Source organism: Burkholderia sp. Bp9142 (assembly GCF_003853415.1).
GTDB lineage: Bacteria > Pseudomonadota > Gammaproteobacteria > Burkholderiales > Burkholderiaceae > Burkholderia.
On sequence record NZ_QTPP01000022.1, the window covers coordinates 55,782 to 112,153 of the forward strand.

Annotated in this window: 53 protein-coding genes and 1 other RNA gene (2 of these 54 cut by a window edge); 39 read left to right on the top strand and 15 right to left on the bottom strand. The window is 67.3% G+C overall.

Annotation, left to right across the window (positions count from 1 at the left end; genetic code table 11):
- A protein-coding gene (gene moaE / locus DIE22_RS23145; RefSeq protein ID WP_124606171.1) for a molybdopterin synthase catalytic subunit MoaE crosses the window boundary here: on the top strand, positions 1 to 158 show its 3' portion. 319 nt of this gene lie to the left of the window's left edge; only the last 158 of its 477 coding nucleotides appear in the window; its start codon lies off the left edge, out of view; its stop codon occupies positions 156 to 158.
- A 57-nt stretch (positions 159 to 215) separates the two neighbouring features.
- Here moaE and DIE22_RS23150 read toward each other — a convergent pair whose 3' ends face one another.
- Positions 216 to 776 (bottom strand): group III truncated hemoglobin, encoded by a 561-nt coding sequence (locus DIE22_RS23150; protein ID WP_124498612.1) that lies wholly within the window; start codon positions 774 to 776, stop codon positions 216 to 218.
- 275 nt (positions 777 to 1,051) lie between these two features.
- On the opposite strand from DIE22_RS23150, the gene DIE22_RS23155 reads away from it, so the two are divergent.
- Together DIE22_RS23155 and clpB are read left to right on the top strand one after the other, a co-directional pair.
- Positions 1,052 to 1,570: an Rrf2 family transcriptional regulator gene (locus DIE22_RS23155; protein WP_124606172.1), complete on the top strand. Its 519-nt coding sequence runs from the start codon at positions 1,052 to 1,054 to the stop codon at positions 1,568 to 1,570.
- A gap of 156 nt (positions 1,571 to 1,726) precedes the next feature.
- Entirely contained in the window at positions 1,727 to 4,324 is a 2,598-nt protein-coding gene (clpB, locus tag DIE22_RS23160; RefSeq protein WP_124606173.1) for an ATP-dependent chaperone ClpB, read from the top strand.
- Between the two features lie 130 nt (positions 4,325 to 4,454).
- On the opposite strand, the gene DIE22_RS23165 is transcribed toward clpB, so the two are convergent.
- Together DIE22_RS23165 and DIE22_RS23170 are read right to left on the bottom strand one after the other, a co-directional pair.
- Positions 4,455 to 4,886, bottom strand: a complete 432-nt coding sequence (locus DIE22_RS23165) for a YidB family protein (protein WP_124498609.1) — start codon at positions 4,884 to 4,886, stop codon at positions 4,455 to 4,457.
- A gap of 88 nt (positions 4,887 to 4,974) precedes the next feature.
- Complete coding sequence (locus DIE22_RS23170; RefSeq protein ID WP_124606174.1) at positions 4,975 to 5,592, bottom strand: helix-hairpin-helix domain-containing protein; 618 nt, start codon at positions 5,590 to 5,592, stop codon at positions 4,975 to 4,977.
- A gap of 298 nt (positions 5,593 to 5,890) precedes the next feature.
- Between DIE22_RS23170 and DIE22_RS23175 the strand changes: the two genes are divergently transcribed.
- Positions 5,891 to 6,352 carry a MerR family transcriptional regulator gene (locus DIE22_RS23175; protein WP_124498607.1) on the top strand — a complete coding sequence of 154 codons (462 nt, stop codon included), beginning with the start codon at positions 5,891 to 5,893 and terminating at the stop codon, positions 6,350 to 6,352.
- A complete protein-coding gene (locus DIE22_RS23180; RefSeq protein WP_124498606.1) occupies positions 6,336 to 6,770 on the top strand; it encodes a carboxymuconolactone decarboxylase family protein in 435 nt (144 codons plus the stop codon). The genes DIE22_RS23175 and DIE22_RS23180 overlap by 17 nt, the downstream gene beginning before the upstream one ends.
- 24 nt (positions 6,771 to 6,794) lie before the next feature.
- On the opposite strand, the gene DIE22_RS23185 is transcribed toward DIE22_RS23180, so the two are convergent.
- On the bottom strand, positions 6,795 to 8,726 hold the full coding sequence (locus DIE22_RS23185) for a sigma-54-dependent Fis family transcriptional regulator (protein WP_124606175.1): 1,932 nt from the start codon (positions 8,724 to 8,726) through the stop codon (positions 6,795 to 6,797).
- A 523-nt stretch (positions 8,727 to 9,249) separates the two neighbouring features.
- Here DIE22_RS23185 and DIE22_RS23190 point away from each other — a divergent pair.
- The 6 genes from DIE22_RS23190 (at position 9,250) to lipA (ending at position 15,357) form a co-directional block, all read left to right on the top strand.
- A complete protein-coding gene (locus tag DIE22_RS23190; protein WP_124606176.1) occupies positions 9,250 to 10,308 on the top strand; it encodes an ATP-NAD kinase family protein in 1,059 nt (352 codons plus the stop codon).
- 59 nt (positions 10,309 to 10,367) lie between these two features.
- The gene (locus DIE22_RS23195; RefSeq protein ID WP_124498603.1) at positions 10,368 to 11,144 is read left to right on the top strand and encodes an SDR family NAD(P)-dependent oxidoreductase; all 777 of its coding nucleotides are present in this window, start codon (positions 10,368 to 10,370) and stop codon (positions 11,142 to 11,144) included.
- A 75-nt stretch (positions 11,145 to 11,219) separates the two neighbouring features.
- Positions 11,220 to 12,203, top strand: a complete 984-nt coding sequence (locus DIE22_RS23200) for a thiamine pyrophosphate-dependent dehydrogenase E1 component subunit alpha (protein WP_124606177.1) — start codon at positions 11,220 to 11,222, stop codon at positions 12,201 to 12,203.
- A 61-nt stretch (positions 12,204 to 12,264) separates the two neighbouring features.
- Positions 12,265 to 13,269 (top strand): alpha-ketoacid dehydrogenase subunit beta, encoded by a 1,005-nt coding sequence (locus DIE22_RS23205; RefSeq protein ID WP_124498601.1) that lies wholly within the window; start codon positions 12,265 to 12,267, stop codon positions 13,267 to 13,269.
- 4 nt (positions 13,270 to 13,273) lie between these two features.
- Entirely contained in the window at positions 13,274 to 14,389 is a 1,116-nt protein-coding gene (locus DIE22_RS23210) for an acetoin dehydrogenase dihydrolipoyllysine-residue acetyltransferase subunit (RefSeq protein ID WP_124498600.1), read from the top strand.
- 2 nt (positions 14,390 to 14,391) lie between these two features.
- A complete protein-coding gene (lipA, locus tag DIE22_RS23215; RefSeq protein ID WP_124498599.1) occupies positions 14,392 to 15,357 on the top strand; it encodes a lipoyl synthase in 966 nt (321 codons plus the stop codon).
- Here lipA and DIE22_RS23220 read toward each other — a convergent pair.
- From DIE22_RS23220 to trxA, 8 genes are all read right to left on the bottom strand, one after another.
- Positions 15,354 to 16,727, bottom strand: coding sequence for an MATE family efflux transporter (locus DIE22_RS23220; RefSeq protein WP_124498598.1), 1,374 nt, complete (start codon positions 16,725 to 16,727; stop codon positions 15,354 to 15,356). The genes lipA and DIE22_RS23220 overlap by 4 nt on opposite strands.
- 2 nt (positions 16,728 to 16,729) lie before the next feature.
- Positions 16,730 to 18,487 (bottom strand): glycosyltransferase family 39 protein, encoded by a 1,758-nt coding sequence (locus DIE22_RS23225; RefSeq protein WP_124498597.1) that lies wholly within the window; start codon positions 18,485 to 18,487, stop codon positions 16,730 to 16,732.
- A 227-nt stretch (positions 18,488 to 18,714) separates the two neighbouring features.
- Positions 18,715 to 18,975 carry a type B 50S ribosomal protein L31 gene (locus DIE22_RS23235; protein ID WP_124498596.1) on the bottom strand — a complete coding sequence of 87 codons (261 nt, stop codon included), beginning with the start codon at positions 18,973 to 18,975 and terminating at the stop codon, positions 18,715 to 18,717.
- Positions 18,976 to 19,135: 160 nt separating this feature from the next.
- A complete protein-coding gene (locus DIE22_RS23240) occupies positions 19,136 to 19,966 on the bottom strand; it encodes a zinc-dependent peptidase (RefSeq protein WP_124498595.1) in 831 nt (276 codons plus the stop codon).
- 38 nt (positions 19,967 to 20,004) lie between these two features.
- On the bottom strand, positions 20,005 to 21,561 hold the full coding sequence (locus DIE22_RS23245) for an MFS transporter (protein WP_124498594.1): 1,557 nt from the start codon (positions 21,559 to 21,561) through the stop codon (positions 20,005 to 20,007).
- Positions 21,558 to 22,058, bottom strand: a complete 501-nt coding sequence (locus DIE22_RS23250; protein WP_124498593.1) for a MerR family transcriptional regulator — start codon at positions 22,056 to 22,058, stop codon at positions 21,558 to 21,560. The genes DIE22_RS23245 and DIE22_RS23250 overlap by 4 nt, the downstream gene beginning before the upstream one ends.
- A gap of 132 nt (positions 22,059 to 22,190) precedes the next feature.
- Positions 22,191 to 23,453 (bottom strand): transcription termination factor Rho, encoded by a 1,263-nt coding sequence (gene rho / locus DIE22_RS23255; protein WP_006478662.1) that lies wholly within the window; start codon positions 23,451 to 23,453, stop codon positions 22,191 to 22,193.
- Between the two features lie 194 nt (positions 23,454 to 23,647).
- Positions 23,648 to 23,974, bottom strand: a complete 327-nt coding sequence (gene trxA, locus DIE22_RS23260; protein ID WP_006402348.1) for a thioredoxin TrxA — start codon at positions 23,972 to 23,974, stop codon at positions 23,648 to 23,650.
- 418 nt (positions 23,975 to 24,392) lie between these two features.
- Here trxA and ffs point away from each other — a divergent pair.
- The 10 genes from ffs (at position 24,393) to DIE22_RS23310 (ending at position 33,936) form a co-directional block, all read left to right on the top strand.
- Positions 24,393 to 24,491: signal recognition particle sRNA small type (gene ffs, locus DIE22_RS23265), an RNA gene on the top strand.
- A gap of 127 nt (positions 24,492 to 24,618) precedes the next feature.
- Positions 24,619 to 26,964 (top strand): DNA polymerase III subunit gamma/tau, encoded by a 2,346-nt coding sequence (locus DIE22_RS23270; RefSeq protein WP_124606178.1) that lies wholly within the window; start codon positions 24,619 to 24,621, stop codon positions 26,962 to 26,964.
- A gap of 94 nt (positions 26,965 to 27,058) precedes the next feature.
- A complete protein-coding gene (locus tag DIE22_RS23275) occupies positions 27,059 to 27,385 on the top strand; it encodes a YbaB/EbfC family nucleoid-associated protein (RefSeq protein ID WP_006755698.1) in 327 nt (108 codons plus the stop codon).
- A gap of 40 nt (positions 27,386 to 27,425) precedes the next feature.
- Positions 27,426 to 28,022 carry a recombination mediator RecR gene (gene recR / locus DIE22_RS23280; RefSeq protein ID WP_044847271.1) on the top strand — a complete coding sequence of 199 codons (597 nt, stop codon included), beginning with the start codon at positions 27,426 to 27,428 and terminating at the stop codon, positions 28,020 to 28,022.
- A gap of 48 nt (positions 28,023 to 28,070) precedes the next feature.
- On the top strand, positions 28,071 to 29,276 hold the full coding sequence (locus DIE22_RS23285; RefSeq protein ID WP_124498591.1) for a CaiB/BaiF CoA-transferase family protein: 1,206 nt from the start codon (positions 28,071 to 28,073) through the stop codon (positions 29,274 to 29,276).
- A 208-nt stretch (positions 29,277 to 29,484) separates the two neighbouring features.
- Positions 29,485 to 30,246 (top strand): 5'/3'-nucleotidase SurE, encoded by a 762-nt coding sequence (gene surE, locus DIE22_RS23290; RefSeq protein WP_124498590.1) that lies wholly within the window; start codon positions 29,485 to 29,487, stop codon positions 30,244 to 30,246.
- Positions 30,243 to 31,172: a protein-L-isoaspartate(D-aspartate) O-methyltransferase gene (locus DIE22_RS23295; RefSeq protein WP_124498589.1), complete on the top strand. Its 930-nt coding sequence runs from the start codon at positions 30,243 to 30,245 to the stop codon at positions 31,170 to 31,172. The genes surE and DIE22_RS23295 overlap by 4 nt, the downstream gene beginning before the upstream one ends.
- Positions 31,173 to 31,177: 5 nt before the next feature.
- The gene (locus tag DIE22_RS23300; RefSeq protein WP_124498588.1) at positions 31,178 to 32,059 is read left to right on the top strand and encodes a peptidoglycan DD-metalloendopeptidase family protein; all 882 of its coding nucleotides are present in this window, start codon (positions 31,178 to 31,180) and stop codon (positions 32,057 to 32,059) included.
- Between the two features lie 11 nt (positions 32,060 to 32,070).
- Complete coding sequence (gene rpoS, locus DIE22_RS23305; RefSeq protein WP_124498587.1) at positions 32,071 to 33,156, top strand: RNA polymerase sigma factor RpoS; 1,086 nt, start codon at positions 32,071 to 32,073, stop codon at positions 33,154 to 33,156.
- Between the two features lie 3 nt (positions 33,157 to 33,159).
- Positions 33,160 to 33,936 carry a 3'-5' exonuclease gene (locus DIE22_RS23310; RefSeq protein ID WP_124606179.1) on the top strand — a complete coding sequence of 259 codons (777 nt, stop codon included), beginning with the start codon at positions 33,160 to 33,162 and terminating at the stop codon, positions 33,934 to 33,936.
- A 27-nt stretch (positions 33,937 to 33,963) separates the two neighbouring features.
- Here the strand turns inward: DIE22_RS23310 and DIE22_RS23315 are convergent, their stop codons facing one another.
- A complete protein-coding gene (locus DIE22_RS23315; RefSeq protein ID WP_124498586.1) occupies positions 33,964 to 34,824 on the bottom strand; it encodes an endonuclease/exonuclease/phosphatase family protein in 861 nt (286 codons plus the stop codon).
- A gap of 221 nt (positions 34,825 to 35,045) precedes the next feature.
- Here DIE22_RS23315 and rlmD point away from each other — a divergent pair, with 221 nt between their 5' ends.
- Positions 35,046 to 36,443, top strand: a complete 1,398-nt coding sequence (rlmD, locus tag DIE22_RS23320; protein WP_124498585.1) for a 23S rRNA (uracil(1939)-C(5))-methyltransferase RlmD — start codon at positions 35,046 to 35,048, stop codon at positions 36,441 to 36,443.
- Positions 36,444 to 36,509: 66 nt separating this feature from the next.
- Here the strand turns inward: rlmD and DIE22_RS23325 are convergent, their stop codons facing one another.
- Positions 36,510 to 37,208, bottom strand: a complete 699-nt coding sequence (locus tag DIE22_RS23325; protein ID WP_006761414.1) for a Bax inhibitor-1/YccA family protein — start codon at positions 37,206 to 37,208, stop codon at positions 36,510 to 36,512.
- Between the two features lie 250 nt (positions 37,209 to 37,458).
- Here DIE22_RS23325 and ndk point away from each other — a divergent pair, with 250 nt between their 5' ends.
- From ndk to DIE22_RS23420, 17 genes are all read left to right on the top strand, one after another.
- Positions 37,459 to 37,884, top strand: coding sequence for a nucleoside-diphosphate kinase (ndk, locus tag DIE22_RS23330; RefSeq protein WP_047900843.1), 426 nt, complete (start codon positions 37,459 to 37,461; stop codon positions 37,882 to 37,884).
- A gap of 55 nt (positions 37,885 to 37,939) precedes the next feature.
- Positions 37,940 to 39,079, top strand: coding sequence for a 23S rRNA (adenine(2503)-C(2))-methyltransferase RlmN (rlmN, locus tag DIE22_RS23335; protein WP_014896906.1), 1,140 nt, complete (start codon positions 37,940 to 37,942; stop codon positions 39,077 to 39,079).
- A gap of 176 nt (positions 39,080 to 39,255) precedes the next feature.
- Positions 39,256 to 40,269, top strand: coding sequence for a helix-turn-helix domain-containing protein (locus DIE22_RS23340; protein WP_124606180.1), 1,014 nt, complete (start codon positions 39,256 to 39,258; stop codon positions 40,267 to 40,269).
- Between the two features lie 106 nt (positions 40,270 to 40,375).
- Positions 40,376 to 41,680 carry a flavodoxin-dependent (E)-4-hydroxy-3-methylbut-2-enyl-diphosphate synthase gene (gene ispG, locus DIE22_RS23345; RefSeq protein WP_124606181.1) on the top strand — a complete coding sequence of 435 codons (1,305 nt, stop codon included), beginning with the start codon at positions 40,376 to 40,378 and terminating at the stop codon, positions 41,678 to 41,680.
- 21 nt (positions 41,681 to 41,701) lie between these two features.
- Positions 41,702 to 43,042, top strand: a complete 1,341-nt coding sequence (gene hisS / locus DIE22_RS23350) for a histidine--tRNA ligase (RefSeq protein WP_124498582.1) — start codon at positions 41,702 to 41,704, stop codon at positions 43,040 to 43,042.
- Between the two features lie 55 nt (positions 43,043 to 43,097).
- Positions 43,098 to 43,727 carry a tetratricopeptide repeat protein gene (locus tag DIE22_RS23355; RefSeq protein ID WP_124498581.1) on the top strand — a complete coding sequence of 210 codons (630 nt, stop codon included), beginning with the start codon at positions 43,098 to 43,100 and terminating at the stop codon, positions 43,725 to 43,727.
- A 40-nt stretch (positions 43,728 to 43,767) separates the two neighbouring features.
- A complete protein-coding gene (gene bamB / locus DIE22_RS23360; RefSeq protein WP_124498580.1) occupies positions 43,768 to 44,913 on the top strand; it encodes an outer membrane protein assembly factor BamB in 1,146 nt (381 codons plus the stop codon).
- Positions 44,914 to 45,158: 245 nt separating this feature from the next.
- Complete coding sequence (der, locus tag DIE22_RS23370) at positions 45,159 to 46,496, top strand: ribosome biogenesis GTPase Der (RefSeq protein ID WP_124498579.1); 1,338 nt, start codon at positions 45,159 to 45,161, stop codon at positions 46,494 to 46,496.
- A gap of 154 nt (positions 46,497 to 46,650) precedes the next feature.
- A complete protein-coding gene (gene hfq / locus DIE22_RS23375) occupies positions 46,651 to 46,890 on the top strand; it encodes an RNA chaperone Hfq (RefSeq protein ID WP_006399927.1) in 240 nt (79 codons plus the stop codon).
- A 72-nt stretch (positions 46,891 to 46,962) separates the two neighbouring features.
- On the top strand, positions 46,963 to 48,138 hold the full coding sequence (gene hflX, locus DIE22_RS23380) for a GTPase HflX (RefSeq protein ID WP_185640669.1): 1,176 nt from the start codon (positions 46,963 to 46,965) through the stop codon (positions 48,136 to 48,138).
- A gap of 47 nt (positions 48,139 to 48,185) precedes the next feature.
- Positions 48,186 to 49,544 (top strand): FtsH protease activity modulator HflK, encoded by a 1,359-nt coding sequence (gene hflK / locus DIE22_RS23385; protein WP_124606183.1) that lies wholly within the window; start codon positions 48,186 to 48,188, stop codon positions 49,542 to 49,544.
- A gap of 15 nt (positions 49,545 to 49,559) precedes the next feature.
- The gene (hflC, locus tag DIE22_RS23390; protein WP_124606184.1) at positions 49,560 to 50,459 is read left to right on the top strand and encodes a protease modulator HflC; all 900 of its coding nucleotides are present in this window, start codon (positions 49,560 to 49,562) and stop codon (positions 50,457 to 50,459) included.
- Positions 50,460 to 50,495: 36 nt separating this feature from the next.
- On the top strand, positions 50,496 to 50,687 hold the full coding sequence (locus tag DIE22_RS23395; protein WP_009687995.1) for a DUF2065 domain-containing protein: 192 nt from the start codon (positions 50,496 to 50,498) through the stop codon (positions 50,685 to 50,687).
- Positions 50,688 to 50,787: 100 nt separating this feature from the next.
- The gene (locus DIE22_RS23400; RefSeq protein ID WP_124498575.1) at positions 50,788 to 51,936 is read left to right on the top strand and encodes an ATP phosphoribosyltransferase regulatory subunit; all 1,149 of its coding nucleotides are present in this window, start codon (positions 50,788 to 50,790) and stop codon (positions 51,934 to 51,936) included.
- Between the two features lie 113 nt (positions 51,937 to 52,049).
- Positions 52,050 to 53,396 (top strand): adenylosuccinate synthase, encoded by a 1,347-nt coding sequence (locus DIE22_RS23405; protein WP_044848883.1) that lies wholly within the window; start codon positions 52,050 to 52,052, stop codon positions 53,394 to 53,396.
- Positions 53,397 to 53,404: 8 nt separating this feature from the next.
- Positions 53,405 to 54,001 carry a phosphoribosyltransferase gene (locus DIE22_RS23410; RefSeq protein ID WP_185640670.1) on the top strand — a complete coding sequence of 199 codons (597 nt, stop codon included), beginning with the start codon at positions 53,405 to 53,407 and terminating at the stop codon, positions 53,999 to 54,001.
- Between the two features lie 276 nt (positions 54,002 to 54,277).
- A complete protein-coding gene (locus tag DIE22_RS23420) occupies positions 54,278 to 56,191 on the top strand; it encodes a potassium transporter Kup (protein ID WP_124606185.1) in 1,914 nt (637 codons plus the stop codon).
- A 118-nt stretch (positions 56,192 to 56,309) separates the two neighbouring features.
- On the opposite strand, the gene DIE22_RS23425 is transcribed toward DIE22_RS23420, so the two are convergent.
- On the bottom strand, positions 56,310 to 56,372 hold the end of the coding sequence (locus DIE22_RS23425; RefSeq protein ID WP_124606186.1) for a Tex family protein. Its footprint extends 2,262 nt past the window's final position; only the last 63 of its 2,325 coding nucleotides appear in the window; its start codon lies beyond the right edge, outside the window; it ends in the stop codon at positions 56,310 to 56,312.

A 56,372-nucleotide genomic window follows, 5' to 3' on the forward strand; every position in this document is an offset into this window, starting at 1 on the left:
TCGCGTCGTGCGAGTTCGTGATGGATTACCTGAAGACCGAGGCGCCGTTCTGGAAGAAGGAAACGACGCCGGACGGCGAGCGCTGGGTCGATGCCCGCAGCACCGACGACGCGGCGCTTGCGCGCTGGGGCGTCGAATCGGGCAACACGCCGCGCTGAGCGCGCGTTCGGGTCGTGCGGCGATGTGCCGCAGGCGGCTCGATTGTCGCGAGCCGGTCAAGCGTCCGGATCGGCGCCGCGCCCGATGATCCTCGTCGGAAACGGCTCGCCGCGGGCGCGTGACGGCAGCGCATGCGGATCGTCGCCCGCGTCGCGGCGGCGCGGCGCGATCGCATCGAGCAACGCCTGCTGCTCGGGCGGAATCTGATAATCCCAGCCGAAGCGGCTCAACTGCAGGCTCTGCGCGATCCGCAGCGCGGGTTCCATGAAGCGGATCGCAGCGGGCGGCGTGTAGCGGCCCTCGACGGTTTTCAGGAACAGCGACAGCCAGCGGCTGAAATGCGCGGGCTCGATCCCGTCGAGCGGCTGGTGCGCCTGCTGCACGTTGCCGCGATAGCCTTTGGTGCCGAGCACGAGGCTCGACCAGAAGCTGACCATCTTCGGCAGATGGTCGTCCCAGCGGCCGTCCAGCTTCGCGTCGAACACGGGCCCGAGCAGCGGATCGGCGCGCACGCGGTCGTAGAACGCGTAGACGAGGTCGCGGATATTGTCTTCGGTCGGTTCGGCGTCGCGAGGGCGGGCCGGTGCGGTATCGGGCGAGGCGGGCAGGGCGGTCATGGCAAAAAGGGCCGGAAAATCGGGGCGTCGGCGGCGCATCGGCGCGGTGCCGCTGGAACGGCGGCGCGGGCAACGCGCAGGACGCCGACAGGATTTTGACGCAAAATAGCGTCCACCAACGCCTGAAAAATGTGTGGATGCCATGCATCTTATTGCGCGCAGGCCGTCCCGGCAACCCGGCGCCGTCAAGCGGCTCCGAGAGCCGGTCCGGCGCGCGCGTCGATTGCCCCGGCTTGCACAATCGGGGCACGATCGATAATTTTCCGTATTCGCTCATGAGACTCACCGACTACACCGACTACTCGCTGCGCGTCATGCTGTACCTCGCCGTGCGCGGCGAGGGGCTCGCGACGATCCAGGAGATCTCGGACGCCTACGGCATTTCGAAGAACCATCTGATGAAGGTCGTCCAGCAGCTCGGCGAGCTTGGCTGGGTCGATACCGTCCGCGGCCGCAACGGCGGGCTGCGGCTGTTCCCCGAATCGCTGAAGCTGACGGTCGGCCAGGTGGTGCGCGCGACCGAGAGCGATTTCGCGCTGGTCGGCTGCTTTGCGGCCGACGGCGGCGAGTCGCGCGGCTGCGTGATCGAGCCGCAGTGCCGCCTGAAGGGCGTGCTGGCGGCGGCGCGCGATGCGTTCTTCGCCGAACTCGACCGCCACACGCTCGGCGAGCTGGCCGTGCCCGCGTCGCCGCTCGTCGCGTTGCTGGGCATTCGTCCGATTGCACTGGTGCGTGCCGGGCCGCTCGAGGATGACGCACCTGCCTCCGCCGAATCACCGTCGAAGGCCGGCTGACACGCCGGCGCAGCACCCTCTCATCCGGCTGCGGCGAGCCCGCAGGCCGCCGCGTCGCCGCCCGGCAATGTTTGTGCTGAATCAACCTGAATTTCGCTTGAAACCCGTATAACCATCCTCATCTTGGTGTTAATCGAAAATTGGAGGTCTCACTCAATGAGAATCGACAAGCTCACCACCAAGTTCCAGGAAGCAATCGCGGACGCGCAGAGCCTCGCGGCAGGCCGTGACAATCAATACATCGAACCCGTTCACGTGCTGGCCGCGCTGGTCGCGCAGCAGGACGGCTCCGCCCGCTCGCTGATGTCGCGCGCAGGCGTTCACGTGCAGGCGCTGCAAGGCGCGCTGAACGAGGCGATTTCGCGCCTGCCGCAAGTGACGGGCACGGGCGGCGACATCCAGGTCGGCCGTGATGTGGCGGGGCTGCTGAACCAGGCCGACAAGGAAGCGCAGAAGCTCAACGACACGTTCATCGCGAGCGAGATGTTCCTGCTCGCCGTGTCCGACGACAAGGGCGAAGCCGGCAAGCTGGCCCGCCAGCACGGCCTCACGCGCAAGGCGCTCGAAGCCGCGATCGCCGCGGTGCGCGGCGGCTCGCAGGTGCACAGCCAGGACGCGGAAAGCCAGCGCGAGGCGCTGAAGAAATACACGGTCGACCTGACCGAGCGCGCCCGCGCGGGCAAGCTCGATCCGGTGATCGGCCGCGACGACGAAATCCGCCGCTCGATCCAGATCCTGCAGCGCCGCACCAAGAACAACCCGGTGCTGATCGGCGAGCCGGGCGTCGGCAAGACCGCGATCGTCGAAGGGCTCGCGCAGCGGATCGTCAACGGCGAAGTGCCCGAGACGCTGAAGGGCAAGCGCGTGCTGTCGCTCGACATGGCTGCTCTGCTCGCCGGCGCGAAATATCGCGGCGAGTTCGAGGAGCGCCTGAAGGCCGTGCTCAACGACATCGCGAAGGACGAAGGCCGGACGATCGTGTTCATCGACGAGATCCACACGATGGTCGGTGCCGGCAAGGCCGAAGGCGCGATGGACGCGGGCAACATGCTGAAGCCGGCGCTGTCGCGCGGCGAGCTGCACTGCATCGGCGCAACCACCCTCGACGAATACCGCAAGTACATCGAGAAGGACGCCGCGCTCGAGCGCCGCTTCCAGAAGGTGCTCGTCGACGAACCGAGCGTCGAGGCGACGATCGCGATCCTGCGCGGGCTGCAGGAGAAGTACGAACTGCACCACGGCGTCGACATCACCGACCCGGCGATCGTCGCCGCGGCCGAACTGTCGCATCGCTACATCACCGACCGTTTCCTGCCGGACAAGGCGATCGACCTGATCGACGAGGCTGCCTCGAAGATCAAGATGGAAATCGATTCGAAGCCCGAGGAGATGGACAAGCTCGACCGTCGTCTGATCCAGCTGAAGATCGAGCGCGAGGCCGTGAAGAAGGAGCAGGACGAAGCGTCGCAGAAGCGCCTGCAGCTGATCGAGGAAGAGATCGAGCGCCTCGGCCGCGAGTATGCGGACCTCGAGGAGATCTGGACCGCCGAGAAGGCCGCGGTGCAGGGCAGCGCGCAGCTCAAGGAAGAGATCGAGAAGGTGCGGGCCGACATCGCCCGTCTGCAGCGTGAAGGCAAGCTGGAGAAGGTCGCCGAACTGCAGTACGGCAAGCTGCCGCAGCTCGAGTCGCAACTGAAGCAGGTCACGCAGGCCGAAGAGCAGGAGCAGCACAACCCGACGCGTCCGCGTCTGCTGCGCACGCAGGTCGGCGCCGAGGAAATCGCGGAAGTCGTGTCGCGCGCAACCGGGATTCCGGTGTCGCGGATGATGCAGGGCGAACGCGAGAAGCTGCTGCACATCGAGGAAAAGCTGCACGAGCGCGTGGTCGGCCAGCACGAGGCGATCAGCGCGGTCGCGGATGCGATCCGTCGTTCGCGCGCGGGTCTCGCCGATCCGAACCGTCCGTACGGCTCGTTCCTGTTCCTCGGCCCGACGGGTGTCGGCAAGACCGAGCTGTGCAAGGCGCTGGCGTCGTTCCTGTTCGATTCGGAAGAGCACCTGATCCGCATCGACATGAGCGAGTTCATGGAGAAGCACAGCGTCGCGCGGCTGATCGGCGCGCCGCCGGGCTATGTCGGTTATGAGGAAGGCGGCTACCTGACGGAGGCCGTGCGCCGCAAGCCGTACAGCGTGATCCTGCTCGACGAGATCGAGAAGGCGCATCCGGACGTGTTCAACGTGCTGCTGCAGGTGCTCGACGACGGTCGCATGACCGACGGGCAGGGGCGTACGGTCGACTTCAAGAACACGGTGATCGTGATGACGTCGAACCTCGGCTCGCAGGTGATCCAGGCCCTGACGGGTTCGCCGCAGGAAGAGATCAAGGACGCCGTGTGGCTCGAGGTGAAGCAGCACTTCCGTCCGGAATTCCTGAACCGGATCGACGACGTCGTCGTGTTCCACGCGCTCGATCGCAGCAACATCGAATCGATCGCGAGGATCCAGCTCGCCCGCCTGCACGACCGGCTCGCGAAGCTCGACATGGCGCTCGACGTGTCGCCGGCGGCGCTCGAACAGATCGGGAAGGTCGGCTACGATCCGCTGTTCGGCGCGCGGCCGCTGAAGCGCGCGATCCAGCAGGAGATCGAGAACCCGGTCGCGAAGCTGATCCTCGCGGGCCGCTTCGGTCCGAAGGACGTGATCCCGGTCGACGTCAACGACGGCAAGTTCGTGTTCGACCGCGTCGTGCACTGATCGCCGGTGATCGGCCGCACGCCCGGTTCGCGCCGGGCGCGCAAAAACAAACACCCCGCCTCAGAGCGGGGTGTTTGCATAGGGAGCGGCCGAAACCGCTGCCGCGGCTGTCGGCCGGCGCTGTCCGGGCTCAGGCCTGCTTGTTGCCGCCGAACATGCCGGCGAGCTGCGTGAGCGTGCCAAGCACGTTCGACGTGTCGACCTGGCCGCCGGCCGGCACTTCGCCGTTCGGCGTCGCGCCGTTGACGACGTGCGGCAGCACCTGTGCGAGGATCGACGATGCCTGGGACGGATCGATGCCGACCTTGCTCGCGAGCGCACCGACGATGTCGGAGCCGAGCACGTTCTGCAGCGTGTCGGCCGAGATCGGCTGGTTTTCGCCGGTGCCGACCCACGAGCCGATGATGTCGCCGGCGCCGCCGGCCTTGAACTTCTCGATCAGCCCGTTCAGGCCACCCGGCTGGTTGTTGATGAATTCGAGCGCGGTCGTGATGAGTGCGCTTTGCGAGTTGCCGCCGGCCTGGCCGCCGATCAGACCGCCAACGATGTCGAGGAGACCCATGGTTCTTCACCTTCACTGAAAAGGGCGCCGCAACGACGGCGCCCGTTGATCGAATGCCGCGCGCACGCCGTCGCGCGCGCGGCGCACATCAGGCGCCCGACGCCGCGGCGGCGGAGGCTGCCTTGTCCTTCTTGCTCTTCTTCTTCGAGCCCTTCGTCGCCTGCGTGGACGACGCTGCGGCCGGCGCGCTCGCGCCCGCGTCGGCGGATGCCGCCGCGGCTGAGGCCGCCTTGTCCTTCTTCGATGCGCGTTTGCTCTTCGCCGGCTTGGCTGCTGCTTCCGGTGCGCTCGCGGACGGCGCCGGTGCCGTCGCCGTCGTGCCGGCCGTCGCGGTCGTCGATGTCGAGGCGGTACCTGCCGACGTCGTGGCCGACGTGGTCGCCGACGTCGTCGCGGCCGGCTTCGACAGCTTCACGCCCTTCGGTGGCGTCGACGAGCCGCCGATCGTCAGGCCGTTTTCCTCGAGATGCCCGACCGACTTGGTGCCGAGACCCTTCACGCGGTTCGCGAGATCGTCCGCGTCCTTGAACGGGCCGTTCTTGGTGCGTTCGTCGATGATCGCCTTCGACTTCACGGGCCCGAGCCCCTTCACCGATTCGAGCGCGGCCTGGTCGGCCGTATTGACTTCGACGGCCGCGGCGAGGCCGGCGGCGAGCGACAGCGACAGCGACAGCGCGACGAACAGCATCAGCAGCTTCTTCAGCATGGCAAAGGCTCCCTGGTTCTGACGGATGAATGGCTGTTGCAACGGACGGCGGGGTGAGGCCTGGCCGGGCGTCGCCGTTAAGCATAGGACAAATGCGTGCCCTTTTTGAGACAAGCTGACCGAATCTTGCTGAAGGCTTGCGTTGCTGTAAAGACGGAAAGCCGCGCCGGACGACGGTTTTGACCATTCTTTACGGTGTCCGCGAAGGTGTGCGCGGCGGGGACTGCGGATTGTCGTACTTGGCGGTTCGACGATGCTTGACTTAGAGTGAACTCTAACTCCTAACCTTGTTCCTGCCATGTCGAAAACCGTATCCAGACCTTCCGCCGCCGGTCCGCTGACGATCGGGCAAGTCGCCGAACTGACCGGCGTGTCGACGCATACGCTGCGGTATTACGAGCAGGCCGGCCTGCTGCGCGCGATTTCGCGCACGGCGGCCGGGCACCGGCTCTATGCGCCGGCCGACCTTGACTGGCTTGCCTTCGTGATGCGCCTGAAGGCGACCGGCATGCCGATCGCGCAGATGCAGCAGTTCGCGGCGCTGCGTGCGGAGGGCGAGTCGACGTTCGGTGCGCGGCGGCGGTTGCTGGTCGCGCATCGCGACGCGGTGCGCGCGCATATCGCGGAGCTGCAGGCGAGCCTCAACGTGATCAGCGACAAGATCGAGAACTATGAGGCACAGGAGCGGGATATGGCACGACGGGCAAAACCTTCTCACTCTCCATCGGAACAGGACGGACACAATGGAACGACTCGTTGAAGACCGCTACACCCGCGGCTGGAACAAACTGAAGGAAATCGACGGCGAAGTGGGTGAGCGCGTGATTGCGGCCCTCGCACCGATCGCGCCGGATTTCGGACGGCTGATCGTCGAGTTCAGCTTCGGCGACATCTACAGCCGGCCGCAACTCGACCTGAAAGCGCGCGAAATCGCGACGATCGCGGCGCTGGCCGCGCTCGGCAATGCGCAGCCGCAGCTGAAGGTGCATATCGAGGCCGCGCTGAACGTCGGCTGCACGCGCGACGAGATCGTCGAGGTCTTCATGCAGATGGCCGTATACGCGGGTTTCCCGGCCGCGCTCAACGCGCTGTTCGCCGCGCACGAGGTGTTCTCGCGGCGTGACGAAGGGGCCGGCAAGGCCGGAGCGGCGAGCGAAGCGGCTGGGCAGGCCTCGTGATGGAGCGGAGCGCGCGCCCACACGTTACGCCCGATGCGGCGCGACGATCCGGTGCTTCGCGATGCGCCGGTACAGCGTCGCGCGCGAGATGCCGAGCGCCTGCGCGGCCGCTTCGGGCCGCCAGCGATGCGCGGTGAGCGCCGCGACGATGCGGCCGCGTTCGTCGTCCGGCAGCGCGCCGGCCGGACCGGCACCGAGCTGCGCGGCGAGATCGGCCGGCAGGTCGCGCATCGTCACGCGCGCGGTGTCGCACACCGCGCACGCATAACGCAGCACGTTGCGCAGCTGGCGCACGTTGCCGGGCCACGGATACGCGGCGAGCTGCTCGGCGAGCGTCGCGTCGAGCGTGAGCACGTGGCCGGTCGCCTGCGCCTCTTCGGCGAACACCGCGGCGATCACGTCGCGCACGTCCGCGCGCCCGCGCAGCGGCGGCAGCTCGAACGTCGCGCCGCTCAGCCGGTAATACAGGTCCTCGCGGAACGTGCCGTCGGTCACCATCTGGGCGAGATCGCGGTGTGTCGCGCAGATCACGTCGAGATCGACACGCACGGGCGTATCGCTGCCGAGCGGTACGAGCTCGCCGTCGGCGAGCACGCGCAGCAGGCGCGTCTGTAGCGTGATCGGCATGTCGCCGATTTCGTCGAGGAACAGCGTGCCGCCGTCGGCGAGCGCGATCTTGCCGCGCGCGCCATGCTTGCGCGCACCGGTGAACGCGCCGGCCGCGTAGCCGAACAGTTCGCTTTCGATCAGGGCCTCGGGCAGCGCGCCGCAGTTGACCGCGACGAACGGCCGCGCGCGCCGCGCGCCGGCGTCGTGGATCGCGCGGGCGAACACCTCCTTGCCCGCGCCGGTTTCACCCAGCACGAGGATCGGCAGCCGCTTGCTCGCCACGCGCAGCGCGAGTTCGGCCTGCTGCACGACGCGCGCGTCGCTGCTGTTCAGGAACGGCGTCAGCGCGCCGACGTGACGCTGCGCGGTGCCGGGGCGGCGCGATGCCGGGGCGGCCCGTGCCGTGCCGGTCTCGCGGCCGGCACGCCGTAGCGGCGCACGCAGTCGCGCATAGAGCGGGGCGCCGGTCGCGCGCAGTCGCAGCGCGACGATCGCATCGAGCCGTGCGGCGTCGCGCAGCGGCATCTCGGTCGCATCGAAGATCTCGTCGATATGGCGCGGTTCGCGTAGCGCCGGCAGCGCGTCGCGCGCCTGCCGGTTCGCGGCGACGATATTGCCGCATTCGTCGAACGCGATCAGCCATTCGGGCTGTGCCTCGACGTAGTGACGGTTCGGATGCCCGAACAATATCCAGTGCTGCGCGGTGCTGTGCACGAAATAGCCGTCCTCGATCAGCGCTGCGCTCTGCCGCACGAGCTGGTACACGAGACGCTGGCTGTCGCGGCCGTCGGGCGACTGGACGGCCGACGCATCGAGCACGCCGATCAGTTCGCCGCCCGGCGAGAAGATCGGGGCCGCGCTGCAGGTGAGCGTGGTGAATGCCGCGCGGAAGTGGTCGGTCTTGTGCACGGTGATCGGCGCGAGATCGGTCAGCACGCTTGCCACGCCGCAGGTGCCTTCCTCGCTTTCCGACCAGCACGAGCCGATGTGCAGCCCCGCATGACGGAAGTCGGTGCGGCGCTCGCGGTCGATCCGGTAGTCGATCGTCACGCCGTGCGCGTCAGTCAGCATCACGCAATAGTCGGCGACGCGAATCATGTCGTGCAGGCGCGTGAGGCACTGGCCCGAGGCGCGCAGGAACGCCTCCTCCTTGTCGCGCACCTCCCGCAGCTCGGCCGCGGTCAGCACGCGCGGGCCGATCGACGACGCGGGGTCGAGCGCGTAGCGCTCGAGCGAGCGCTGCCACGACGACACGAGGCGCGCGGAGTCCGCCGGCGCGGGCAGGCGTCCGGCGAGCGCGCCGAGCACACGGTCGGCGTGCTGGGCCTGGGGGACGGCGTAGGGCATGGTCGGCTCCGGTTCCGTACGGCGGGAATGCGATGTTCTTGTAGCACATCCGCTTGCGCGGATCACATTGCATCGCAGCACGCGCGCGGCGTGAGACGTTCGTCTCAGCGGTATCTCAGCCGATCTCGCGCGGTTGAGACGCGGGGACATGCCACGCGCGACAGTGGTCCGGAGCACGGCGGTGCGCGTCGCGCCGCGATCCGCGTGGCTTGCCGGCGAAATCGCAACGCGGATGAAGGTGCCGAAACCGGTGCGCCGGGAGCGCGGCGGCGTGAGACGCACGGGCGGTTTCGCGCAGCGTCGGGCTGCCACGGCAGCAGGTGTCGATGACAGGCGTACCCGCCGAGCCAGTCCGTACGCGGGTTTCGCGGTCGTTGCCCACACGGTGGCACGCGGCTTGCAGATGTCACGGGCAAGTCCGGCGCGGTCGCGTCGGCGACGACGATCCGCTGCCCTCGATGACGGCGGACGACACATGCGGGGCCGGTGCGCGAGCGCCGGTCCACTGGATGGAGACAAGCCCGTGACGACGCCCGTGACCGTCGGCGTGATCGCGAACCCCGCATCGGGGCGCGACATTCGCCGCCTGACGACACATGCATCCGTGTTCCCGACCGCGGAAAAGGCCAACATGGTCGTACGCCTGCTCGCCGGCCTCGGCGCGATGGGCGTCGAGCGCGTGCTGACCCTGCGCGACAAGACCGGCATCGCGACGCTGCTGATGCGTGCGCTCGAGACGCATCGCGCGCTCGTGCCGCAGGAACGCTGGCCCGACGTCGAATTCGTCGACCTGCCGATCTCGGATACCGTCGCCGACACACAGGCGGGCGCCGCGTACATGCACCGGATGGAAGTCGCGCTGATCGTCGTGCTCGGCGGCGACGGCACCCATCGCGCAGTCGCCGCGCATTGCGGCGCGACACCGCTCGTCGCGCTGTCCACCGGCACCAACAACGCGTTTCCCGAACATCGCGAGGCGACCGTCGCGGGCGTCGCGGCAGGACTCGCCGCGACCGGCGCCGTGCCGGCCGAGGTCGCGTTCATGCGCAACAAGCGGCTCGTCGTGCGCTGCGTGGCGGGGGCGAACGCGGGGCGCGAGGAGATTGCGCTCGTCGACGTGTGCGCGGTACGCCAGCGCTTCATCGGCGCGCGCGCGATCTCGGCGCCCGACGACATCGACACGCTCTACCTGACTTTCGCGGAACCGGACGGCATCGGCCTGTCCGCGCTCGGCGGCGCGTGGGCGCCGCTCGAGCGCAGCGCGCCGCACGGGCTCGCGATGCGCTTCGCCGCCGACGGCAGGACGGCCGGCACGCCGCTCGTCGCGCCGATCGCACCCGGGCGCGTCGATCGTGTCGTGATGCGCAGCTGCGAGCGGCTCGAACCGGGTGCGTGGCAGACGATCCCGTTCGAGCACGGCACGCTCGCGTTCGACGGCGAGCGCGAGATCGAGGTCGCGCGCGGCGACCGCTACGAGATCGCGCTCGACTGGCACGGGCCGCTGACGGTCGATGTCGGCCGCACGCTCCGTTACGCGTCGTCGCGGCAGGTGTTGCGCGACGCCGGCGCGTGGCGCGGTTGAGCCTCCGCTGTCCCGGACGGAATTTCGACATCCATAACGATCATCAAGGAGACATCGCCATGACAACCCCACTCGAAGGACAGGTCGCCATCGTGACCGGCGGCGCGCGCGGCATCGGCCGCGGCATTGCGCTGACGCTCGCCGGTGCGGGCGCGGACATCCTGCTGGCCGATCTGCTCGACGACGCACTCGACGCGACCGCCCGCGAAGTGCGCGCGCTCGGCCGCCGGGCGGCGGTCGCGAAGGTCGACGTCACACGGGCCGCGCAGGTCGATGCGATGGTCGCGCAGGCACTCGCCGAACTGGGCCGGCTCGACATCCTCGTGAATTGCGCGGGCGTGATCAGCATTCATCCGGTCGAGGCGCTGACCGAGCGCGACTGGGATTTCGTGATGGACGTGAACGCGAAGGGCACGTTCCTCGGTTCTCGCGCGGCGCTCCCGCATCTGAAGGCGCAGGGGCGCGGCCGGATCATCAACGTCGCATCGATCGCCGGCAAGGAAGGGTTTCCGAATCTCGCCCACTACAGCGCATCGAAATTCGCGGTGGTCGGCTTCACGAACGCGCTCGCGAAGGAGCTCGCGCGCGACGGCGTGACCGTCAACGCGATCTGCCCGGGCATCGTGCGGACCTACATGTGGGACCGGCTGTCCGACGAATGGAAGACCGGCGGCGAATCGGTCGAGCAATCGTGGCAGCGGCACCAGCTCACGCTGATTCCGCAGGGCCGCGCGCAGACGCCCGAGGACATGGGCCGGCTCGCGCTGTTCTTCGCGACGATGGACAACGTGACCGGCCAGGCCGTGAACGTCGACGGCGGCTTCACGTTCCATTGACGGCGCAAGCCGTGCAATCCGTCGCCGCGGCGTTGCCGCGGCGGCATTCGCAGTCAGACCTACCAGGAGACACACATGACCGTTTCGACACAGCTCAGCAGGGACACGCTGCTGGACGCCTACCGGCTGATGCGCACCATCCGCGAATTCGAGGAGCGCCTGCACGTCGAGTTCGCGACCGGCGAAATCCCCGGCTTCGTTCACCTGTACGCGGGCGAGGAGGCCTCCGCGGTCGGCACGATGCTGCACCTCGGTCTCGAGGACTACGTCGCGACCACGCACCGCGGGCACGGCCACTGCATCGCGAAAGGCGTCGACGTGCACGGCATGATGGCCGAGATCTACGGCAAGCAGACGGGCGTCTGCCACGGCAAGGGCGGCTCGATGCACATCGCCGACCTGTCGATGGGGATGCTCGGCGCGAACGGGATCGTCGGCGCGGGCGGCCCGCTCGTGTGCGGCGCGGCACTCGCGGCCAAGCACAAGAAGACCGGCGGTGTCGGCGTGTGCTTCTTCGGCGATGGCGCATCGAACCAGGGCGTGATCTTCGAATCGATGAACCTCGCGTCGGTGTGGCGGCTGCCGGCAATCTTCGTGGCCGAGAACAACGGCTATGCGGAAGCGACGTCGTCGAGCTGGTCGGTCGCGACCGACAACATCGCCGATCGCGCGAACGGCTTCGGGATGCCCGGCGTGATCGTCGACGGCTTCGACTTCTTCGCGGTGCACGAGGCGCTCGGCGAAGCGGTCGCACGCGCGCGCAACGGCGGCGGCCCGACGCTCGTCGAGGTGAAGTTCACGCGCTACTTCGGCCACTTCGAAGGCGATGCGCAGACCTACCGCGCGCCGGGCGAAGTGCAGAAGCTGCGCGACGAGAAGGACTGCCTGAAGCATTTCGAAACGCGTGTCGTGCGCGCCGAAGCGCTGACGACCGACGACCTGCGTGCGGTCGATGCGCAGGTGAAGGCGCTGATCGACGACGCGGTCGCGCAGGCGAAGGCCGCGCCGCTGCCCGACGCGGCCGACCTGCTGACCGACGTGTACGTGTCGTACCCGTGAGCGCGGCCTGATCCACCCGCTGGCAGCCGGCACGGCGAACCGAATATCCCAGGAGACAGACATGGCAAGGAAAATCACTTATTCGCAGGCGATCAACGAGGCGCTCGCGCAGGAAATGGCGCGCGACGACAGCGTGATCGTGATGGGCGAGGACAACGCAGGCGGCGCGGGCGCGCCGGGCGAGGACGACGCATGGGGCGGCGTGCTCGGCGTGACGAAGGGGCTGTTCCACAAGTTTCCGGGCCGCGTGCTCGATACGCCGCTGTCGGAAGGCGGCTACATCGGCGCGGCGGTCGGCGCGGCCGCATGCGGGATGCGGCCCGTCGCGGAGCTGATGTTCATCGATTTCATGGGCGTGTGCTTCGACCAGATCTTCAACCAGGCCGCGAAATTCCGCTACATGTTCGGCGGCAAGGCGGTGACGCCGGTCGTGATCCGCGCGATGTATGGCGCCGGCCTGCGTGCGGCCGCGCAGCATTCGCAGATGCTCACGTCGCTGTTTACGCACATTCCGGGGCTGAAGGTCGTGTGCCCGTCGACGCCTTACGACGCAAAGGGGCTGTTGATCCAGTCGATCCGCGACAACGACCCGGTGATCTTCCTCGAACACAAGCTGCTCTATACGCGCGAAGGCGACGTTCCAGAGGAATCCTATGCGATTCCGTTCGGCGAGGCGAACGTCGTGCGCGACGGCGACGACGCGACGATCGTCACGTATGGCCGGATGGTGCATCTCGCGACCGACGCGGCCGCGAAGCTCGCGAAGGACGGCATCCAGGTCGACGTGATCGACCTGCGCACCACGTCGCCGCTCGACGAGGACACTATCCTCGAGAGCGCGGAGCGCACCGGGCGCGTGGTGGTGGTCGATGAAGCGAACCCGCGCTGCTCGATCGCGACCGATATTGCCGCACTGGTCGCCCAGCGGGCGTTCCGTTCGCTGCAGGCACCGATCGAGCTCGTTACCGCGCCGCACACGCCCGCGCCGTTCGCCGGCGTGCTGGAAGACCTGTACATCCCGTCCGCCGATGCAATCGCGCAGGCGGTACTGAAGACGAGGAGCTGACACGATGTCGATTCACATGATCACGATGCCCAAGTGGGGGCTGTCGATGGAGCAGGGGCAGGTCAACGGCTGGCTGAAGGCGATCGGCGAGCGCGTGACGAAGGGCGACGAAGTGCTCGACGTCGAGACCGACAAGATCTCGTCGGGCGTCGAGTGCGCGTTCGACGGCACGCTGCGCCGGCAGGTCGCGCAGGAGGGCGAGACGCTGCCGGTCGGTGCGCTGCTCGGCGTGGTGGCCGCGGCCGAGGCGAGCGATGCCGACATCGACGCGGCGATCGCCGAATTCCAGCGCGATTTCGTGCCGAGCGCGACCGCCGACGACGCGGCGGGCCCGCAGCCCGAGAAGGCGCAGATCGGCGGACGCACGGTCCGGTTCCTGAAGTTGGGCGAGGGTTCGGGCACGCCTGCCGTGCTGATCCACGGCTTCGGCGGCGACCTCAACAACTGGCTGTTCAACCATGCGGAACTCGCCGCGCACCGGCCCGCGTGGGCGCTCGACCTGCCCGGGCACGGCGAGTCGGGCAAGACGGTCGACACCGGCAGCCTCGACGAACTGGCCGGCGCGGTGCTCGCGCTGCTCGATGCGCGGCACATCGACCGCGCGCACCTGATCGGCCATTCGATGGGCGGCGCGGTCGCGATGGCGGCGGCCGAGCGCGCACCGGAACGCGTGGCGTCACTGACGCTGATCGCGAGCGCCGGGCTCGGCACCGACATCAACCGCGGCTACATCGACGGCTTCGTCGCCGGCAACAGCCGCAATGCGCTGAAGCCGCACCTCGGCGCGCTGTTCGCGGACCATGCGCTCGTCACGCGGCAACTGGTCGAGGACCTCGTCAAGTACAAGCGGCTCGAAGGCGTGCAGGCCGCGCTGGAGAAGATCGCGAATGCCGCGTTCGATGGCGCGACCCAGCGGCGCGTGTTCCGCGACCGCGTCGCGTCGCTCGCGCCGCGCACGCTCGTGATCTGGGGCGAGCGCGACCAGGTGATTCCGGCGCAGCATGCGCAGGGCTTGCCGGACGGCGTGCGGGCCGAGGTGATCGCCGGCAGCGGCCACATGGTGCAGATGGAGGCGGCTGCCGACGTGAACCGCCTGATCGTCGCGTTTCTCGGAGACTGACGATGGCCGCCGCGCTCGAACGACCCAGCCTCACCGCGCTCGGCCAGCCGGGCGCGAGGAGCCGCGACAAGCTCGCGCGCATTCCGGTGCGCGTCGAGCCCGCGGCCGGCGCGGCGCTGCCGAAGCCGCCGTGGCTGCGGGCGCGGCCGATGATGAGCGGGGCGGTCGCCGACATGGCGGCCGTGCTGCGCGATCACCGGCTGCATTCCGTCTGCGAGGAGGCGATGTGCCCGAACATCGGCGAATGCTTCGCGCAGCGCACCGCGACCTTCATGATCATGGGCGGGCTGTGCACGCGGCGCTGCCCGTTCTGCGATGTCGCGCACGGGCGTCCCGAGCCGCTCGATCCCGGCGAGCCCGCGCGGCTCGCCGACGCGGTCGCGGCGCTCGGGCTGCGCTACGTCGTGATCACGTCGGTCGATCGCGACGACCTGCGCGACGGCGGCGCCGCGCACTTTGCCGCGTGCATCGCGGCGGTGCGCGCGAGCGTGCCGGGCATCGGCGTCGAGGTGCTGACGCCCGATTTCCGCGGCCGCGTTCCACGTGCGCTCGATGCATTGTCGTCGGCGTGGCCGGACGTGTTCAATCACAACATCGAGACGGTGCCGTCGCTGTATCGGGCGGCGCGGCCCGGCGCCGACTATCGCGGCTCGCTCGAACTGCTCGCGCAGGCGAAGGCCGCGCGGCCGACGCTCGTGACGAAATCGGGGTTGATGCTCGGGCTCGGCGAGCGCGACGACGAGGTGCGCGACACGCTGCGCGACCTGCGCGCGCACGAGGTCGACGTGCTGACGCTCGGTCAGTATCTGGCGCCGTCCGCGCACCATCTGCCGGTGCGGCGCTACGTAAGCCCGGACGCGTTCGCCGCGTGGCGCGACGAAGGGCTGGCGCTCGGTTTCAGGGAAGTCGTTGCCGGCCCGCTCGTGCGGTCGTCGTATCACGCGGCCAACGTGCTGGAGGATGCTTAAACCGCGGGCCGAATGTCTGCGCCGACGGACAGTTGCGCGCGGCTGACGTGGCGCAGGTAGAGCGCGAGCCCCGCGCCCGCGAGCATCAGGCTGATCGTGTTCGCGAACCAGAAGCCGCGCGCGCCGGTCAGCCATGCGGGCGCGATGCCGCCGACGTCGAAGCCGAGCACGTAGCCGCCGCCGAGCCCGACGCCCCACAGCGCGACCGCATAGATGACGGTCGGCACGATCGCGACCTTGTATGCGCGCAGCACGAATGCGGACGTGATCTGCAGCGCGTCGAAGAAGTGATAGCAGGTGACGATCGCGACCAGTGGCAGCGCGGCGGCGGCCACGGCCGGGTTCGGCGTGTAGCCGGCGACGATCAGCGGACGCAGCGTGAACACGAGCACGCCGTACACGGCCGCGATCCCGCACGCGAGCATCACGCTGTGCCGGCCGAGCAGGCGCGCCTCGTCCGCGCGGCCGGCACCGAGTGCGCGCGCGACGAGCGTCGATGCCGCGACGCCGATCGACAGCGGCGTCATGTACAGCACCGCGCCGATGTTGCCGGCGATCTGGTGGCCGGCGAGCGTCGTCGTGCCGAACTGCGCGATGAAGAGCGCCATGCACGTGTACGACGTGACCTCGATCAGGTACGACAGGCCCATCGGCACGCCGAGCTTCAGGATCGCCTTCTGGCGCGCCCAGACGGGCCAGCAGAAGCGCGAGAAGATCGCGAGCGGCGCGAACACGTCGAGCTTCGCGAGCAGCGTGAAGCCGATCAGCGCGAGCGCCCAGTTGATCAGCGTGCTCGCGAGCCCGCAGCCGGGGCCGCCGAGGGCCGGCATGCCGAACCCGCCGAAGATGAACCACACGTTGAGCGGAAACTTGAGCAGCAGCGCGCCGACCTGCAGGATCATCGCGAGGCGCGGCTTGCCGGCCGCGTTGGTCAGCGCGTTGTAGATCCGGAACACGAGGCTCGCCGGCAGGCCGTACGACAGGGTCCGCAGGTAATCGACGGTGCGGTCGTGCAGCGCGGGCGGCGCGTGGGCGACATGCAGCAGCGGTTCGGGAAAATGCAGCAGCAGGAAGCCGGGTACCGCGAGCATCAGCGCGAGCCACAGCGCCTGGCGGACTTCCTCGCCGATTTCCGCATGGCGCCGCGCGCCGTACAACTGCCCGGTGATCGGCTGCAGCGCGGACAGGATGCCCGTCATCCCGATGTAGACGGACACGTAGATCGACGAACCGAGCCCGAGCGCGGCCAGGTCGATGGCCGAGTAGCGGCCGACCATCGCCGTGTCGATCACACCGAACGCGATGATCGCGAGCTGGCCGACGAGCACCGGCCACGCCAGACCGACGATCCGGCGGATGTCGGCGAGCATCGTCAATCGACCGCCCGGTGGCGCGGGCCGCGGCGCTTGACGGGCGCCGTCGGCCGCTCGATGCGCTCGTACAGGCGGAAGCGCTCGTCGCGGTCGGCGACGCGGCGGCCTTCCCACACGAGACGCCACACGTATCGCGACATCGCGCTCGGCTCGCCGAAGTCCGCGCGGTCCTGGCGCAGGATCACGTCGCAGTCGCCCGAGAATTCGAAGTGCATGTCGCCGAAGTACGCGAAGGTCGCGATCTGCGCATCGCCGAGCCGGACAGGCGAGATGCACTCATAGTCTTTCGGCAGGTGCGACGCGATCTGTTGCGCGACGTCGCTGTAGGTCCGGCCGTAGTTGACGATCGGCAGCCACAGCGTCATCAGCAGCACCCACATCAGCGTGGTGCCCGCGCCCGACAGCACGACGCTGCGCCACAGCACCTTCGGCTGTCGCGAGACGCGCCAGCGCGCGAGCAGGCACCAGCACGCGGTGACAATCACCGCGCAGATGAACGACAGGATCTTGAAGTGCGGTTCGTAGCCCGGCACGAGGCGTGCGAGGTTGCGCGCGAGCGGATGCGGGAAGCCCGTGAGCGACGCAAGCCACACGAGCCACACGAAGGTGCCGAGGATCGTGAAGCTCAGCACCGCGAACCAGTCGAACGCATTGATCGCGCCGCGCTTGAGGGTCGGCAGCGCGAAGGTGGCGAGCACCGCGAGCGGCGGCAGCAGCAGCATGTACATGCGGTTCGACTGCTGGCTCTGCAGGATCACGAGCGCGACGAGCGGCACCACGACCGACAGCGGAATCGCGATGTGCGCGCGGCGACGCATGCCGGCCCAGCTCCACCAGGCCCAGATCGCGAGCGGCCACGCGGGCCACGTGAACAGCGGCAGGTTCTTCGCCGCGTAGGCGAGCACCGCGGTCGGCGGGCCCGAGAAGCGCATCAGGCTGCCGTGGATCCACTGGTTGAAGAACCACGCGGCGTCGTCGGGCGCCGCATTGACGGCGGCGAGCGGCCACAGCGCGAAGATCGCGGCCGCGAGCGGCAGGCCGACCAGCGGCAGGCGCAGGTTGCGCATCTCCGGCGTGACGAGCCACAGCGCGGCCGTGCCGGCGAGCAGCGCGACGACGAGCACCGGATTGCCGGACAAGGCGACGAGGCCGACCGCGACGCCCCACCACAGCGCACCCTGCATCGGCTTGTCGATGCCGCGCACGATGCCGTACACGAGCATCGCGATCCACGCGAACTGCGCGAGCTGCGGCGTCGTTTCGTGGCCGCGCTCCGCGAGCCCGAAGCACGCGACGAGGATCAGCAGTGCGCCGTCGGCGAGCGTGCGGCCGTAGTCGCGCGGTTCCGGCTCGCCGCCGAATGCGTACTTGAACGGCTGGACCTCGGCACGCCGGCCGAGCAGGTAGGCGGCGTACCAGACGAACGCGCAGGCGACGCAGAACAGCACGCCCGTGTCGACGCGCGACGCGTTGCTCGCGTCGACCCACGGCGCCAGCGCGCGGATCGACAGTGCGCCGAGCCAGTAGCCGAGCGGCCCGTCGGTCGTGATGAACTTGCCGACGAGATTCGGCAGCAGCCAGTCGTGCCAGCCGCCGGTGGCCATCGTCCACATCACGCCGAAGCCCGCCGCGTCCTCGTTCTTCCACGGGTCGCGGCCGAACAGGCCGAACGCCGCGTAGACGAGGCAGAGCGTGAGCAGCAGCCAGCGCGGCAGCGCGCGCGTGGCGGAGGCGGTGAGACGAACGACAGGCTTCATGCAGATGAGCGATTTGTTATGGGCGGGCGGCCGGTGCGGTCATGCGCCGACGGCGCTCGGATTCGAGCATCCGGCATTGTAGACGCGCCGGCCGTTGCGCGTCAGGCGATTGCCTGGGCGCCGGCCGGCGTGTGGCGTTTTCCCGGCGAGCGGAGACAAAAAAGGGCAGCCTGGGCTGCCCTTTCGTGCGGTACCGGTGCGTTGCAGCCACCGGATCGGTGCGAAGCTTACTTCGCCTTGCCGCTGGCGCGTACGCCGAACTTGTTCTTGAACTTCTCGACACGGCCTGCCGTGTCCATGATCTTTTGCTGACCCGTGTAGAACGAGTGCGATTCCGACGACACTTCGATCTTGGCGAGCGGGTAGGTCTTGCCTTCGTGTTCGATGGTTTCACGCGTCTGGATCGTCGAGCGCGTGATGAACTTGAAGCCGTTCGACATGTCTTGGAAGACGACTTCGCGGTAGTTCGGGTGGATGCCTTCTTTCATGGTCTTTCCTTGGTGAGAGCGGTAGCCAACCCGCCGCTTGCCGTGCCGGATCGCGCAATTTGCGCGGATCAGCCGACGTCAAGCCCGGCGCGAGCCACTTGCCTAAGGTCGAAAAACGAAGATTATGCCAGAAAATCAGACGGTTGACGAATAATTTTCATCACGCGTCGAGGGCGCCCGTCCGGGCCGGATCCTGCCGGTAGTAGCGGGCGAGCAGGCGGTAGAGCTCCGGAAATTCGGACTCGAACGCACGCGGCCGCACGAACAGCGCCTCGCTGCACACCGCAAAGAATTCCGACGGATGATCGGCCGCATAGGGATCGATCAGCGAGTCGCGCTCGAAGCGCGCCCACGCGCGATCCGGCACCGCATCGACCCGCGCGCAGAACTGGTCGTACGCGTGCTCGAACACGTCGGCCCACGCCTGCGCGTCCAGGTGCGGCGCGTGCCAGCGGCGAAAGAGGGGCGGATACCCGTTGGCCTCGCCGTTGACCATGTCGATCTTGTGCGCGAACTCATGGATCACGACGTTGTACGCGTCGCGGCCGTCCGTCATCTGCGCGTCTTCCCACGACAGGATCACTGGGCCGCCTTCCCACGCTTCGCCGCTCGCATCCTGCTCGACTTCATGGACGACGCCGTCCTCGTCCTGCACGGTCTTGCGGATCACGAATTCGCCCGGATACACGACGACGCCGACCCAGCCGTCGTACAGCGATAAATCGAGGTTCAGCACGGGCAGGCACGCCTGGGCGGCGATCGCGACGATCATCTCGTCGGTCAGTTCGAGCCCGTGCGCGGTCGAAAACGATTTCTTCGCGATGAACAGGCTCGTCAGCGCGCGCAGCCGGCCCAGGTCGCCGGGCGTCAGCGCATCGAGGAACGGCAGGCGCGCGACGGTGTCCTGCCACAGCGCATCGGGAATCGGGTGGCTCCGCAGTGCGCGGTCGCGGCGGCGGTCGTCGAACCAGCGGGTCAGTTTCGAGAGCATGGAAGCAGCGCAGGAAGATCCAAAGCCTGTCTTTTAACTCAATCGATCTCTTTTTGCCATGCCGCGAAGAGGCCGCCGACCAGCGCGACGCCCGCGAGGAAATAAAAACCGTCGAGCGACGCGAGGAACGACGCCTGTTGCGCGACCATCCTCGCGATCGACGCGATCGCGAGGGCGTGCGCCTCGTTCAGTGCATGGCCGGCGGCCGCGTAGCTGCGCGTGAGGGCGTCGACGGTCTGCTGGAACAGCGGATCGAACACGTTCGCGCGCTCGACGAGCCGCGTCTGGTGGACGGCCAGCCGGTGCTGCTCGACGATGATCACCGATGACGTCGCGAACGAGATCGTCAGTTGCCGCACGATGTTCTTCAGCCGGTAGCCGTGCGTGTATTCGTCGATCGCGAAGATGCGGAACGTCAGGTTCGCGACCGGCAGCACGATGAACAGCAGCAACAACCCGCGCAGCAGCAGCGGGACGATCAGCGCGGCCTCGCCGACCTGAGGCGTCATCCGCGTCATCCACAGCGCGGCGGCGATCGCGATCGCGAACCCCGGCACCACGAACCATTTCTTGTGCGTGACGCGCTTCGCATGGCGCAGGTAGGCGAACAGCGCGGTGGCCGAGATCAGCGACATCGTGCCGACCAGGCGCCCGGCGTTCTCGACCGGATAGCCGAGCCCGCCTTCGAGCAGGCGGGAGGTCAGGTAGCTGAAGCCGGTCGACTCGTAGTAATAGAACATGTACAGCAGCAGCCCGACCTGGAACGTGCGCTCGCGAAACGCATGCAGCCGCACGAGCGGCGTCGGATGGTGCCACTGGTGATGGGCGAACCACGCGAGCGCGCCGAGACCGGCGAACGTCAGCATGATCAGCATCGGCGAGCCGCTGTAGAGCTGGTAGTGCACCTGCTGCAGCACGATCTGCAGCGCGCCTTGCGCGAGCGCGAACACGACGTAGGGCCAGAAATGCCCGGAGCCGCGTTCGTCGTCGGGCGTCCGGCCCGAATCGGGCAGCGTGAGGAGGGCGAGGATCGCGAACGCGATGCCCGCGGGCGCGGTGCACGCGAACAGCGCGCGCCACGTCGAATGCGCGACGAGCAGCCCGCCGACGATCGGCGCGAGCGCGCTGCCGAGCAGGATCATGATCAGGAACGCGCGCGTGGCGGGCGGCCGCTCCTGCGGCTTGAAGCTGACCTGGATCAGGATCCGGCAGGCTCCCATCATCGGGCCGATGAAGTAGCCCTGGAAGCCGCGCGCGAACGCGAGTTCGAGCGACGTGTCGGCGAGCGCGGCGGCGATCGCGCCGAACGAGAACATCAGCATGCAGCCGGCGACGTAGCGGCGATGCCCGAGCCGGTCGACCCACCATTGCTGCTGCAGGATGCCGAGCACGGCCGTGACCGCGTATGCGCTCGACGACCACACGAGTTCGTCGGGCGACGCGTTGATGCCGCCCGCGATGTAGCTCGCGAAGAACGAGAAGGCTGCGTTGTCGAAGTAGTCGATGCCGGTGACGAGCGCGAGCGCCCACGGGAACAGGTCGGCGCGCAGGTTCGCGCGGCTCCAGAGCGGCGAGCGACCTGGCGCGACGTTCATTCGCGGTTCTTGCGCGCGCGTCGCGTGCCGGCTTCCGCCTGCCGCTGCGCGATCAGCGCGTCGGGGTTTTCGCCGGCGAGCCGCCGCTCGATGTAGTCGATGTCGTGCTGCAGTTCCTTGCGCAGCGCGACGGCTTCCTTCAGTTCGCGCTGGACGGCCGCGATCCGCTGGTCGAGCGTGTCGATCTGCTCGGCCAGCCCCGTGCGGATGTCGCGCAGCGATGCGTCCGAATAACGACGCCGGCCGTCGCCCGTTTCCTCGAGCGGGCGCTTGAGCATCTCGGTGATGCCGTGCAGCGAAAAGCCGAGCGCGCGCAGCCGCAGGATGCGGGCGAAGCGTTCGAGATCGGCTTCGTCGTAAAGGCGATAGCGCCCGCCGCTGCGCGACGGCGTGACGAGCCCGCGCTCTTCGTAATACTTCAGCGTGCGCGGCGTGACGCCGAGCCGCGACGCGGCGTCGCTCACGGTCAGCAGCGAGGAAGGCGTGTCGTTCGGCATCGGGATGGCGGGACTTCGGTCGAGGCAATGGCGCGATTATAGATCAACCTGTACGTTCACGTACAGGTTGGGTCGAAAAAACGGCCGCCGTGCGACGCGCGCGGGCGGCCGTTCGTTGCGCGGCGAGGGCGATCAGCCGCCGCGGCGCATCAGGTCGAAGAACTCGGAATTGCTCTTCGTCTGGCGGATCTTGTCGAGCAGGAATTCCATCGCCTCGACTTCGTCCATGTCGTGGATGAACTTGCGCAGCACCCAGATCTTTTGCAGGATCTCGGGCTTGATCAGCATTTCCTCGCGCCGCGTGCCCGACTTGTTCAGGTTGATCGACGGATAGACGCGCTTTTCCGCGAGACGGCGTTCGAGGTGCACTTCCATGTTGCCGGTGCCCTTGAACTCTTCGTAGATCACGTCGTCCATGCGGCTGCCGGTTTCGATCAGCGCGGTGCCGATGATCGTCAGCGAGCCGCCTTCCTCGATGTTGCGCGCCGCGCCGAAGAAGCGCTTCGGACGCTGCAGCGCGTTCGCGTCGACACCGCCCGTCAGCACCTTGCCCGACGCCGGGATCACGGTGTTGTACGCGCGTGCGAGACGCGTGATCGAATCGAGCAGAATCACGACGTCGTGTTTCATTTCGACGAGGCGCTTGGCCTTCTCGATCACCATTTCGGCGACCTGCACGTGACGCGTGGCCGGTTCGTCGAACGTCGACGCGATCACTTCGCCGGCGACCGAGCGCTGCATTTCGGTCACTTCTTCAGGACGCTCGTCGATCAGCAGCACGAACAGGATGACGTCCGGGTGGTTCTGCTTGATCGCGTGTGCGATGTGCTGGAGCATCACGGTCTTGCCCGACTTCGGCGACGCGACGAGCAGGCCGCGCTGGCCCTTGCCGATCGGCGCGATCATGTCGATGATGCGGCCCGTGACGTTCTCCTCGCCGCGCATCTCGCGTTCGAGCGACAGCGGCTTGTTCGGGTGCAGCGGCGTGAGGTTCTCGAACATGATCTTGTGTTTCGAGGCCTCGGGCGGCTGCCCGTTGACTTTGTCGACCTTCACCAGCGCGAAGTAGCGCTCGCCGTCCTTCGGCGTGCGGACTTCACCTTCGATCGTGTCGCCGGTGTGCAGGTTGAAGCGGCGGATCTGCGACGGGCTGATGTAGATGTCGTCGGTGCTCGCGAGGTACGACATTTCCGGCGAGCGCAGGAAGCCGAAACCGTCCGGCAGCACTTCGAGCGTGCCGTCGCCGAAGATCGTCTCTCCCGTCTTGGCGCGCTTTTTGAGAATGGCGAACATCAGCTCCTGCTTGCGCAGGCGGTTCGCGTTTTCGATCTCCAGGCCATTGGCCATTTCGATCAGTTCGGACACGTGCAGAGACTTGAGCTCGGATAAATGCATACGGAGAACCCGCCAGGGAGGAGAAGCGACGAAAAGAAATAAGGGAGGAGGGCGAGCGGAAGCGCTCTGAGACTTAATGCGTCTTGTAGACGTTTTTTGATTCTAGCATACGCCGATTCGTGCCTGAGCGGCCGACCGGCGGCTTGACGGCGGACGTGTTGCCGGTTGACAACACGTCCGCGGAACAGCCGGTATTACAGGTGGCTGTCCAGGAATGCGGTGAGCTGCGACTTCGACAGCGCGCCGACCTTCTGTGCGGCGGCCGCACCGTTCTTGAACAGGATCAGCGTCGGGATGCCGCGCACGCCGAACTTCGCAGGCGTCGCCTGGTTGTCGTCAACGTTGATCTTTGCGATCTGCAGCTTGTCGCCGTAGTCTTTCGCGACTTCGTCGAGGATCGGGGCGATCATCTTGCACGGACCGCACCATTCGGCCCAGAAGTCGACGAGCACGGGCTTGTCGGATTTGACGACGTCCTGTTCGAACGATGCGTCGCTGATGTGTTTGATCTGTTCGCTCATTGGGTCAATACCTCTTACGGTTCGGGGACTGCCTGCTTGGCGCGTTGCGGCGCTCCGGCCGCCTGACGGCTGCCGGCCGCTGCGGCAGGCCACTCCGCTCTCCGGAAGGAAGGGCGTAAGCGCTGCATCGCGCGGCTCGCGGGTCGTTCGGGCGTCATATTAGCCTAAATTGCTATCTGCTGCGGGCGGCGATAGTAGCCGCTACGCGAGTAGGGGTACGACGCGCCGTTCGACCGTTGTGTTCCGAAGGTGGAGGCCGGCCTGCAAAATACAAGAGTCGCAATACGGGAGAGTCACGGCCATTCCTGCGCGCTCGCACCGGCTTCATGCGCCCATGCGCGCGCCGGTTTGCTCGATCATTCGCATTGTTGCGAACAAACGGTCGCATTCGGCCGGAAGCGGTGATAGAATATGCCGTGACGGGCCTCCTCGCATGGTGGGGCGGTGAACCTGGTCAGGTCGGGAACGAAGCAGCCACAATCGTTTTCCGCCAGTGCCGAGGGTCGGGCTCGTCACCTTTCCTCTCGCCCCGTTCGCCGGGCGTTTTTTATTTCTGCGTCATTCTCCGTTTTACCCGCGCTTTGCCCGTCTTCCGCACCGTTTCGCGTGTCGGCGCGACGCAGCGTTACTGATACAATTTCCCGATGACCTATCAAGTTCTCGCACGCAAGTGGCGTCCGAAGGATTTCGCTTCGCTCGTCGGCCAGGAGCACGTCGTCAGGGCGCTCACGCACGCGCTCGACGGCGGGCGTCTCCATCACGCCTATCTGTTTACCGGAACCCGCGGCGTCGGCAAGACGACGCTGTCGCGGATCTTCGCGAAGGCGCTCAACTGTGAAACCGGCGTCACGTCGCAGCCGTGCGGCGTGTGCCGCGCGTGCCGCGAGATCGACGAAGGCCGCTTCGTCGACTACGTCGAGATGGATGCGGCGAGCAACCGCGGCGTCGACGAGATGGCCGCGCTGCTCGAGCGCGCGGTATACGCGCCCGTCGATGCGCGCTTCAAGGTCTACATGATCGACGAAGTGCACATGCTGACGAACCACGCGTTCAACGCGATGCTGAAGACGCTCGAGGAGCCGCCGCCGCACGTCAAGTTCATCCTCGCGACGACCGATCCGCAGAAGATTCCCGTCACCGTGCTGTCGCGCTGCCTGCAGTTCAACCTGAAGCAGATGCCGGCCGGGCACATCGTGTCGCATCTCGAACGGATCCTCGGCGAAGAGCGGATCTCGTTCGAGCAGCAGGCGCTGCGCCTGCTCGCGCGCGCCGCGCAGGGCAGCATGCGCGATGCGCTGTCGCTGACCGACCAGGCGATCGCCTATTCGGCGAACGAAGTGACCGAATCGGCGGTGTCGGGCATGCTCGGCGCACTCGACCAGACCTACATGGTGCGCCTGCTCGAAGCGCTCGCGGCCGGCGACGGCCCGGAGATCCTCGCGATCGCCGACGAGATGTCGCTGCGCAGCCTGTCCTTTTCCACCGCGCTGCAGGATCTCGCGAGCCTGCTGCACCGGATCGCATGGGCGCAGTTCGCGCCGGGCTCGGTGCTCGACGAATGGCCGGAAGCGGCCGACCTGCGCCGCTTCGCGCAGACGCTGAGCCCCGAGCAGGTGCAGCTGTTCTATCAGATCGCGACAGTCGGACGTGCGGAGCTCGGCCTTGCGCCGGACGAATACGCCGGCTTCACGATGACGCTGCTGCGGATGCTCGCGTTCGAGCCGGCCGTCGGCGCCGGCAGTGCGCCGGGCGGTCAGCCGGCCGTGCCGCGTGCCGTACCCGCACCTGCGCCGCGTGCGGCCGCTGCTGCGTCGGCCGCGGCGCTCAAGCCACCCGCCCCGGCAACTGCCGCGGAGGCCGCCCGCCCGCAAGCTGCCGCACCGGTCGCGCCCGCTGCACGTCCGTCGCCGGCCCAGTCCGGCGATGCGGCGACTTCGCCCGCCGTGAAGCCTGCTGCGACACCGGCAGCGGCTGCGGCCGACGTGCCGGCCGCACCGCAGCCGCAAGCGAACCCGGCACCTCGGGCGGCACCGGCGAGCGATGCGCCGCCAGCCGTCCGCAACGAACCTGAACCGCCTGCTGCCGCCAAGCGCAACGACGCGTCTGCAACGCCAGCCGAACCGCCGCCGCGAGCCGTGCCGGCCGAGCCTGCCGCGCGTCCGTCGGCCCGCGGTGGTGCCGCTGCCGCACTCGACGTGCTGCGCAATGCCGGCATGCGCGTGTCCTCCGACCGCTCGCGGGCGGGCGCCGCGCCGAAGCCGGCGGAGGCCCGGCCGGCCGCCGAGAAACCGGCGCCGTCGCGCCCTGCCGTGCAGGTGCCGACGCCGCGTGCGGCGGCCCGCGCGCCGCAGGCTGCCGACACGCGCCAGGCGCCGCCGCCGTGGGAAGACATTCCGCCGGACGAATACGTGCCGCTCAGCGCCGACGAGATGTTCGGCGGCGGGGCCGACGACGGCTTCGTCCCGGTATTCGACAGCGGCCCGGACGATCTGCGCATTGCGCCGAAGCCGGCGGAGGTCCGTCCGTCCGCACCGGTCGACACGCGCCCGCTGCCGCCGGCGATCGCGCTCGACCCGGTCGGCTTCGACGGCGAATGGCCGGCGCTGGCCGCGCGGTTGCCGCTGAAGGGCGTCGCGTATCAGCTTGCGTTCAATAGCGAGCTGACGGCTGTCGACGCGACGACGTTGAAACTGTCCGTGCCGGTGCCGCAGTATGCGGATGCCGCCCAGGTCGCGAAGCTGAAGGCCGCGCTGGCCGACGCGCTCGGCAAGCCTGTCGAGGTCGCGGTCGAGGTCGGGCCCGCGCGGCGCACCGCGGCGGCGCTCGATGCGGCCGCACGCGCGGCACGCCAGCGCGAGGCGGAGCAGGACATCCATGGCGATCCGTTCGTCCAGCAGCTCGTGCGTGATTTCGGCGCGCGTATCGTCGAAGGCTCGGTGCGGCCGCTCGCCGATTCGGCGCCGGACGGCACGCCGCCGACGCTGCATTGAACGAATCGCACCGCGACAGGCACAATCACGCCCGCACACATTGACCGGCACGCGCCGCGTGCCGGTTTTCACACGATCAAGAAGGAGTATTTCCATGTTGAAAGGCAACCTCGCCGGACTGATGAAGCAAGCGCAGCAAATGCAGGAAAACATGAAGAAGATGCAGGAGCAGCTTGCGCAGATCGAAGTCGAAGGGCAGTCGGGCGCCGGCCTCGTCAAGGTGACGATGACCTGCCGCAACGAAGTGCGTCGCGTGGCGATCGACCCGAGCCTGCTCGCGGACGACAAGGACATGCTCGAGGATCTGGTCGCGGCCGCGTTCAACGATGCCGTGCGCAAGGCCGAAGCAACGTCACAGGAGAAGATGAGCGGCATGACGTCGGGCCTGCCGCTGCCCCCGGGCTTCAAGCTGCCGTTCTGAGCGCAGCGTCCGTGCAGCCCGTTCAGCCTTCAGCCGCCGTATGAAACAGCCGTCTGCCCTGTCCGCGCTCGTCGAGGCGCTGCGCGTATTGCCCGGTGTCGGGCCGAAATCCGCGCAGCGCATGGCGTACCACCTGATGCAGCACGATCGGGAGGGCGCGGAGCGGCTCGGCCGGTCGCTGCTGTTCGCGACCGAGCACCTGCAGCACTGCGAGAAGTGCAACACGTTCACGGAAGCGCAGATCTGCGAGGTGTGCAGCGACGAGGAGCGTGATCCGACGTTGCTGTGCGTCGTCGAGACGCCGGCCGACCAGATCATGCTCGAGCAGACGATGACGTACCGCGGGCTGTATTTCGTGCTGATGGGGCGGCTGAGCCCGCTCGACGGGATCGGCCCGAAGGAAATCCATTTCGACCGCCTCGTGCGGCGCGCGTCCGACGGCGTCGTCAAGGAGGTCGTGCTCGCGACCAACTTCACGAACGAGGGCGAAGCCACCGCGCACTATCTCGGCCAGACGCTGAAGGCGCGCGGGCTCGCGGTCACGCGCCTCGCGCGCGGCGTGCCGGTGGGCGGCGAGCTCGAATACGTCGACGCGGGCACCATCGCCCGCGCGATGCTCGACCGCCGCACGATGTAAGCCGGGCGCCGCCGGCCGGCGGCGCCGTTCCTCATGCCAGGGAGACACATGAGCACCAGCCAGGGCCCGCTCGCGGGCGTCAAAGTGCTCGAATTCGGGACGCTGATCGCGGGGCCGTTCGCGTCGCGCCTCTTTGCCGAATTCGGCGCGGAAGTGATCAAGATCGAGGATCCGAACGGCGGCGACCCGCTGCGCAAGTGGCGCAAGCTGCATCCGGAGCAGGGCGGCACGTCGCTGTGGTGGTCGGTCCAGGCGCGCAACAAGAAATCGGTCACCCTCAACCTGAAATCCGATGGCGGCAAGGCGATCGCGCGGCAGCTCGCGCGCGAGGCCGACATCGTGATCGAAAACTTCCGCCCGGGCCTGCTCGAGAAGCTCGGGCTCGGCTACGACGTGCTGTCGGCCGACAACCCGGGCCTCGTGATGGTGCGCCTGTCCGGCTACGGGCAGACGGGCCCGTACCGCGACCGGCCCGGCTTCGGCGCGATCGCCGAATCGATGGGCGGATTGCGTCACATCACCGGCTATCCGGACCTGCCGCCGCCGCGCATCGGCATCTCGATCGGCGACTCGATCGCCGCGCTGCACGGCGTGATCGGCGCGCTGATGGCGCTCCACCATCGCAAGGTGAACGGCGGCGCGGGGCAGGTGGTCGACGTTGCACTGTATGAAGCGGTGTTCAACATGATGGAAAGCGTGGTGCCCGAGTACGGCGTGTACGGGATGGTGCGCGAGCGCACCGGCGCGTCGCTGCCGGGCATCGTGCCGTCGAATACCTACGCGTGCCGCGACGGCAGCATCGTGATCGGCGGCAACAGCGATCCGATCTTCAAGCGGCTGATGAAGGCGATCGAGCGCGACGACCTCGCCGACGATCCTGCACTCGCACGGAACGACGGCCGCGTGCCGCGCACGCAGGAGATCGACGACGCGATCGCAGCGTGGCTCGCGCCGCGCACGATCGACGACGCGCTGGCCGTGCTCAACGCGGCCGACGTGCCGGCCGGGCGCATCTATAGTGCCGCCGACATGTTCACCGATCCGCAGTTCGTCGCGCGCCAGATGATCCAGCATTTCAAACTGGCCGACGGCACCGACATTCCGCTGCCGAACATCACGCCGAAGCTGTCCGGCACGCCGGGCGAAACGCGCTGGCTCGGGCCCGAACTCGGCGAGCATACGGACGAGGTGCTGCGCGGCCTCGGCTACGACGCGCAGGCAATCGCCGCGCTGCGCGAGGCCGGCGCGATCTGAGCGCCACGAAACCTGGCGCTGTGCGCCGGGCTCCCCCCGAGGGGACTTCCTCCAAGGCGGAAAACTGCAGGCGGCCCGGTGTTTCCTCGAACGAGCGGAACGCCGCCGCGCAATGCGGCGGCGCACCGCACACGCGTCGTGCGCGGGGGGAGCCAGCCGCCGCCGGACTGTCGCTCTCGCGCCATCTTTCCTCGGTTACAATCGCCGGATGCGAATCCTACTCAGCAACGACGACGGCTATCTCGCCCCCGGTCTCGCCGCGCTCAGCGACGCGCTGCAGCCGCTGGCCGACCTCACGGTGATCGCGCCCGAGCAGAACTGCAGCGGCGCATCGAATTCCCTGACGCTGTCGCGGCCGCTGTCGGTGCAGCGTGCGACGAATACGGGTTTCTTCTACGTGAACGGTACGCCGACCGATTCGGTGCACGTCGCGTTGACGGGGATGGCCGACGAGCGGCCGGACCTCGTCGTGTCGGGGATCAACAACGGCCAGAACATGGGCGAAGACACGCTCTATTCAGGGACAGTTGCGGCCGCCACCGAAGGCATCATGTTCGGCGTGCCGGCCATCGCGTTCTCGCTGGCCGACAAGGGCTGGGCGCATCTGACGGACGCCGCGCGCGTCGCCGCGGAAATCGTCGAGCATTACCTCGCGCATCCGCTGCCCGGTCAGCCGCTGCTGAACGTCAATATTCCGAATCTGCCGTACGGCGAACTGAAAGGCTGGAAGGTCACGCGCCTCGGCAAGCGTCACCCGTCCCAGCCGGTGATTCGCCAGACCGACCCGCGCGGCGAGCCGGTCTATTGGATCGGTGCCGCGGGTGCGGCGCTGGACGCGAGCGAAGGCACCGATTTCCATGCCGTCGCAAACGGTTTCGTGTCGATCACGCCGCTGCAGCTCGATCTCACGCATACACAAATGCTGCCTGCAACGCGCGAATGGGCGCGCGCAGGAGGGCGGGCTTCATGAGCGGCGAGCGCGCGAAGCGGTTCCCGCTCGCGCTCGAAGATCTCAAGCGAGCGCCACGCAAATCGGAGGGCCGGGCCGGCGAACGCCATGCGGCGATCGGTGTGCCGAAGGCCGTCGACAAGCCCGCCGCCGTGCCCAAGCCGGTGGCGGTGAAGACCGGCGCCGCCCGCGCGCTGCCCGGCACGGTCGCCACGAAGCCTGCGACCGCACCGAAGCCGACGGTGCTGAAGCCCGCGCTGCCGAAGCCGGCCGCGCCGAGCATCGCGCCGGCCGGCGCGTTCGCGCTGACGTCGGAACGCGTGCGCGAGCGCATGGTCGAACGCCTGCGTGCGAACGGCGTGACCGACGCGCGCGTGCTGGATGCGATGGCCGCGGTGCCGCGCCACATGTTCGTGGATCCGGGGCTCGCGACGCAGGCCTATGAGGATTCCGCGTTGCCGATCGGCCACCAGCAAACGATCTCAAAGCCGTCGGTCGTCGCGCGCATGATCGAGCTCGCGATGGCCGGCCGCACGCTCGATCGCGTCCTCGAGATCGGCACCGGTTGCGGCTACCAGGCCGCGGTGCTGAGTCACGTGGCACGCGACGTGTATTCGATTGAACGCATCAAGCCGCTCTATGAGCGCGCAAAGCTGAACCTGCGGCCGCTGCGCGTGCCGAACATCCGTCTGCATTACGGCGACGGGCGGGTCGGCCTGCCTTCCGCGGCTCCGTTCGACGCGATCGTGATCGCGGCGGCGGGGCTCGACGTGCCGCAGGCGCTGCTCGAGCAGCTCGCGATCGGCGGGCGGCTCGTCGCGCCGGTCGGCGCGCAGAGCGGGCAGCACCAGGTGCTCACGCTTGTCGAGCGCGTCGCGCAGACGCAATGGCGAGAGTCGCGGCTTGATCGCGTTTTCTTTGTCCCTTTAAAATCCGGAGTGATTTGAAACCGATGAGTATGTTGCGCGCGATGCAAAACAACCGAACCAGGGAACCGCTCACGTTCGCCCAGCGCGCGATCTGTGTGGCTGCGTTTTCCACGCTGCTGGCCGCCTGTGCGACGCGGCTCGACAACGCGCCCGTCGTCGACCGCTCCGGATCGCTCGGCACGACCGCTGCCGCGCAGCCGGCGGTGCCGCTCGGCCCGCCGCCGCCCGGCTTCTACCGTGTGAAACCGGGTGACACGCTGTACCGGATCGCACTCGAGAACGGGCAGAACTATCGCGACATCGCCGCGTGGAACAACCTGGCGAACGCGAACCAGATCGAAGTCGACCAACTGCTGCGTGTCGCGCCGCCGGGCGGCGCCGCGGTTGCCGGCTCGCCGGCTGCCGCGCCGATCGCCGGCGCCGCCGTCGCGACCGCACCGCTCAGCAGCGGCCCCGCGACGCCGGCCGCCGGCTCGTCGTCCGCGATCACGCCGCCGGCTGCCGCCGCATCGAGCGATACGGCTGCCGCGCCGAGCGGCCCCGTGACGTTTGCATGGCCCGTGCGCGGCCCGTTGCTGAACGGTTTCGACGACGCGAAGAACAAGGGCGTCAATATCGGCGGCACGTCCGGTGAAGCCGTGAAGGCGGCGGCAGACGGCCGTGTCGTCTACTCCGGCAATGGCCTGCGCGGCTACGGCAACCTCATTATCATCAAACACGATGCAACTTACCTCACGGCGTATGCACACAATCGCGCTTTGATGGTAAAAGAGGGGGACGCGGTAACGAAGGGGCAGAAGATCGCCGAGATGGGTAACAGCGATGCCGACCGCGTGATGCTGCATTTCGAGGTTCGCCGGCAGGGTAAACCTGTCGATCCGCTGAAGTATTTGCCGCCTCAATAACCGAGACGACCATGCCGAAATCGAAGCGCCACGAGCCGCAAGCCGAGTCTGAGAAGATCAGTCGTGCCACGCAAGCATCGGTGGAGCGAGCTGGCGCTTCGACGGACGACGAAGACGACGTCGCGGACAACGAACGTGACCTCGAGGCACGCGACGCCGAAGCGGACGGCGAGGAGGAGCGCGAAGGCCGGGCGGAAGCCGCGCCCGACGTCGACGATTTCCGCGCATTGCTGCAGGCCGAACTCACGGCCGACACGATCCAGCATTACCTGAACCGCATCAGCGTGAAGCCGCTCCTGACCGTCGAGGAGGAGCAGCGCTATTCCCGTCTTGCGAAGGCCGGCGAATTCGAGGCGCGGCAGGTGATGATCGAACGCAACCTGCGTCTCGTCGTCAGCATCGCGAAGGGTTACCTGAACCGCGGCGTGCCGCTGCTCGACCTGATCGAGGAAGGCAACCTCGGCCTGATGCACGCGATCGAGAAATTCGACCCGACGCGCGGTTTTCGCTTCTCGACCTATGCGACGTGGTGGATCCGCCAGAGCATCGAGCGGGCGATCATGAACCAGGCCCGCACCGTGCGCCTGCCCGTGCACGTGATCCGCGAACTGAACCAGGTGCTGCGCGCGAAGCGCCACCTCGAAAAGAATTCGATGTCGACGGGTGAGGCGGCCGAGCGCCGCGAAGCCAGCATCGACGACATCGCCTATCTCACCGGCAAGACCGCCGAGGAAGTCACCGACATCCTCGCGCTCAACGAGCACACCGCGTCGCTCGACGCGCCGCTCGACCTCGATCCCGCGAGCAGCCTGCTCGACCTGCTGCCCGACGACCAGAGCCAGTCGCCCGATGCCGAGGTGCAGCACCGCGAGCTCGAGACGCTCACGCGCGCGTGGCTGTCGCGGCTGTCCGACAAGCACCGGCACGTGATCGAGCGCCGCTTCGGCCTGAACCACATCGAACCGGCCACGCTCGAGGAGCTGGCCGACGAGATGGGGCTCACGCGCGAGCGCGTGCGGCAGATCCAGCAGGAAGCGCTGGTGCGCCTCAAGCGGTTCTTCGCCTCCAATGGCGTGCGCAAGGACGCCGTTCTGTAACCGATGACTCCGATTCTCGTTTTTGACATCGAGACCATTCCCGATGTCGACGGCATTCGCCGTCTGGAAGACCTGCCTGCGACGCTCGACGATGCCGCGGTGGCCGAACATGCGTTCGCCGCGCGCCGCGAGAAGACCGGCAGCGATTTCCTGCCGCATCATCTGCAGCGCATCGCGGCGATCTCCTGCGTGTTCCGCGACAACAACGGTTTTCGCGTGCGCTCCCTGGGGACGCCCCAGGACAACGAGGCGACGCTGGTCCAGTCGTTCTACCGCGTGATCGAGAAATACACGCCGCAGCTCGTGTCGTGGAACGGTGGCGGTTTCGATCTGCCGGTGCTCCATTACCGTGCGCTCGTGCACGGGATCCCCGCGACGCGCTACTGGGATCTGGGCGAGGACGACCGCGACTTCAAGTGGAACAACTACATCTCGCGCTATCACTCGCGGCATACCGATCTGATGGACGTGCTCGCGATGTATCAGGCACGCGCGAATGCGCCGCTCGACGCGCTGGCGAAGCTGTGCGGCTTTCCGGGCAAGCTCGGGATGGACGGCAGCCAGGTGTGGCCGGCGTTCCGGGACGGGCGGATCGAGGAAATCCGCAACTACTGCGAGACCGACGTCGTCAACACGTATCTGCTCTATTGCCGGTTCCAGCTGATGCGCGGCGGCCTGACGCCGAGCGAATATGCGGACGAGATCCTGCTCGTGAAGAACGCGCTTGCGCAGGAGCCCGCGTCGCATTGGGCCGAATACCTGGCCGGTTTCGACGTGTGACGCGGGCGGCCCGCGTCGCGGCCGCAATCAATCTCGATCGAGTTCGAGCACGACCGGCTGATGATCCGACGCGCGTACGTCGCCGTCGATCTCGCAGCGCGTGACGCGCGGCAGCAGCGTATCGGTCACGAACACGAAATCGCACGCGAGCGGCCCCTCCGACCATTGCACCGTGTCGTAGACGCCGGCCGTCGGCGGCGGCGTGCGGCCCGGGTGCCGGGCGACCCACGCATCGATGAACGGCGGCGCGTCGGCGATCGGTTCGAGCAGGCGCCGGTAGGCATCGCTGTCGAACGCGCTGTTGAAGTCGCCGCAGACGATCGCATCGCGCGGCTGGCCGGTCGACGCGAACGGCCCCGCGGCATTCTCCGCCGGCGCGGGCCGGTCCGCGTGCGCGCAGGCCTCGCGGTGCCGGGCGCGCAACGCATCGACCTGCGCGAGTCGCTGGCGCGCCGAGTAGTATTCGAGGTGTGTCGTGACGACCCGCAGCGGGCCTGACGGCGTCGCCAGCTCGACATCCAGCGCGACGCGCGGCATCGACGGCGCGCCGGGGTCGGCCGGCCAGGGCAGCAGCTGGCGCAGCACGCGCCCGACCGGCAGCCGCGTCGCGATCGCATTGCCGAACTGGCGGCGCGGCGCGCCGGGTTCGAGCGCCGGCAGGTCGGCGCCGATCGCGTCGACGATCGTATAGCCGGGCAGCAACGCCGCCAGCTCGGCGAACTGGTCGGGGCCCGGCTGGCCGGGCAGGGCGCCGAAGCCGCGCGTGACTTCCTGCAGGCACAGCACGTCGAAGTCGCCGAGCCGGCGGGCGGCGGCGATGGTGCGCGGGAGGTCGACGACGCCGTCCGCGTCCCGACCCCATTGAATGTTCCAGTCGATCAGTCGCATGGTCGAGTCTCCTGCGAGCAGAATGTGTATGGCCGGTTGGCTGGCGAGGTGTCGCGCATGCGGGCCGGCGGCGGGCGGCCGGCTCGCATGCCGGCAGGCCGTTCGTGCATCACGTGGCGCGATCGATGCGTCAGCGTCGACGCTTGCGCCACGAAAGCGGGCGATGCGGGCTTTCGTCGTCTACAATCTCGCCTTCTTCAACGTTTTGTCAGGAAAAGCTGGTGTCCGAAGCCGTCCCCACTTCTGCGCGCAAATCGAAAAACGCGCCCGTCGCGCCCGGGCCTGCCCCGGTTCTCGAGATCGAATCGCTCGACATGGAAGCGCGCGGTGTCGGCCGCACGGCGACCGAGGACGGCACGCCGGGCAAGGTCATCTTTGTCGAGGGCGCGCTGCCCGGCGAGCGCGTGACCTATTCGAGCTACCGTCGCAAGCCGAGCTACGAGCAGGCGACCGTTGTCGACATTCTGCGCCCGAGCGTGCTGCGCACGCAGCCGAAATGCAAGTTCTTCGGCACCTGCGGCGGTTGCTCGATGCAGCACCTCGACATGCGCGCGCAAGTGGCGATCAAGCAGCGCGTGCTCGAGGACAACCTGTGGCACCTGTCGAAGCTGCGCGCCGAGACGATGTTCGCGCCGATCCATGGCCCGTCATGGGGCTACCGTTATCGCGCGCGCCTGACCGTGCGCAACGTCGCGAAGAAGGGCGGCGTGCTGGTCGGGTTCCACGAAAAGAAGAGCAGCTATGTCGCCGACATGACGAGCTGCGAAGTGCTGCCGCCGCACGTATCGGCGATGCTCGTGCCGTTGCGCCGGCTGGTCGAGGGGCTGTCGATCCGTGACCGGATGCCGCAGATCGAACTCGCGGTCGGTTCGCAAGTCACGGCGCTGGTGCTGCGCGTGCTGGAGCCGATCAATGCGGACGACGAAGCGCTGCTCCGCGCGTTCGCGGACGAGCACAAGGTGCAGTTCTGGCTGCAGCCGAAGGGTCCGGACACGGTGACGCCGTTCTATCCGCTCGACGTGCCGCTCGACTACACGCTGCCGGAGTTCGGCATCCGCATGCCGTTCAAGCCGACCGACTTCACGCAGGTCAACCATCAGATCAACCGTGTGCTGGTCGGCCGCGCGCTGCGCCTGCTCGCGCCGTCGCGCGATGATCGCGTGCTCGACCTGTTCTGCGGGATCGGCAACTTCACGCTGCCGCTCGCGCGGCTGTCGCGCGAGGTGATGGGCATCGAAGGCAGCGAAACGCTGACGACGCGCGCGCTGGCGAATGCGCGCGAGAACGGCGTCGACGGCCACACGACGTTCGCGTGCCGGAACCTGTTCGAAGTGACGGGCGACGACATCCGCGCGCTCGGCGCATTCGACAAGTTCCTGATCGACCCGCCGCGCGAAGGCGCGCTCGCGGTGTCGAAGGCGCTGGCCGAAATCGCGCAGAGCGGCGAAGGCCCGCTGCCGAAGCGCATCGTCTACGTGTCGTGCAACCCGTCGACGCTCGCGCGCGATGCAGGCCTGCTCGTGCACGAGGCCGGCTACCGCCTGAAGGGCGCCGGGGTCGTGAACATGTTCCCGAATACGTCGCACGTCGAATCGATCGCGCTGTTCGAGCGCGACTGAGCGGGCGGACGGCGGACGTAAAAAAACCGGCCCGCGGGCCGGTTTTTTTATGGGGTGCGGCGAACGTCAGTTGCGGTTGCCGCCGAAGATGCCGAGCAGCGCGAGCAGGTTCGTGAACACGTTGTACAGGTCGAGGTAGATCGCGAGCGTGGCCGAGATGTAGTTCGTCTCGCCGCCGTTCACGACGCGCTGGACGTCGAACAGCATGTAGGCCGAGAAGATCGCGATCGCGAGCACCGACACTGTGAGCATCAGCGCCGGCAGTTGCAGGAAGATGTTCGCGACCGAGGCCAGCAGGATCACGATCACGCCCATGAACAGCCACTTGCCGAGCCCCGAGAAGTCACGCTTGCTGACGGTGGCGATCGTCGCCATCGCGGCGAAGATGATGCCGGTGCCGCCGAACGCGAGCATGATCAGCGACGGGCCGTTCGAGAAGCCCAGGATGAAGCTCAGCAGGCGCGACAGCATCAGGCCCATGAAGAACGTGAAGCCGAGCAGCACGAACACGCCGGCCGCGCTGTTTTTCGTCCGCTCGATCGCGAACATGAAGCCGAACGCGATCGCGAAGAAGGCAAGCAGGCTCATCATCGGGCTCGTGGCCGCGAACAGCGAGAAGCCCGTCGCGACGCCGACCCAGGCGCCCAACACGGTCGGCACCATCGATAGCGCGAGCAGCCAGTACGTGTTCCGCAGCACGCGGTTGCGAACTTCGGCGGTGCTGACGGAACCGCCGCGGCCGAAATTGTACGGATAGTCGTTCATGGTTTCTCCTAACATTGAACGCGTGGGCGTCCGGGGCCGGTTCGGCGCGCGCGGTGTGCGGCGCAGCAAACCGGAGCAGCTATGGCTAAGATACGTTCCGCGCCGCGAGGTTTCAATGGCCGGGCGGCGCAAAAACATATGGATTCGGAACCTTTCACTCGTGTAAGGGTTCAATCGCAATGATACACGGGATCGTGCTACAATAGCGGATTCATTTGAACCTGTAACTTCTTAATTTCTTGGAGTTTTTATGGCAATCGAGCGCACCCTGTCGATCATCAAGCCGGATGCGGTGGCAAAGAACGTGATCGGCCAGATCTACAGCCGTTTCGAAGGCGCCGGCCTGAAGATCGTCGCATCGCGCATGGCACACCTGTCGCGTGCGGACGCAGAGAAGTTCTACGCAGTTCACGCAGCACGTCCGTTCTTCAAGGACCTCGTCGATTTCATGATCTCGGGCCCGGTGATGATCCAGGTTCTGGAAGGTGAAGGCGCGATCCTGAAGAACCGCGACCTGATGGGCGCGACGGATCCGAAGAAGGCGGAACAGGGCACGATCCGCGCCGACTTCGCCGACAGCATCGACGCGAACGCCGTGCACGGCTCGGACGCTGCCGAAACGGCCGCGGTCGAAGTCGCGTTCTTCTTCCCGGAAATGAACGTTTACTCGCGCTAAGCCCTGGCTGGCAACAAGTAGGCAGGATTCAGCGCACGCGGCAAGGCAGCACATCATGACGAGCGAAACTTCCGTCAATCTTCTCGACTTCGATGCCGAGGGTCTTGTCGCGTACTGCGGCAGCCTCGGCGAGAAGCCGTTCCGCGCCAAGCAATTGCAGCGCTGGATCCACCAGTACAACGCCGGCGATTTCGACGGCATGACCGATCTCGCGAAGTCCCTGAGAGAAAAGCTCAAGGGCCGCGCGTCGATCGTGATGCCCGATATCGTCAGCGATCACGTTTCCACCGACGGCACGCGCAAGTGGCTGATCGACGTCGGAAACGGCAATGCGGTCGAAACCGTGTTCATCCCGGAAGAGACGCGCGGCACGCTGTGCGTGTCGTCGCAGGCCGGGTGTGCGGTCAACTGCCGCTTCTGCTCGACGGGCAAGCAGGGTTTCTCCCGCAACCTGTCGACAGCCGAAATCATCGGCCAGCTCCGGATGGCCGAATTTGCACTGCGTGCGTCGCTCGGTCGCGCGCCCGGTCCGAACGGCAAGGCCGAACGGGTCGTCACCAACGTGGTGATGATGGGCATGGGCGAGCCGCTGCTGAACTACAGCGCGGTCGTGCCCGCGATGCGGCTGATGCTCGACGACAACGCGTACGGCCTGTCGCGCCGCCGCGTCACGCTGTCGACGTCCGGCGTGGTGCCGATGATGGACCGCCTCGGCGCCGAATTGCCGGTCGCGCTCGCCGTTTCGCTGCACGCGCCGAACGATGCGCTGCGCGACGAACTGGTGCCGCTCAACAAGAAGCATCCGCTTCGCGAGTTGATGGCCGCGTGCCAGCGCTATCTGAAAGTCGCACCGCGCGACTTCATTACTTTCGAATACTGCATGCTCGACGGCGTCAACGACACCGAAGCGCATGCGCGCGAATTGCTGGCCGTCACGCGCGACGTGCCTTGCAAGTTCAATCTGATCCCGTTCAATCCGTTTCCGGAATCGGGCCTCATCCGCTCGAAGCCGGAGCAGATCAAGCGTTTTGCACAGGTCCTCATCGACGCGGGTGTCGTCACGACCGTGCGCAAGACGCGCGGCGACGACATCGACGCCGCGTGTGGCCAACTGGCCGGCGCCGTGAAGGATCGCACGCGCCTGGCGGAGCGAACGGGCGCAGCAGCAAAAATCATCGAAGTTCGGGCGGTTTGACGGGGACGCCCAGTCGGGGCGGCCTGGCCGCGGATGCCCGAATTTTTTGGCGGTACAACACGCGAATAGCGATCGGTCGCGGCGCCTCGGCGCCGCGCATGGTATGGACAGTTGCGGGTGCCGACCGGCAAGAGCCGGCGACGCCCCAGTGAAGAAGAATCGACGCGAGGACAAGGATGAGTGAGCCGCAGCCGACAAACGGCGCAGAGACGAATGCCGCGAAGCCGGCACCGGCGGGACTGGAAACGCTGGTGGCCGTCGGCGGCCGGCTGGCGCAGCTCCGGGAAGCGAAGGGCTGGACGGTCGACGACGTGTCGGCGCGGCTCAAGGTCGCCCCGCAGAAGCTGCGGGCGCTCGAGGCAGGCGACATCAGCCATTTGCCTGGCGTGACGTTCGCGCTCGGCGTCGTGCGCAGCTACGCGAAGATGCTCGGCGTCGATCCGGAGCCGTTTGCGCAGGCGTTGCGCCGCGAACGCGGCGTCCCGGAAGTCGATCTGTCGATGCCGGCGTCGTCGGGGACGGATCTGCCGCGCGGCCGCGTATCGATTCCGCTCGGCGGCTCGTCGCGCCATCATCCGTGGCTGTGGGGGACGGCGATCGTCGTCGTCGCGGTGATCGCGGTGCTCATGTGGCACACTGGCGGCGATTCGTCGAGCTGGCTTGCACGTATCAAGGGCGGCGACGCGGAGCATGCGTCGGCGGCCAGCGCGCCGGCGGCTTCTTCCGTCGAGGAAGCGGCCGCGGGCGGCGCGTCGACGGCAGCCGGCAACGACGCCCCGGCGCAGGTTCCGGCATCCGCCGTGGCGCCGCAGGCCGTTGCGTCGGCTGTGCCGGCGCCTGCCCCGATCGCTGCAGCGCCTGCGTCGCAACCCGTCGTCGCAACCGCAGCGGCGAGCGGTGCGGCCGCGCCGGCCCAGCCCGCGAGCGTCGTGGTGGCGGCAGGCCAGTCGATGGTCGAACTGAAGGTCAAGCAGGATTGCTGGTTCAGCGTGCGCGACAAGAACGGCAAGGAGCTGTTCTCGGCGCTGGTGCGGGCCGGCGAGACGAAGCAGGTCGCCGGCGACGGGCCGTTCAAGGTTACGATCGGCAACAAGGCAGGCCTTGATTCCGTCGCGTTCGACGGAAAACCGGTCGATCCGGCAAAATATTCGGCAGCGCGGGGTAACGTGGCGCGGTTCACGTTGCCCTGACGTCAAGCGCCGTGGCGAAGGCCTGTCCTGGGCAGGCCGCGAGGGCACGGCGCTTTTTCAATTCATGCGCCGCTTCGCGGCGCATTCCGCGTAAATGGATCTATCGATGCAATCCGAAGCTCAATCCCCACGCAGCAGTCAGATTTGTTCAACCGAGCCGGTGTTCGGCGGGCATCAGCCGCGTCGCGTGTCGCATGCGGTGGATGTTCGTTGGGGCGGGCAACTCGTCACGATCGGCGGCGATGCGCCGGTGCGCGTGCAGTCGATGACGAATACCGACACGGCCGACGCGATCGGCACGGCGATCCAGATCAAGGAACTCGCGAACGCGGGCTCCGAGCTGGTGCGTATCACCGTCAACACGCCGGAGGCCGCGGCCGCCGTGCCGGCGGTCCGCGAGCAACTCGACCGGATGGGCGTGACCGTCCCGCTCGTCGGCGATTTCCACTACAACGGCCACCTGCTGCTGCGCGACTATCCGGGCTGCGCGGAGTCGCTGTCGAAGTACCGGATCAACCCGGGCAACGTCGGTCAGGGCGCGAAGCGTGACACGCAGTTCGCGCTGATGATCGAAGCGGCCGCCAAGTACGACAAGGCGGTGCGGATCGGCGTGAACTGGGGCAGCCTCGACCAGGACCTGCTCGCGCGCATGATGGACGAGAACGGCGCACGTTCGCAGCCGTGGGATGCGCAGAGCGTGATGTACGAAGCGCTGATCCAGTCGGCGATCGGTTCGGCCGAGCGCGCGGTCGAGCTGGGCCTCGGCCGCGACCGCATCGTGCTGTCGTGCAAGGTCAGCGGCGTGCAGGACCTGATCGCCGTGTACCGTGAACTCGGCCGCCGCTGCGGCTTCGCGCTGCACCTCGGCCTGACCGAGGCCGGCATGGGCTCGAAGGGCATCGTCGCGTCGACGGCCGCGCTCGGCGTGCTGCTGCAGGAAGGGATCGGCGACACGATCCGTATTTCGCTGACGCCGGAACCGGGCGCGTCGCGCACCGGCGAGGTGATCGTCGGCCAGGAAATCCTGCAGACGATGGGCCTGCGCTCGTTCGCGCCGATGGTGATCGCGTGCCCGGGCTGCGGCCGCACGACGAGCACGCTGTTCCAGGAACTCGCGATGCAGATCCAGACCTACCTGCGCGAGCAGATGCCGGTCTGGCGCAAGGCGTATCCGGGCGTCGAGAAGATGAACGTCGCGGTGATGGGCTGCATCGTCAACGGCCCGGGCGAGTCGAAGCACGCGAACATCGGCATCAGCCTGCCGGGCTCGGGCGAGAACCCGGCCGCACCCGTCTTCATCGACGGCGAGAAGGTCAAGACGCTGCGCGGCGAGCGGATCGCCGAGGAATTCCAGCAGATCGTCAGCGACTACGTCGCACGCAATTACGGCCGCACCGAGGCCCTGAACTAAATTCGTCCAAACACACGAACGATGACTGAACAGAAACGCAAGATCGAGAAGCTCAGCGGCGTCAAGGGCATGAACGACATCCTCCCGCAGGATGCCGGCCTGTGGGAGTTCTTCGAAGCTACCGTGAAATCGCTGCTGCGCGCGTACGGCTACCAGAACATCCGCACGCCGATCGTCGAACACACGCAGCTTTTCACGCGCGGCATCGGCGAAGTCACGGACATCGTCGAGAAGGAGATGTACAGCTTCACCGATGCGCTGAACGGCGAGAACCTGACGATGCGCCCGGAAAACACCGCGGCCGTCGTGCGCGCGTCGATCGAGCACAACATGCTGTACGACGGCCCGAAGCGCCTGTGGTACATCGGCCCGATGTTCCGTCACGAGCGTCCGCAGCGCGGCCGCTACCGCCAGTTCCACCAGGTCGGCGTCGAGGCGCTCGGCTTCGCGGGCCCGGATGCGGATGCCGAGATCATCATGATGTGCCAGCGCCTGTGGGACGACCTCGGTCTGACCGGCATCAAGCTCGAGATCAACTCGCTCGGCCTCGCCGAAGAGCGTGCCGCGCACCGCGTCGAGCTGATCAAGTACCTGGAGCAGTTCGCCGACGTACTGGACGAGGACGCGAAGCGCCGCCTGTATACGAATCCGCTGCGCGTGCTCGACACGAAGAACCCCGCGCTGCAGGAAATCGCGCAAAACGCGCCGAAGCTGATCGACTTCCTCGGCGACGAATCGCGTGCGCACTTCGAAGGGCTGCAGCGCCTGCTGCTCGCGAACAACATTCCGTTCAAGATCAACCCGCGTCTCGTGCGTGGTCTCGACTACTACAACCTGACCGTGTTCGAGTGGGTGACCGACAAGCTCGGCGCGCAGGGCACGGTCGCGGCCGGCGGCCGCTACGATCCGCTGATCGAGCAGCTCGGTGGCAAGCCGACCGCCGCATGCGGCTGGGCGATGGGTATCGAGCGCATTCTCGAACTGCTGAAGGAAGACGATCTCGCGCCCGAGCAGGAAGGTGTCGACGTGTACGTGGTGCACCAGGGCGAGACGGCGCGCGAACAGGCGTTCATCGCGGCCGAGCGTCTGCGCGATACGGGTCTCGATGTGATTTTCCACTGCAGCGCCGACGGCGGGCCGGCAAGCTTCAAGTCGCAGATGAAGCGTGCCGACGCAAGCGGCGCCGCGTTCGCGGTGATCTTCGGCGAAGAAGAGGTCGCGAACGGCACGGTGGGCGTGAAAGCGCTGCGCGGTGCGGGCGAGGAAGGGGAAAAGAACGTTCAGCAGACCGTACCGGTCGAAAGCTTGACCGAATTCCTAATCAATGCGATGGTTGCATCCGCCGAAGACGGCGACGACTGATCGCGCTGGCATTCGCTCGACAAGAAAAGCCTGAAAAGGAAGGAATCGCTCGCCGATGAGTTATCACGACGAACAAGAATCGATTGAAAGTCTGAAGGCGTGGTGGGCCCGCTGGGGCAACCTCACCACGTGGATCGTGCTCGCGGCGCTGGTCGTCGCGGCCGGTTTCAACGGCTGGAATTACTGGCAGCGCCGTCAGGCCGCCGAGGCTTCCGGGTTGTACGAGCAGGTCCAGAAGGCCGCCGCCGCGAACGACAAGGCGACGATGGCCCGTGCGGCCGCCGACATGGAAGACAAGTTCGGCAGCACGCCGTACGCGCAGATGACCGCACTGTCGGCCGCGAAAACGCTGTACGCGGCCGGCGACGCCGCCGGCGCGAAGGCGCAGCTGCAATGGGCCGTCGATCACGCCAAGGACGACGAGTACAAGCAGATCGCGAGGCTGCGTCTCGCGTCGCTGCTGCTCGACGAGAAGGCGTACGACGCGGGCCTCGCGCTGCTGTCCGGCACGCCGCTCGACGCATTCAAGGGCCTCGTGGCCGATCGCCGCGGCGACCTGCTCGCCGCGCAAGGCAAGACCGACGACGCACGCGCCGCGTACAAGCTCGCGCTCGACGGCCTGTCGCAGGACGACCAGTCCGCGCGCCAGCTCGTGCAGTTCAAGCTCGACGCGCTCGGCGGCTGATCCCGGTCCCCTCAACCTCTTAACTCTGCTTCGCTAACCGATGAATTTGCTGAAACGTTACGCTGTGCCCGTAGCCTGCGCGGCGGCTGTCCTGGCATTGGCGGCCTGCTCGTCGTCGAAGGACGCGCGCCGCGTGCCGACGCCGCTCACCGAGTTCAAGCCCGTCATGGACGTGCAACAGGTCTGGAAGGCGGGCGTCGGCAAGGGCGGGCGCTACCTGTTCTCGCCGGTGGCCGTGGGCGACGCCGTCTACGCGGCGGGCGAGAACGGTTCGGTCGAGAAGATCGACGCGAAGACGGGCCAGACGCTGTGGCGCGCGAAGGTCGGTTCGGATCTGTCGGCCGGGGTCGGCAGCGACGGCAACCTGACCGCGGTCGGCGCGCTGAAGGGCGGCGTGTTCGTGCTCGGTCCCGACGGCAAGCAGCTGTGGAAGACGAGCGTGCAGGGCGAGATCTTCTCGCCGCCGCTGGTCGGCAACGGCCTCGTGATCGTGCGCACGATCGACGGCCAGGTGATCGCGTTCAACGCGCAGACGGGCGAGCAGAAGTGGAACTACCGCAACCGCGCGGTGCCGCTGAACCTGCGCGTGTCGGCCGGCATGACGTTCGCGGGCGATGCGGCCGTGCTGGCGGGCTTCCCCGGCGGCGGTCTCGTCGCGATCAACCTGCAGACGGGCGAGCCGTTCTGGCAGACGCCCGTGTCGTTCCCGAAGGGCGTGACCGAAGTGGAGCGCATCAACGACGTCAGCGGTCCGCCGACGCTCGTGGGTGCCCAAGCGTGCGCGGTCACGTTCCAGGGTCAGCTCGGCTGCTTCGACGCGAACTCGGGCCGTCCGCTGTGGGAAAAGGCGTTCTCGAGCCGCAGCGGTCTCGCGCAGGACGATTCGGTCGTCGCCGGCGGCGACGACTGGTCGGTCGTGACGGCCTACGACGCGGCGAGCGGCAACCAGCTCTGGCGCAACGACAAGCTGAAGAGCCGTGACGTCGGCGTGCCGTACCTGCTCGGGCACGCGGTCGTGATGGGCGATTACAAGGGCTTCGTGCACTTCCTGTCGCGCGAGGACGGCAGCTTCATCGCCCGGATGAAGACCGACGGCAGCGCGATTACGGCGGCGCCGGTCCTCGCAGGCAACACGCTCGTCGTGCAGACGAAGGACGGCGGCCTGTACGGATTCCGTCCGCGCTGACGCGCAGGAAACATGCGCGGCCGCGGCGCGGCGGGCTTGTCCCGCGCGCCGCGGCCGCGCGACTTGAAGGCGGCCGGCGCTCCCGGCCGCTCGGTATTTGAAAGGCAGTTCGCAACGAAAGACGACGGCGCGCAACGCGCGCCCGGCGCGCATCCGGCGCGGCGCGAATTCGTGATATTTTCATTCAGCGCAGCCGCCCGCAGCAGCGGGCCTCCCGCTGCTGCGCATCACCGTAGAAAACACAGATGAAACCGGTCATTGCCCTCGTTGGGCGCCCCAATGTGGGGAAATCCACGCTGTTCAACCGGCTCACGCGCTCGCGCGATGCGCTGGTCGCCGACCTGCCGGGCCTGACGCGCGATCGCCATTACGGCGAAGGGCGCGTCGGCGAGCGTCCGTACCTGGTCGTCGATACGGGCGGCTTCGAGCCCGTCGCGAAGGACGGCATCCTGCACGAGATGGCACGCCAGACACGGCAGGCCGTCGAGGAAGCCGACGTCGTCGTGTTCATCGTCGACGGCCGTAACGGGCTCGCGCCACAGGACAAGTCGATCGCCGACTACCTGCGCAAGACCGGCCGGCCCATCTTCCTGGTCGTCAACAAGGCCGAGGGGATGAAATACACGGCGGTCGCGACGGACTTCTACGAGCTCGGGCTCGGCGATCCGCGCGCGATCTCGGCCGCGCACGGCGACGGCGTGACCGACATGATCAACGAGGCGCTGGAAGTCGCGTACGCGGGCCAGCCCGAGGAAGCGGACGAGGACGATCCGTCGCGCGGCATCAAGATCGCGATCGTCGGCCGCCCGAACGTCGGCAAGTCGACGCTCGTTAACGCGCTGATCGGCGAGGATCGCGTGATCGCGTTCGACATGCCGGGCACCACGCGCGACTCGATCTATGTCGACTTCGAGCGTAACGGCAAGAAATACACGCTGATCGATACCGCGGGCCTGCGGCGTCGCGGCAAGGTGTTCGAGGCGATCGAGAAGTTCTCGGTCGTGAAGACGCTGCAGTCGATCTCCGACGCGAACGTCGTCATTCTTCTGCTGGATGCGCAGCAGGATATTTCCGACCAGGACGCGCACATCGCCGGCTTTGTCGTCGAACAGGGCCGCGCGCTCGTGATCGGCGTCAACAAGTGGGACGGTCTCGACGATCATGCACGCGATCGCGCGAAAGCGGATTTGACCCGCAAGCTGAAATTCCTCGACTTCGCGAAATCGCACTACATTTCGGCCGCGAAGAAGACGGGCATCGGCGCGCTGATGCGCTCGGTCGACGACGCGTACACGGCGGCGATGGCGAAACTGCCGACGCCGAAGCTCACGCGCGCACTGATCGAGGCCGTCGAGTTCCAGCAGCCGCGCCGTCGCGGCCCGGTGCGTCCGAAGCTGCGCTACGCGCACCAGGGCGGCCAGAATCCGCCGCTGATCGTCATCCACGGCAACGCGCTCGACGCGGTGACCGAGACGTACAAGCGCTACCTCGAAAACCGATTCCGCGAAACTTTCTCCCTGACCGGGACTCCATTGCGCATAGAGTTCCGTTCGTCGAACAATCCGTACGCGGACAAGGGCTGAAGCATGCCTGCCACGCACGTCCGGCAAGGGGTAGGCCGCATGGCCTGCTGCCGGGCGGGGCAGGCAAAATCAGCTATAGTGTAGCGATTGGCGCCGGATCTCTTTTTCTTCGTCGCCAATCCAGATCAACCTGCAAAAAAAGATGGAGTACGCCATGAGCAACAAAGGGCAATTGTTACAAGACCCGTTTTTGAACGCACTGCGCAAAGAGCACGTTCCCGTTTCGATCTATCTCGTCAACGGCATCAAGCTCCAAGGGAACATCGAATCGTTCGACCAGTACGTCGTGTTGCTCCGTAATACGGTGACCCAGATGGTCTACAAGCACGCCATCTCGACGGTCGTGCCGGCCCGCCCGGTGAATTTCCACCCGGACGCGGAAGCCTCGTCCTAACCTATCGCAGCGGCCGGCATCCGGTCGCCGCGAGCGACCGATGCCAGCCGCCTTATCTTGACATCCGATAATTTGATCAACGCAGCGCTCGTCGGCATCGACTTCGGCAAGACCGATTTCGAAGCCAGTCTGGAAGAACTCAGTCTTCTCGCCTCCAGTGCGGGGGCCCGTCCCGCCGTCACCCTCACCGGTCGTCGCGCCAGTCCCGATGCCAAGATGTTCATCGGCAGCGGCAAAGCCGAAGAACTGCGGCTTGCCTGCGACGCACACGACGTCGAAATCGTCATCTTCAACCACGCACTGGCACCGGCCCAGCAACGCAATCTGGAGCAAGCGCTTAACAGGCGGGTGGTCGATCGCACGAGCCTCATCCTCGACATCTTTGCGCAGCGCGCCCGCAGCCATGAAGGCAAGCTGCAGGTCGAGCTTGCGCAACTGCAGTACCTGTCGACCCGCCTGATTCGCGCGTGGACCCACCTGGAGCGGCAAAAGGGTGGTATCGGCCTGCGCGGCCCTGGCGAAACCCAGCTCGAAACCGACCGCCGGCTGATCGGCGAGCGCATCAAGATGCTGAAGTCGCGGCTCGACCGGCTGCGCCGGCAGCACAGCACGCAGCGTCGCCAGCGCGCGCGCAGCGGCACGATGTCGGTGTCGCTCGTCGGCTATACGAACGCGGGCAAGTCGACGCTGTTCAACGCGCTGACGAAAGCGCAGGCCTATGCGGCCGACCAGTTGTTCGCGACGCTCGATACGACGTCTCGGCGCGTGTACCTCGGCGACGAGGCCGGCCAGATCGTCGTGTCCGATACGGTCGGGTTCATCCGCGAACTGCCTCACCAGCTGGTTGCCGCGTTTCGCGCGACCCTCGAGGAAACGATTCATGCGGATCTGCTGCTGCACGTGGTCGACGCGTCGAGCGCGGTGCGGCTCGAACAGATCGAGCAGGTGAACGGTGTGCTGCACGAGATCGGCGCGGACACGATCCGGCAGGTGCTGGTCTTCAACAAGATCGACGCCGTGCCGGAGCTGGCGGCCCGCGGCGATGCGGTCGAGCGGGACGAGTATGGTAATATTTCGCGCGTCTTTTTGAGCGCGCGCACCGGTCAGGGTCTTGACGTGTTGCGTGCCGCCATCGCCGAGATCGCCTCCGCGGAACATCTTTCCGGCGCGACGTTACCCAACGGCGCGCTCGACGGCGCACCCGCTGAACCACGCGAAGACCACACGATTTCCGAACACGGGCGCTAACCGGTCCCGGCCGGTTCGCCGGCGTCTAATCTGGTGAACAAACTCTGGTGAACGAATACAACGAGCGGAGTACCTGGCGGCGGATGCGCGCCTTGCTGTCGATCAACGATCCCCGCTGGGGACGCGGCGAAGGCAAGGGCAACGACGGATCCCGTCCGCGTGCGAATGAATCGAAGCGTCCGCCCGGTGGCGACGGTGACGGTCCGCCCGATCTCGACGAGATGTGGCGCAACTTCAACCGGCGTCTGAGCGGCCTGTTCGGCGGCAAGGGCGGCAACGGCTTCCGGCCCGACAACGGCCGGGCCGCGCGCGTCGGCGTCGGCATCGTGATCGGCGTGCTGGTCGCGGTCTACACGGGCAGCGGGTTGTTCGTCGTGCAGGACGGCCAGACGGGCGTCGTGCTGCAGTTCGGCAAGCTGTCCGGCACGGTCGGGCAGGGTGTGCACTGGCGTGCGCCGTATCCGTTCGCGTCGCACGAGATCGTCGACACGTCGCAGGTCCGTTCGATCGAGATCGGCCGCAACAACGTCGTGCGTCTCGCGAACGTGAAGGAAGCGGCGATGCTGACGCGCGATGCCGACATCGTCGACGTGCGTTTCGTCGTCCAGTACCGGATTCGTTCGGCGACCGATTACCTGTTCCGCAGCGTCGATCCCGAGCGCAGCGTGTCGCAGGCCGCCCAGGCCGCGGTGCGTGCGATCGTCGGCACGCGCAGCGCGGCCGACATGCTGAACCAGGACCGCGACGCGCTGCGCGGGCAGTTGTCCGCCGCGATCCAGCGCGATCTCGACCGCTACCGGTCGGGGCTCGAGGTCACGGCCGTCACGATGCAGAGCGTCGCCGCGCCCGAGCAGACGCAGGCTGCGTACGCCGAAGTCGCGAAGGCGCGCGACGACCGCGAGGCCGCCAAGCGTGCCGCGCAGGCCTATGCGAACAACCTGCTGCCGAAGGCGCAGGGCGATGCCGCGAAACTCGTCGACGAAGCGAAGGCATATGCCGATCGCGTGGTCACGGAGGCCGAGGGCGACGCCGACCGGTTCAAGCAGGTCTATGCGCAGTATTCGAAGGCGCCCGCGGTGATCCGCGAGCGGATGTACCTCGAGACGATGCAGGAAATCTATTCGAACGCGACGAAGGTGTTCGTCGGCAACAAGGGCGGCAACAGCGTCGTGTACCTGCCGCTCGACAAGCTCGTCGAGCAGGGGCGACAAGGCGCCGTGAATGGCACGAATGCCGCGACGCCCGCCGGCGCATCCGCGTCCGACGCGGCGTCGGCCCCTGTCGCAGCCGCGGCGAGTGCACCGGCGAGCGCGGCTTCGGCCGCGGCGGCGCCCGCACCGGGCAGCGACGTGCTGCGGTCGCGCGAAGCGTTCCGCAGCCGCTCGCGCGAAGACGATACGAAGTAACGGGGAGCGCAGAACATGAACCGAATCATTGCGCTCGTCGTCGCAATCGTGATCGTTGCCTTCGCGGCATCGTCGACCGTCCTGACCGTCGATCCGCGCCATACGGCCGTGCTGTCGGGCCGCGACGGCGCACAGCCCGAACTCGCGGGCCCCGGCATCCATTTCAAGCTGCCGCCGCCGCTCCAGACGGCGACGCTGATCGACACGCGCCTGCAATCGCTGGAAGCGTCGGATCCGCTGCAACTGGCGACCGAAGACAAGCACGACCTGCTCGTCGCGTATGCGGTCAAGTACCGTATCAGCGATCCGATGAAGTACTTCACGGCAACGGGCGGCGACCCGGCGGCCGCTGCCGAGCGTCTGGCAGGCGCGCTGAAGAGTGCGCTCGGCGACGCGTTCGGCAAGCGCGCGCTGGACGACGCGCTCGGCGGGCAGCGCGACATAGCCGATGCGGCGCGCGATGCGGCCCGTGCGAAGGCATCCGGCTTCGGCGTCGACGTGGTCGATGTGCAGTTGACGCGCGTCGACCTGCCGGCTGCGCAGACGGACGCCGTCTATCAGCGGATGATTGCCGCGCTGCGCGACCAGGCCGCACAGGTGCGCGCGGATGGCGCCGCCGATGTCGAGCAGATCAAGGCCGATGCGGAACGCGAACAGCAGGCGGTGCTCATGAATGCGTACAAGTCTGCGCAGACGATCAAGGGCGAGGGCGACGCGAAGGCCGCGTCGATCGCCGCCGACGCGTTCGGCCGCGATCCTCAGTTCTACCAGTTCTACGCGAGCCTGCAGGCTTACCGGAATACCTTCAAGCGCAACGACATCATCGTCGTCGATCCCGACAGCGAGTTTTTCCGTTTCATGCGCAGCCCGACGGGCGGTGCCGCAACGGCGGCACCCGCTCCCCGCAAACACTGACCTTGGGGCGCCGCGTCGAGCGGCGCCGTCGCTCGCATGGATCTGGCTGGCTCGTTGTTGCTTGCAGTAGCACTGATGCTGATCATCGAGGGGGCGTTCCCCTTCGTGTTTCCCGTCGCCTGGCGCGACACGTTTCGTAGAATAGCGGAGCGGCCGCCGCATCATATCCGGATCGGCGGGCTCATCGTGATGGCGCTCGGGCTCGTCCTGCTGCTGCTCGCGACCTGATCAGGACGGCGCACCCGCCGTTCGTTCCGCCCGATTCCGATTTCCGATTCATCTCGCGGCGCGCGCGTCGCGCCCTGTTTCCCGTCGTAGGACCGTACCGATGTCGACCTGGTTACTTCCCGAGAATATCGCCGACGTACTGCCGTCGGAAGCGCGCAAGATCGAGGAGCTGCGCCGCAGGCTGCTCGACCGCTTCCGTTCGTACGGCTACGAAATGGTGATGCCGCCGCTGCTCGAATATCTCGAGTCGCTGCTGACGAGCGGCGGCACCGATCTGCGCCTGCGCACCTTCAAGCTGGTCGACCAGCTGTCGGGCCGCACGCTCGGCCTGCGCGCGGACATCACGCCGCAGGTCGCACGGATCGACGCGCACCTGCTGAACCGCCAGGGCGTCACGCGCCTCTGCTATGCGGGCCATGTGATGCATACGCGTCCGCGCGGCCTGCACGCGACGCGCGAACAGATCCAGATCGGCGCCGAAATCTACGGGCACGCCGGGCTGGAAGCCGACCTCGAGATCCAGCAGCTGATGCTCGACGCGCTGCACCTCGCGGGGCTGTCGCGAATCCGTCTGGACCTGTGCCACGCGGGCGTGCTCGCGGCGCTGCTCGCGCGCGACGCGCAGGCCGCCGAGCGCGGCGAGGCGCTGTACGACGCGCTGTCGGGCAAGGACGTGCCGCTGCTGAACGAACTCACCGACGATCTCGGCGCCGACACGCGCGCGGCGCTGCGTGCGCTGCCGCATCTGTACGGCGACGCGAGCGTGCTCGACGAGGCGCGCGCACGCCTGCCGGTGCTGCCCGAGATCACGCGCGCGCTCGACGATCTCGCGCAGCTCGCGTCTCAGGCGAAGGGCGTCGAGGTGGCGATCGATCTCGCCGACCTGCGCGGCTATGCGTACCACAGCGGCGCGATGTTCACGGCGTACATCGACGGCGTGCCGAACGCGATCGCGCGCGGCGGCCGTTACGACCACGTAGGCCAGGCCTACGGTCGCGCCCGCCCGGCGACGGGCTTCTCGCTCGACCTGCGCGAGCTCGCGCGGATTTCGCCGATCGAGGCGCGCGGCGCCGCGATTCTCGCACCGTGGGCGCAGGACGACGCGCTGAGCGCGGCTGTTGCGGCGCTGCGCGATGCGGGCGAGGTCGTGATCCAGGCATTGCCGGGGCACGACCACGTGCTCGACGAATTCGCCTGCGACCGTTCGCTCGTCGAGCGTAACGGCGCATGGGTGGTCGAACCCCGATAAACAGGCGTTCGCGGGCCGTCGTTCGGCGTGCATATCGTTGAAGCGAAACGGAAAAATTCGGAATCGCCCGCGAACCTAGGTAGAATACGTTTTTAACCAGCTAACGAATCAACATGTCTGCCAGCGCAGTGAACGTGACTCCCGGGCGCAATGTCGTCGTCGTGGGAACGCAATGGGGTGATGAAGGCAAGGGCAAGATCGTCGACTGGCTGACGGACCACGCTCAGGGCGTCGTGCGTTTCCAGGGCGGTCACAACGCCGGCCACACCCTCATCATCGGCGGCAAGAAAACCATCTTGCGCCTCATTCCGTCGGGCATCATGCGTGAAGGCGTCGCCTGCTACATCGGCAACGGCGTCGTCCTGTCCCCCGAGGCACTGTTCAAGGAAATCGGCGAGCTGGAAGAGGCCGGCGTGAACGTGCGCGATCGCCTGTTCATTTCCGAAGCCACGACGCTGATCCTGCCGTACCACATCGCGATCGACCAGGCGCGCGAAGCGCGCAAGGGCGCGGGCAAGATCGGTACGACCGGCCGCGGCATCGGCCCCGCGTACGAAGACAAGGTCGGCCGCCGCGCGCTGCGCGTGCAGGACCTGTTCGACGCGAAGACCTTCGCCGACCGCCTGCGCGAAAACCTCGATTTCCACAACTTCGTGCTGACCCAGTACCTGGGTGGCGCGGCCGTCGATTTCCAGGCCACGCTCGACACGATGCTTGGCTATGCCGATCGCCTGAAGCCGATGGTGGCCGACGTGTCGCGCCGCCTGTACGACGCGAACAACGCCGGCCAGAACCTGCTGTTCGAGGGCGCGCAAGGCACGCTGCTCGACATCGACCACGGCACCTATCCGTTCGTCACGTCGAGCAACTGCGTCGCGGGCGCGGCATCGGCCGGCGCCGGCGTCGGTCCGCAGAAGCTGAACTACATTCTCGGCATCACGAAGGCGTACTGCACGCGCGTCGGCTCGGGCCCGTTCCCGAGCGAGCTGTATGACGCGGACAACCCGCAGCGCCAGGACCAGGTCGGCGTCACGCTGGCGAACGTCGGCAAGGAATTCGGCTCGGTCACCGGCCGTCCGCGCCGCACCGGCTGGCTCGACGCAGCGGCACTGCGCCGCTCGATCCAGATCAACGGCGTGTCGGGCCTGTGCATGACGAAGCTCGACGTGCTTGACGGCCTCGACGAAGTCAAGCTGTGCGTCGGCTACAAGATCGACGGCAAGGACGTGGACATCCTGCCGCGCGGCGCGGCCGACGTTGCGCGTTGCGAGCCCGTGTACGAAACCTTCGCCGGCTGGAAGGAAAGCACCGTCGGCATCAAGACGTGGGACGCGTTGCCGGCGAATGCACAGGCATACCTGACCCGTGTCCAGGAAGTGGCCGGCGTGCCGGTCGACATGGTTTCGACGGGTCCGGATCGCGACGAAACGATCCTGCTCCGCCATCCGTTCAAGGTGTAATTGTCAGCATGACGCAGCAAATCACGATGACGGCGGCAGACTTGATGACCGATCCGCGCAACGACGACAAGAACCTGTGGGTAGGCTGGGACGAATACCATCGTCTGATCGAGCTGCTCGCGCTCCAGGTGCATGAATCGGGCTGGAAGTTCGACCAGATCCTGTGCCTCGCGCGCGGCGGTCTGCGCGTCGGCGACCAGCTGTCGCGCATCTATGACGTGCCGCTCGCGATCCTTGCGACGAGCTCGTACCGCGAAGCGGCCGGCACCGAGCAGGGCGCGCTCGACATCGCGCAGTACATCACGATGACGCGCGGCCACCTCGCGGGCAACGTGCTGCTGGTCGACGATCTCGTCGATTCGGGCGTTACGCTCGCGCGCGTGCAGGAGCACCTGAAGGAGCGCTATCCGTCCGTTACGGCAGTGCGTTCGGCAGTGCTCTGGTACAAGGGGTGCTCGAAGGTCAAGCCCGACTACCACACGCAGTATCTGCCGACGAATCCGTGGATTCATCAGCCGTTCGAAGAGTGGGACACCGTTCGTCCGCACAATCTCGCGGCCTGGATCAAGCGCGGTCGCGCGCAGCGCGACGGTTCGGGCGCGTAAGCGGCCGGCCGATCGATGGAAAGCCTTGTACGGCGCCGCTCGCGGCGCCTTTTTTTTTTGGGGTGCGGCGGACCGGCGGGCACGGCGGCCGGCATGCACGGTAGGCAGACGGCGTGGCCCCGGCTATGATGGCAGCCCTGCCACAGCTTGCGCAGGATTGCATGCGCGGCGTGGATCACGTGGCTTCAGGGCAACAGGGCAGGACGGTGTTTCAGGGGGGCGCGAGTAGAATAGCGCTCGTTTTGTCCGACTCCGGACCCGATTATTACGTTTCATATGAACGACACGACCCAGGCGACCGACGCAGCCCACGCGCATTCGACGCACCAACATTCGATGCAGGCGCTCGCGATAGCGGCCATCGGCGTCGTATTCGGCGACATCGGCACGAGCCCGCTTTACGCGCTCAAAGAGGCGTTCAGCCCCGCCCACGGCATTCCGCTGACCGAAAGCTCGATTCTCGGCGTGATCTCGCTGCTGTTCTGGGCGATCATCCTGGTGGTCGGCGTCAAGTACCTGCTGTTCGTGATGCGGGCGGACAACAACGGCGAGGGCGGTGTGCTTGCCCTGATGGCGCTGTCGCTGCGGCCGCTCAACTCGAAATCCCGCGTGACGGGCGCGCTGATGGCGTTCGGCATCTTCGGCGCCTGCATGTTCTACGGCGACGCGGTGATCACGCCGGCGATCTCGGTGATGTCGGCGGTCGAAGGTCTCGAGATCGCGACGCCGCACCTGTCCCATCTCGTGCTGCCGATCACGATCGTGATCCTGATCGCGCTGTTCTGGATCCAGCGCCACGGCACCGCGACGGTCGGCAAGCTGTTCGGTCCGATCATGGTGCTGTGGTTCATCGTGATCGCGGCACTCGGCGTGTACCACATCATGCGTGTGCCGGGCATCATCGCGGCAATCAATCCGTACTACGCGGCGTCGTTCATGGCAGATCACCTGCTGCAGGCGTATGTCGTGCTCGGCTCTGTCGTGCTGGTGCTGACCGGCGCGGAGGCGCTCTATGCGGACATGGGGCACTTCGGTGCGAAGCCGATCCGCTTCGCCGCGTACGGGCTCGTGATGCCGTCGCTCGTGCTGAACTACTTCGGCCAGGGCGCGCTGCTGATCCAGAACCCGAAGGCGATCGAAAACCCGTTCTTCCTGCTCGCACCGGACTGGGGGCTGCTGCCGCTCGTCGTGCTGTCGACGGTCGCGACCGTGATCGCTTCGCAGGCCGTGATCTCGGGCGCGTATTCGCTGACGTCGCAGGCGATCCAGCTCGGCTACGTGCCGCGCATGAAGGTGCTGCACACATCCGAACTGGCGATCGGCCAGATCTACGTGCCGGTCGTGAACTGGCTGCTGCTGTTCGTGATCCTTTGCATCGTGATCGGCTTCAAGAGCTCCGACAACCTCGCGGCCGCGTACGGCATCGCGGTGACGGCGACGATGGTGATCACGACCGTGCTCGCGGCGGTCGTGATGGTGAAGGTGTGGAACTGGAACCGGCTGCTGGTTGGCGCGATCATCGCGGTGTTCCTCGCGATCGACCTCGGCTTCTTCGGCGCGAACCTGCTGAAGGTCGCGCAGGGCGGCTGGCTGCCGCTCGGGATCGGCGCGCTGCTGTTCTTCCTGCTGATGACCTGGTACAAGGGCCGCCACATCGTCAAGGAACGCACGGCCGCCGACGGTATCCCGCTCGAGCCATTCCTGCAGGGGCTGCTCGCGCATCCGCCGCACCGCGTGTCGGGCACCGCGATCTACCTGACCGGCAACGACAAGCTCGTGCCCGTCAGCCTGCTGCACAACCTGAAGCACAACAAGGTGCTGCACGAGCGGACCCTGTTCCTGACGTTCGTCACGCGCGACATTCCGTACGTGCGCGACGACAAGCGCCTGAGTGCGCGCGATGCGGGCGGCGGACTGTACATCGTCAAGGCCGAGTACGGCTTCAACGAGACGCCGGACGTGAAGGCCGTGCTCGAGGAATTCGGCCGTACGCACGACATGACGTTCGAGTTGATGGACACGTCGTTCTTCCTCGCGCGCGAAACGGTCGTGCCGACGCATCTGCCCGGCATGTCGATCTGGCGCGAACGCGTGTTCGCGTGGATGCATCAGAACGCGGCGAAGCCGACCGACTTCTTCTCGATCCCGGCGAACCGCGTCGTCGAACTCGGCACCAAGATCGAGATCTGACCGGCGCGCGCGGGCCGCGGATGCGGCCCATGCCCATTCGGCAGCGCGTTCGCCGAAGCCATGAAAAAGCCCGCACTTTCGGCGGGCTTTTTGACGTTCGTCGACAGTCTTCGCGTGCTCAGCGCTTCAGCTTCGCGAACGCCGCAGCCATCGCGCCGGCCGGTTCCGGCTCGCGCGAACG

Excerpts from the sequence above, each read along its gene's own strand:
- DIE22_RS23150 (WP_124498612.1), bottom strand. The coding sequence starts at position 776 with ATGACCGCCCTGCCCGCCTCGCCCGATACCGCACCGGCCCGCCCTCGC.
- DIE22_RS23155 (WP_124606172.1), top strand. The coding sequence starts at position 1,052 with ATGAGACTCACCGACTACACCGACTACTCGCTGCGCGTCATGCTGTAC.
- clpB (WP_124606173.1), top strand. The coding sequence starts at position 1,727 with ATGAGAATCGACAAGCTCACCACCAAGTTCCAGGAAGCAATCGCGGAC.
- DIE22_RS23165 (WP_124498609.1), bottom strand. The coding sequence starts at position 4,886 with ATGGGTCTCCTCGACATCGTTGGCGGTCTGATCGGCGGCCAGGCCGGC.
- DIE22_RS23170 (WP_124606174.1), bottom strand. The coding sequence starts at position 5,592 with ATGCTGAAGAAGCTGCTGATGCTGTTCGTCGCGCTGTCGCTGTCGCTG.
- DIE22_RS23175 (WP_124498607.1), top strand. The coding sequence starts at position 5,891 with ATGTCGAAAACCGTATCCAGACCTTCCGCCGCCGGTCCGCTGACGATC.
- DIE22_RS23180 (WP_124498606.1), top strand. The coding sequence starts at position 6,336 with ATGGAACGACTCGTTGAAGACCGCTACACCCGCGGCTGGAACAAACTG.
- DIE22_RS23185 (WP_124606175.1), bottom strand. The coding sequence starts at position 8,726 with ATGCCCTACGCCGTCCCCCAGGCCCAGCACGCCGACCGTGTGCTCGGC.
- DIE22_RS23195 (WP_124498603.1), top strand. The coding sequence starts at position 10,368 with ATGACAACCCCACTCGAAGGACAGGTCGCCATCGTGACCGGCGGCGCG.
- DIE22_RS23200 (WP_124606177.1), top strand. The coding sequence starts at position 11,220 with ATGACCGTTTCGACACAGCTCAGCAGGGACACGCTGCTGGACGCCTAC.
- DIE22_RS23205 (WP_124498601.1), top strand. The coding sequence starts at position 12,265 with ATGGCAAGGAAAATCACTTATTCGCAGGCGATCAACGAGGCGCTCGCG.
- DIE22_RS23210 (WP_124498600.1), top strand. The coding sequence starts at position 13,274 with ATGTCGATTCACATGATCACGATGCCCAAGTGGGGGCTGTCGATGGAG.
- lipA (WP_124498599.1), top strand. The coding sequence starts at position 14,392 with ATGGCCGCCGCGCTCGAACGACCCAGCCTCACCGCGCTCGGCCAGCCG.
- DIE22_RS23220 (WP_124498598.1), bottom strand. The coding sequence starts at position 16,727 with ATGCTCGCCGACATCCGCCGGATCGTCGGTCTGGCGTGGCCGGTGCTC.
- DIE22_RS23225 (WP_124498597.1), bottom strand. The coding sequence starts at position 18,487 with ATGAAGCCTGTCGTTCGTCTCACCGCCTCCGCCACGCGCGCGCTGCCG.
- DIE22_RS23235 (WP_124498596.1), bottom strand. The coding sequence starts at position 18,975 with ATGAAAGAAGGCATCCACCCGAACTACCGCGAAGTCGTCTTCCAAGAC.
- DIE22_RS23240 (WP_124498595.1), bottom strand. The coding sequence starts at position 19,966 with ATGCTCTCGAAACTGACCCGCTGGTTCGACGACCGCCGCCGCGACCGC.
- DIE22_RS23245 (WP_124498594.1), bottom strand. The coding sequence starts at position 21,561 with ATGAACGTCGCGCCAGGTCGCTCGCCGCTCTGGAGCCGCGCGAACCTG.
- DIE22_RS23250 (WP_124498593.1), bottom strand. The coding sequence starts at position 22,058 with ATGCCGAACGACACGCCTTCCTCGCTGCTGACCGTGAGCGACGCCGCG.
- rho (WP_006478662.1), bottom strand. The coding sequence starts at position 23,453 with ATGCATTTATCCGAGCTCAAGTCTCTGCACGTGTCCGAACTGATCGAA.
- trxA (WP_006402348.1), bottom strand. The coding sequence starts at position 23,974 with ATGAGCGAACAGATCAAACACATCAGCGACGCATCGTTCGAACAGGAC.
- DIE22_RS23270 (WP_124606178.1), top strand. The coding sequence starts at position 24,619 with ATGACCTATCAAGTTCTCGCACGCAAGTGGCGTCCGAAGGATTTCGCT.
- DIE22_RS23275 (WP_006755698.1), top strand. The coding sequence starts at position 27,059 with ATGTTGAAAGGCAACCTCGCCGGACTGATGAAGCAAGCGCAGCAAATG.
- recR (WP_044847271.1), top strand. The coding sequence starts at position 27,426 with ATGAAACAGCCGTCTGCCCTGTCCGCGCTCGTCGAGGCGCTGCGCGTA.
- DIE22_RS23285 (WP_124498591.1), top strand. The coding sequence starts at position 28,071 with ATGAGCACCAGCCAGGGCCCGCTCGCGGGCGTCAAAGTGCTCGAATTC.
- surE (WP_124498590.1), top strand. The coding sequence starts at position 29,485 with ATGCGAATCCTACTCAGCAACGACGACGGCTATCTCGCCCCCGGTCTC.
- DIE22_RS23295 (WP_124498589.1), top strand. The coding sequence starts at position 30,243 with ATGAGCGGCGAGCGCGCGAAGCGGTTCCCGCTCGCGCTCGAAGATCTC.
- DIE22_RS23300 (WP_124498588.1), top strand. The coding sequence starts at position 31,178 with ATGAGTATGTTGCGCGCGATGCAAAACAACCGAACCAGGGAACCGCTC.
- rpoS (WP_124498587.1), top strand. The coding sequence starts at position 32,071 with ATGCCGAAATCGAAGCGCCACGAGCCGCAAGCCGAGTCTGAGAAGATC.
- DIE22_RS23310 (WP_124606179.1), top strand. The coding sequence starts at position 33,160 with ATGACTCCGATTCTCGTTTTTGACATCGAGACCATTCCCGATGTCGAC.
- DIE22_RS23315 (WP_124498586.1), bottom strand. The coding sequence starts at position 34,824 with ATGCGACTGATCGACTGGAACATTCAATGGGGTCGGGACGCGGACGGC.
- DIE22_RS23325 (WP_006761414.1), bottom strand. The coding sequence starts at position 37,208 with ATGAACGACTATCCGTACAATTTCGGCCGCGGCGGTTCCGTCAGCACC.
- ndk (WP_047900843.1), top strand. The coding sequence starts at position 37,459 with ATGGCAATCGAGCGCACCCTGTCGATCATCAAGCCGGATGCGGTGGCA.
- rlmN (WP_014896906.1), top strand. The coding sequence starts at position 37,940 with ATGACGAGCGAAACTTCCGTCAATCTTCTCGACTTCGATGCCGAGGGT.
- DIE22_RS23340 (WP_124606180.1), top strand. The coding sequence starts at position 39,256 with ATGAGTGAGCCGCAGCCGACAAACGGCGCAGAGACGAATGCCGCGAAG.
- ispG (WP_124606181.1), top strand. The coding sequence starts at position 40,376 with ATGCAATCCGAAGCTCAATCCCCACGCAGCAGTCAGATTTGTTCAACC.
- hisS (WP_124498582.1), top strand. The coding sequence starts at position 41,702 with ATGACTGAACAGAAACGCAAGATCGAGAAGCTCAGCGGCGTCAAGGGC.
- DIE22_RS23355 (WP_124498581.1), top strand. The coding sequence starts at position 43,098 with ATGAGTTATCACGACGAACAAGAATCGATTGAAAGTCTGAAGGCGTGG.
- bamB (WP_124498580.1), top strand. The coding sequence starts at position 43,768 with ATGAATTTGCTGAAACGTTACGCTGTGCCCGTAGCCTGCGCGGCGGCT.
- der (WP_124498579.1), top strand. The coding sequence starts at position 45,159 with ATGAAACCGGTCATTGCCCTCGTTGGGCGCCCCAATGTGGGGAAATCC.
- hfq (WP_006399927.1), top strand. The coding sequence starts at position 46,651 with ATGAGCAACAAAGGGCAATTGTTACAAGACCCGTTTTTGAACGCACTG.
- hflC (WP_124606184.1), top strand. The coding sequence starts at position 49,560 with ATGAACCGAATCATTGCGCTCGTCGTCGCAATCGTGATCGTTGCCTTC.
- DIE22_RS23395 (WP_009687995.1), top strand. The coding sequence starts at position 50,496 with ATGGATCTGGCTGGCTCGTTGTTGCTTGCAGTAGCACTGATGCTGATC.
- DIE22_RS23400 (WP_124498575.1), top strand. The coding sequence starts at position 50,788 with ATGTCGACCTGGTTACTTCCCGAGAATATCGCCGACGTACTGCCGTCG.
- DIE22_RS23405 (WP_044848883.1), top strand. The coding sequence starts at position 52,050 with ATGTCTGCCAGCGCAGTGAACGTGACTCCCGGGCGCAATGTCGTCGTC.
- DIE22_RS23410 (WP_185640670.1), top strand. The coding sequence starts at position 53,405 with ATGACGCAGCAAATCACGATGACGGCGGCAGACTTGATGACCGATCCG.
- DIE22_RS23420 (WP_124606185.1), top strand. The coding sequence starts at position 54,278 with ATGAACGACACGACCCAGGCGACCGACGCAGCCCACGCGCATTCGACG.